We start from the raw sequence: 56,576 nt of genomic DNA on the forward strand, positions 1-56,576 counted from the left end.
AGCGATTGCTTGAGCGGATTCTGCTAATTGATTAATAGGCTTAATAATTTTAAATTTCACATAGAAAATACAAGATAATGTCATAGTAATCCCAATTACCGTTAATAAAGTGGATAGCCATTTTAATGAAGTTAAATTTGCTAGGTCTATAATTAAAATGATACCCATGAGAACATTTAAAGTAGAAAAGCAAATTATACTTTTTTTACGTAAACTCATACTAAATTCCCCCAACTATTATATTATTCCAATGTAGTCATTATAGTTTAATTCTCCTGAAATTCATAGAAAAAAGACCAACTTTTGTAAGGAAAATGATTTACAAATGAGAAAGTACTTTCGTAATATCAAAAACCATTGTTTCAATGAAGATGTGATATAAAAGTATGACTCCTAAAATTTATTGACATAATAGTTTTTAAAAACAAAAAAGCACTTTGCCTTAGACAAAGTGCTTTCATAATAAATTATTTTAATTTCATAATACTTGATCCGGCAATACCAGGATGTGTCATCTCATATGGATCTAGAATTAAATCTAATTGCTCTTTCGTTAGTACACCTTCTTCAATGCAAAGCTCACGAATTGAACGACCAGATAAAATTGCTTCACGCGCAATTCGTGCAGCTACCTCATAGCCAATATGTGGGTTCACTGCTGTTAACACACCAACGCTTTTTTCCACATATTCTTTCATGCGGTCTTCGTTTGCTTCAATATCCTTCAAGCAATTTTGTGTAAATGCTCGGAACACGTTATTCATAATGCTAATAGATTGAATTAAGTTAAAGACAAGAACAGGCTCCATAACGTTTAATTCTAATTGTCCTGCTTCAGAAGCTAAAGAAATCGTATGGTCATTACCAATTACTTGGAATGCCACTTGGTTAAGAACCTCTGGCATAACAGGATTTACTTTCCCTGGCATAATAGAAGATCCAGGTTGACGAGCTGGTAAAACGATTTCCCCTAATCCAGCACGTGGACCAGATGCCATTAAACGAAGGTCATTAGCAATTTTCGATATATTAATCATACAAATTTTTAATGCGCCTGATACTTCTGTATAAGCATCAGTATTTTGTGTTGCATCCACCAGGTGTGTAGCGCCTTTAAGTGGCAATCCTGAAATTTCAGCAAGATGAACATCAACTGATTGAATATAGTCAGGAAATGCATTTAAACCTGTACCAACAGCTGTTGCTCCCATATTTACATCATATAAATTTGGGCGAGATTGGCGAATACGCGCAATATCACGTGTGATTACACGGCAATATGCTTCAAATTCTTGCCCTAATCGAATCGGTACAGCGTCTTGTAAATGTGTACGACCCATTTTAATAACATGCGCGAATTGCTCCGCTTTTTGGTGGAACACCGCTTGCATGTTTTCCATTGTAAGAAGTAGTTCATCTATCAAATTTAACACAGCAATATGAATTGCTGTTGGGAAAGCATCGTTTGTTGATTGTGACATATTAACATGGCTGTTTGGGCTAATTGTTTTGTAGTCGCCTTTTTCTTTGCCTAAAATCTCTAAGGCACGGTTAGCAATAACCTCGTTGGCATTCATATTAATAGATGTGCCAGCTCCACCTTGGATTGGGTCAACGATAAATTCAGCATCCCACTCGCCGTCAATAACTTCTTGTGCAGCCTCGACAATTGCATCTCCGATATCTGTTGAAAGTAGGTGTACCTCCATATTACTTAAAGCAGCTGCTTTTTTTACAATACCCATTGCTTTAATAAGAGCAGGGTGAATTGTATATCCTGTAATCGGGAAATTTTCAGTTGCACGAAGCGTCTGAATTCCGTAATAAGCATTGCTTGGTAAGGCACGTTCACCTAAAAAGTCTTTTTCTATTCGTTGTGTGGACATAATTGTCGTCTCCTTTTATGTAATCCTCACACTTGATAGTAGCTAATTAATGCCGTATTGTAAACAGTCATTTGTCTGTAAAATGAAAATTTCCTTGAAAAGATATTGTTATTCTCTAAAAACCGAGCACTACGCTGAAACCATTAAGATATAAGGTCACCACTTTTTTACTTTGGTTAGTCATTTTACTCGTTATTATTAAAGGGTTAGAAGCAAGAATACCCTTAGATCAACAGGAAATTAATTCAAGCTGATTATAAAAACATAAAGTGAAACTTTAAGCTGTGGGTTCATCCTTCACTGATTATTAATCTTCACCAATCGAACTATTACAATGCGAGATAAATTTTCCCAATCGTTCAGTAATCACAATATAAAAAAAGCTGAACTAATTGTTTGTATTAGTTCAGCTAATGTACACCATATTCCAAGAACACTTTGACTTATAAATATATTTTATATGTTCCGTTCTAAATCAATATTTATTAGAAGAAACTGTAAAACGGCTGTTAACATGCTTTGGATTTTCAATTTCATCTAACACTGCAACGGCATAATCTGCATAGCTCACATAACTTTCTCCAGCAGCATTTACTAATAAATGATCTTCTCCAGTAGTATAATTAGCTGTACGTGAACCTTCTGGATCAAAGAAAGCAGATGGGCTTAAGAATGTCCAAGTAATAGTTGATTGTTGTAAGTCACGTAAATTCTCACCTTGGTTTTTAGCTGTCGCGTAAAACATTTCTGGAAAATCCGGTGTATCCATTACGCGTACAGTTTTTTCTGGGTCTACAAACAGACTACCTGCACCACCGACAACAAATAATTTTGTATGAATACCAGTGAAAATTTCAATTAAATGACGGCCAGCTTTCACATGTAATTCCTCCTGACCAAAAGGAGCACCAAATGCATTTACGACTACGTCAAAACCTTTCACATCTTCTTGAGATAATTCATAGACATCCTTTTCAATTACTTGAATATTTGACGTTACTTTTGAAGATGAACGTACAATCGCAGTTACATCATAACCACGTTGCAGTGCCTCCCCTACAATTTTTTGTCCTGCTTTCCCTGTTGCACCAATTACCGCTATTTTCATATTAATAATTCCTCCTATTCTCATGTGTAACCATTCTAGTTACAGGTTGGATACAAAAGACCGACTTCGTTGATGTTAACGAAGTTGATCTAGCACATCCTGTAAAGTTTGTGCTTGTAGTTGTTCTTCCATTGCATGCCAGACAGATGTATAAACACCTTCCAATGTCCGTTGGATTTCTCGACCAACCGTACATGCTGGATTTGGCTCATCATGAATCGCAAATAGCTGCTCTGGCCCATCAATCGCATGGTAAATAGCTAATAGCGTTAAATCTTTCGGCTCCACTAATAAGTCATAGCCTGCAATACCTGATTGCGATGTTAGTAAGCCCGCTTTTTTTAACACACCGATCATTCGTCGCACGACAACTGGATTTGTATTCACACTTCCTGCGATATACTCAGACGTCAGCTGGCTTTTATCAGATGTTGTTGCAATGAGAGAAAGTATATGGATCGCTACCGAAAATCGACTGTTCACCATATGTATCACCACCTGTTGTAACTATTATAGTTACAGGTTTAAATAAAAGCAATTAAATTGCTCTACTTGCACCTGTATTTATTTTTTCTTTTTTACGGAGTATTATACGATGGTTATATTTTCTTTACGTAAATGACTAATTCTTGTCGTATTTCTCCATCTTGCTCATAAAAGTCTAAGTTATGAAATTCATACTTAAAATGGCCAACTGGAAACGTCACACTTTCGCCCTGCACCGCTGCTAATATGCCTGCTACATCATGTGACACCATTTGTAAAAGCTCTGTACCTGAAATCGCTTCTATAAAAATCACGTTCATTAAAAACACCTCCTCAGCTATTATAGCTTAGAAGGCGCTTACATTTATAGTCTTTCTTTATAACGTTTCAGGCGAATTTCCTCAATGACTTGCATCATATTATGTATTTGCTCCTGTGTTAGTTTTGTAGAGATGTGTGGTAGCTCAGATCCCTCTTTTGGTTGAGGAGTATTCATAAGCAATTTCGTCCTTAAACGTTGCTCACGTTCTCTTCCGTCTATTTGAAAAATCAATGATCTCCTCACATCATTCACCTCTAAATTTTTTATAGGACTTCCAGATTAAAACTTATATCGGAAAAATTTCATAAATTTAAACATCCTTCATATGATTGCTAGAGAAATTCGGCTATAAATTAGCCAATATGGCTCTTCCTGTTGCTTTGGCGGTTCTATTCGTCGCTTTGACTCTTCTTTCAGTCGCTTCGGCATTTCTATCCGTCCCTCTGCTGGTTCTTTCCGTCGCTTCGGCTTAACTATCCGACCCTCTGTCTTCTTTACATTATTTTGCCGGTTCTATCCATCCCTTTGCCTCTTCTATCCTTCGCTCTAACAAACCTATCCGCCACGTCAGCCATTCTACCCGACGATTCGCAAATAGTTCGCTAAAAAAAACAGCAGCCAAGACGGCTGCTGTTTCTGTTTAAACGGCAATTGGTGCTTTAATTGTTGGGTGTGGATCATAGCCATCAATAGAGAGATCTTCGAGCTCTATGTCGAAAATCGACGTTTTATTTGGATTAATTTTCAAGGTTGGCAGGTCCTTAGGCTCACGTGAAAGCTGTTCTTTTACTTGGTCCACGTGATTTACATATATATGAGCATCCCCAATGCTATGAATAAATTCGCCAACTTCTAAACCACATTCATGTGCAATTAAATGTGTCAGTAATGCATATGAGGCAATATTAAATGGACAGCCTAGTAATGTATCAAGGCTTCTTTGCATTAGCTGACAGCTCAATTTACCATTTGCGACATAAAATTGGAACATCACGTGACATGGAGGTAATGCAGCTTTACTGCCCTTTGCTCCAGCATTGATAACATCTTCTGGATTCCACGCATTGACAATAATGCGTCGTGAATCTGGATTGTGTTTGATTTGATCGATTACATCTTGCAATTGATCGATACTTTCCCCTGTTGATGTTGTCCAATTACGCCACTGCTTGCCGTAAACATTTCCAAGCTCGCCGTATTGACGTGCAAATTCATCATCTGTTAAAACACGCTCACAAAATGATGCTAACTCTTTTTTATAGTCAGCATTGAAAGACTCGTCCACTAAGCAACGACGACCAAAGTCAGTCATATCAGGACCTGAATATTCATCAGACTCAACCCATTTTTTAAAAGCCCATTCATCCCAAATATGATTGTTGTTTTGTAGTAGATAACGAATATTTGTATCCCCTTTGATAAACCAAAGTAACTCGCTTGCTACAAGCTTGAATGGTACACGTTTAGTCGTTAAAAGAGGAAAACCTTTGCTTAAATCAAATCGCATTTGATAGCCAAATACACTATATGTACCTGTTCCTGTACGATCTTCCTTTTTAACGCCATTATCTAATATATGTTGTAGTAAATTTAAGTACGCGATTTCTGGATGCGCCATGTTAATAAACAGCTCCTTCAAGTATGCTGTTGACCATTATAACATCTAATAACTACATTTGGACGCCCAAAAATAAAAACAATATTTACATGTCAGAGCCAAAGGAATTGCTTTCCAGCTCTTTTGAGATTTCACTCTCAATCGAGACAAAAAACATTGGTAACAAAATAATATTAAATAAAATAGGACCAATAATAAGTATTAGATCCATCCCTGGGGAAAAATAGAGACCAAACGCAGTCAGTAAGCCCGACATGACTAGAAAAACAATTTGCACGACGATAATCATTAACGGAATGATTTGGTACATATAGTGAAGCTTTCGGAACTGATGCATGTTTTCTGGATTTTCAATAATTCTCTTTTTTAAGCGCCTTGATAAAATTAGACAGGCAATAAACTGTGCAATAATAAAACTAAAATAAATAACACTTTGTAGTACCATTTGCCCTTTCATAACCGTGCCATTAAAATGTCCTACCCTCTTCTGTAGTAGCTCGTTGACCGCTCCTTCATAAACATATTCCTGTTCACTAAAATAAGTGGGCGGTTCCACAAAGCCAAGAGTTGCCCAATTCTTTGAGTTGGCTTCCCAGTCGATTAATTTGCTAGCCAAAATGCGTAATTGAATGGCTTCATTTTCACCAAACATGCCTACTAAAAAAGTATAAGGTATCGCTACCTTCATTTGGCCATCTTGTTTTTCATTAATTAAATCTTTAATGGCAAAAGTATACGCAACATCTGTCTGGTGGGCTTCATAACGAGCATCCCCTATCTTCCAATGACTTGCTAAGGAAGATTCAATATTATTCATCATTTCAACATACGGCGTATCATTATGTAAATGCTTAGGAATCTTATAGACAAAACGATTGTCACCCCCAATAATGCAAATATCTACTTTCACCGCATCATTCTCAAAGTTCTTAGCGATTATTGTCTTCGGGTACGACATTATGACGACTAGAAAAAAAAGGATTACTGGCAACCCTTTCTTTGTCATGCAAGGCTCCCCCTTTTCGTCACATATGCTAGATTTACATTATCATAGGCTACACCGAAAAAACTACTTCGTTATTCCGAAAAACCGATAGTGGTTTTCCGAAACACCTTATTTCGGTATTCCAAAATTACCAAAAATTATGGATAATATATAGGTACTTAAGATTGAAATGGGGCAATATTATCATGCAAATAATTGTGAGAAAACTATGAGTAAATGGACATATAGTATTTTCATAACCTACCTACTCCTCGGTATTTATGTGCTTGTAGTGGCAATGCGAATACCTTACATTTGTATTTTTGTGGACACAACTAACGGACAACCTATCGTAGAAGAATTCTATTATCCCGATTGGGCACAGCAAAATAACATTGAAAAAGGTGATCTATTACTGACAATCGATGGCAAACCTGCAGAAGATGTTCGTTCTATCCAACTAGATTCTGTCGTTAGAAGTGCTAAGGAACTAACATTTATGAAGCCTGATAGTCATGTTCATTATGTTACAGTTAAGCATAAAGATATTCCGGAAGAATTATATTTGCAAATAATTTTTCCACTGTTTTATTTTGTCTTATCTTTTGGCGTTGCTATCTATTTATGGCGAAGAAATAAAGATAATCTGCTAACTAGTCTACTAACATTATTTTTATTAACTTGTTCATTGGCTTATATAAGTACAGGAGCCTCAGTTAGAGGAAATCTAATTGGATCATCAGTAATAACTATTGGTATCGTTTTATGCATAGTGCTTTTTATTCACTTTTTACAATTTTATTTCCGCTATCTACGTATAGAATGGCGCTACATCAATACTAAGTGGCTTTATTTACTATTACTATTGATACCTTGCTGTGATTTCATTGAAATAGTTAATTCTGACTTCAGGACGATAACATCATTAATTAACTTAGGAATGTTTGCTGTTCTAGTTCTCTATGCCATCTATATTTTACTAACGAGTTATTTACGAACTAAACTGGCAAAAATCCGTCTGATCACTATTGCGTTTATTACGCCTTTTCTGCCGTTTTTACTATTTTTCGTATTACCTGAAATATTATGTCAGAACCCTTTTTTACATGCTGAGGTAGCTGCATTATTTTTATTGTTTATTCCTTTTTCTTTTATCTTCATTCAAGTGAATGAACGATTATTCGATATTGAATATCAATTATCTCGTTTGCGCTATTATTCAACACTTGCTTTTTTTAGTGCACTAATATTAACTACGGGCGTTACCATATTGTTTATAGACAAATTATCGATTATTAAAATTACGAGCGCCTATATACTTGTATTCTTCGTCATCATTGCTAGCTTCTATATAAAAGAGCAGCTAGATTTTAAGTATCGAAAGATTATTTTTTCATCTACTGGCAATTATGTACATAATTTATATGCTGCTGTTAATCGTATGGGTAAAGCTAAAAATCAGCAAGAATTATTAGATCAATTCAAGTATGAAATAACCGAAAAGCTTGGTACTACAGCTTTTACGATTACAACAATAACGGAAGATGTGCCATTCACTCGTAGTGAAGTCAACATAGGGAATGAAATGACTCACCTGCTATTACATGATACAGGTGAAGAAAAAATGATGTTAAAAATTAGACATGTATTACAAAAAGAAGAGCTTCTTTGGTTAGAGTTGCTTGCCCTCTATGTTTCAATGTTTATTGATAATTTAAAGCTCATTGAAGATTTAGTATGTGAAATAAGGCTGATGAAGGATAACAATGATACACAGCTTCCTTGGCTCGATAAATTATTATGGAATATGATTGAAAAGGAAAAAAGTATTTTAGCACAAGAATTACATGACACTATTTTGCAGGAGCAACTTCATTTAGCGAGAGAGCTAGATGTCATTGCTAGCTCGCCGATAATAAAAAAAGAAAAGGTATTAGATATTCGAGAGAAATTACTGAATGCATCGCAGGATTTACGGGAGTATTGTGAGAATCTAAGCCCTCCATTGCTAGACACATTCGGGCTACAAATCGCCTTAAAAAAACTGATTCAAAAAGTGAAAATACGGGCCGACTTTTTATTAAAAGCCCAAATAGAGCGTGTCCAATTTCAGGATGTAACCTTACATTTAGTCGTCTATCGCCTTGTGCAGGAGCTTTTGAATAATGCAATTAAGCATGCTGAGGCAACTGAAGTTTCACTCAAACTGCAAGCGATAAATCGTGGTTTCATCCTTCAATACGATGATAATGGTATTGGCTGTGATATTGAAGATTTAATGCAATCTTCCGCTTCTATGGGCATTAACGGTATTCGACAACGTGTCCGTGCATTTAATGGAGACATCACAATAACCTCCAGTCATAATGAAGGAATGCATATATTTATTCAAATACAAGAGGACGTGGAATCATATGATTGATATTCTTATTGTAGATGACCATCCTGTCGTTTTAGATGGTACAAAAACTTTATTACAGGATTTAACAAATGTTCGTATAGACACAGAGCAGGATAGTGCAGCTGTTCTGTCGAGAATGGATGCTCAAGCTTTTCAATTGTTTTTGATCGATATTAATATGAAACCAATCAACGGCATCCAACTTTCAGAAATGATTAAGAAAAAGCAACCAGAAGTACTTATACTACTCTATACTGGCTATGAGCTTTCCGATTATTACGAACTACTGATTGAGAAAAAGGTCGATGGACTGTTATCAAAGCTTGCCACGAAAGAGCAAGTGATTCAAACCATTCAAGCTGCGCTAAGAGGCGAGATCCTATTAGCAGCTGATTTTTTAGATTTTGTACATCAGCGGACCAATCTATCAAATGTGCAACAAGATGTTTTACTAAGCGACAAGGAACAAGAGATTTTACAGCTTGTCGCGCAAGGCTGTACAAATAAAGCAATTGCTTCAGCTATTGGGGTCACACAGCGGACCGTTGAAAACTATTTATCCAAACTTTTTGTCAAACTAAACGTAGAATCACGTGCAGAGGCAGTAATTGTCGCTAAAGAGAAAGCTTGGATCAACTAAATATATTTAAAATATGTAAATTTTTTCTTACTAAAATCGGAATATACTGGATAAATGTATGAAACTGTTATATAATTAAAACAATAATTACATTACTTCATCTTAACCGTTAAAATCACGTATTCAAAAGTAATACGAGCTTTTGAATATGTGATTTTTTTGCAAGCGATCGAAGCAATATGATTGTTTAATTTTTTTGGGAGGTTGTTCACATGACACAAGGTACAGTAAAATGGTTTAACGCAGAAAAAGGTTTTGGTTTTATCGCAGTAGAAGGTGGAAATGATGTATTTGTACATTTCTCTGCTATTCAAACGGATGGCTTTAAAACTTTAGATGAAGGCCAAAAAGTGGAGTTCGGCGTAGAAGAAGGTAACCGCGGACCACAAGCAACTAATGTTGTAAAGATTTAATTTTAGCTTTAGAATAAACAGTGCAAAATTCAAGAGACATCCAAATTGCGGATGTCTCTTTTTTATGGTTATTTGATTTGCACGTCATCAGATTTTGAATGATAGCAAATCATATTCAATGTTCCAATATAAAATGGATAAAATAAGAACAGTGCAAAAAGAATTAACCCTTGTACAGGCGCTGGCATATCTCCCTGATAAGTGATTGGATACACACTAGCAAATATAAAAATGAATAACGCTGTATAGGGCAGCCAAAAAATTGTTGTCCAATAGACGAATCGACGATGTGCTATCCATTTAAATGTTAGTTTATATAGCGCAATAGTTGCTACAACAAAACCAACTCCATGAACAAGTAATGATAGGATATCGAAATATTGTCCTTCCCACTCCGTGAGTCTCACGATGCGATAATAATTTACTTGCATTTCTAGTGAAATAAAGAACATTAACCCATATAGCATACTCACTACATTCAGTTTAAGAAAATATTTCATTCACAGCACCCTTACGCGTAAGAATGTAAACCTGCAATGACAAGATTCACAAATACCTGGTTAAACACGATAATTCCAAAGCCAATAATCGCTAACCAAGCTGTCTTTTCCCCTTCCCAACCTTTAGAAAGTCGGAAATGAAGGAAAGCGGCATAAAATAAAAATGTTATAAGTGCCCACACTTCCTTAGGATCCCAGCCCCAATATCTACTCCAAGCAATCTGTGCCCAAATCATGGCAAACAACAGACCTCCCAAAGCGAACAACGGGAAACCTATAACAACAGCTCGATATGAAATTTCATCCATTAATGCTGGCTGTACGCGGTTCGTTAATGGCTTTAATAAAACAAGTAATCTTTTTCTCGTAATGAGCAAAATCAACGCATATAAAATTGTTCCAGCGATAAATGACCATACTATAGAATTCAATTTCTTCGCATCTATCTTGTTGGTAATCTGTAAAACGCCAACCTGATCCCCACTAGATGTTACTGCATCTTTATTGACAATTAGCGGCTTCATCGTATAAACGGCTGTTTCTTCCTTGCCTAGCTTATTTTCAAATTGAATCTCGATTTTATCTCCGGCTAAGTTAAAATAAGTGGCCACACCGATAAAACCAATTACGACAATTAAACAATACATAACAAATTCCAAGGCAAAAGTACTAATGGAAAATTTAGAAACATCTAATGTTCTTAATAAATAAATAATACCTGTTGCGAACGAAATCGATAAAATAGCACTTGAAAATGCAACTGTCATTACATGAATCGTTAACCAATTGCTTTGCAGTGATGGAACAAGTGGTGAAACCGCTTTTGTAAAAACGCTTCCATAACCGAGAATAATTAATGATACAGGGATGGTAAACAAACCTACCACAATTTGCTTATATAAAAAATGAATGATTAAATAGCTACCAGTAAGCATGATGCCAAAGAACGTCATAAACTCATACATATTACTTACAGGTGCATGATCAACAGCAATCCACCTTAATATGAAATACACTAGCTGTAAAGCAAAAGCCATATATGTAAATAGAAGCCCGACTTTTCCAAACATCTTTCCTTTTGATTTCACGGCAAGTCCAATCGGTATAATAGCGATCAGTAGTAAAATAAATGCCACGAACAATGAATTACTACTTAAACTTAATAATGTTTCTTTACTCAATGTAACATCCTCCAATGTATTTTTTTAGGAAACTGCATAATTACTCCCAATAAAAATAACGTCATTCATTAAAATAAGTGCCATCATTTCCCACTAAATAATATTATTTTTCGGAATTGTTACAATTTTATGGCATAAAAAACGTACAGTAAAGAAGAAAACTCTAAAAGACGTCCTCATGTCAAAAAACCATCTATACAATTAAATAGATGGTGAATTACAAAAGTTGGCATGACTCTACCTACATCTTACTAAAAATTGAAATAAAAGTATATTTCTTTCGAGTTGGCTATGTGACAATAAGTATGCGCAAATGTTACATAACGTTATGTTAGACAAGTGGAGGTTTACTATGAAACAAAATATTTATGACCATCTGGAATTTTTCCGTCAATATCAAAAGTTACGTCAAGGACCAAACAACTTCAATAATTTACTTGAACAGCCAGCGTTAAAATCCTTACTTCCTAATTTATCTAATTTACAAATGCTTGATATCGGCTGTGGAATGGGAGAATTTGCGTACTATTGTATAGAAAATAACGCACAGCATGTAACTGCTATTGATGTTTCAGAAAATATGCTGGCCATTGCTCAACATGAACATGCTCATCCACAAATAGACTACTATTTGCAAGCAATAGAGGATTATCATGCAGCTCCTAATAGCTTTGACTGTATAACAAGCTCGCTTTCCTTGCATTATATAAAGGATTTTAGTGCAGTGATTGGTAAAATTGCAAAAATGCTTCGTCCAGGTAGTATTTTGGTTTTTTCTGTAGAGCATCCGATTGTTACAGCTCGTAAAACAATGGAGGATAATTGGCTTTATGATGGCAGCGGCAATAGGAGCCATTTCGCGATTGACGATTACCAAGATGAGGGATTACGTGAGCGAACTTGGTTTGTGGATGGTGTTGTTAAATATCATCGTAGCATTTCTACAATCATCAATACATTAATCGCACATGGCTTAACGATTGAAAAAGTGCTAGAGCCGCTTCCTGATTCAGAAGCCATACAAAAACTGCCTTCCTTAGAAAAAGAGCATCGTCGCCCTTCTTTTTTATTAATACGAGCAAGAAAGTAATCTATCATAGTTGCAAGACTCGCAGCAGTACTTCTCTGCGAGTCTTGTCTTGCCACTTCTTTAATTTCACATAAATAATTCGGGATCACCATCGTTTTCAATTTGCCCATTTGTAATAAATCCCGCCGTTTTTCTGCAAAATTAAATAGCTACCCTCAGCAATAGTACAAGTACATCATTCCGAATTAAGTTTTTGTCTATCAATTTTTCTTATAATATAACGCATCACTTTAATCTCAGCCCTGAACCCTGTTGCCAGCCTTCCTTCATCAACAAATCCACATTTTTTATAAAGTGATTGTGCAGCAGTATTCGGTGGATTAACCCCTAGCACAAGCTCATTGATATTTGGGAAATGCTCCAAAACAAAGTCCGGCAAAAGTTGTAATGCTGCTTTCGCATAGCCTTTACCTTGTTCATAAAAGTCTGTCGAAAAGGCACGGATTAAAATTGCGTGGTCATTTGAGGAATATGGCTTAACACCCTCTTTTTCATGTAACACAAAGAAGGTCACGAGCTTGTCTTCAGCTAATACAAGAATAGCATGACGATTCGTATCCTTTTTTACTAGCTCAATACTAGCTTTCGGAGACATCGTATAGCGAAGCTGTTCCTCTGTGATCGTGTATCGTTCAATTAAGTAATCATCTTTTTCTTCATAAAATTTTAATTTCATCGAAGCTCTCCCTTTCATCTTTAGGCGCCGTAATCTTCTTCAAATCTATAAACTGCTTAAGATATGTTTCACAGGACTGTGCAATCACTTTATAGCTATCTGTGTCATGAACATCCGAATCATTTGTCCTACTCGTCCACCTTATTTAAATTATCCTCCGCTACAATTAGCTAAAAAAGGCTTACATTCAAAATATTAAAAAACGTCTATCAGTCAATAATAACCCAACATTTCCCTATTTGACATGCCTATTAAAATTATTTATTTCTACTAATTACCAAATATGCTACTATAATAATATCTAAACTAAAGGAGTTGTGCATATGAGTGCGGAAATTGCAGTAGATGTTTTGTTAATACAACAAATAATCCAAGGGGTGTAGACTCTAACTGCAGCCCTTGAACAAGGGAGAAAAAAATGGAAAATTATTTTAAAGAATTTCTAACAGGTCAAGCTATTACTTTACAACAAATGTCTTCCTCCGACTTAGAAGCATTTGTAAAAATCGAAAGTGAAAAGAAGACGTTGCTCCTTGCCAACGACGAGATTCCCTTTCCAAATACCTTCGAAGATCATTCTTCATTCTTTCAAAGTATTAGTGGAAAAAAAGAGGAGTTTATCTTCGGTATATTCGAAAAGTCGTCAAATGAGCTTATCGGCTCCTGCGGTGTCTATGGAATCAACTGGCAAAATAGTACTTGCTTTGTAGGCATATCGATTGGTGAACAATGGCATGGTAAAGGATTGGGATCGGATGCAATGAAAACTCTTATTCACTTTATTTTTAATTATATTTCCATTAATAAAATTAAGCTTCAGGTTTTCAGCTTTAATAAAGCAGCTATTCGTTCCTATGAAAAGTGTGGCTTTACAAAAGAAGGTATTCTTCGAAATGAGATTTTTCGCTTCGGCCAATTTCATGATGTAGTTTTATTTGGTCTATTACGCGAAGATTGGACTCAAATAGGATAAGCAATTTTCCACAGGTGGTGGAAATACTTCGGCTTTCTCGATAAATTCATGTTCTTTCTCGATAAAATGACCCAAGGGGCTGCCAGTAGACAGCCCCTTCTTCTATTCATCCCAAATTCTTTGAACATCACTTAACACGAAATGCTGAAATGTTAATTGATACACATCAGGCATTGAGAGTTTTTTCCAAAACGTGTATTCATATTGTGCATCAAAGTATTGCATCATTAAGACCATTATATTGCCGTGTGTACCAATCACTATATTGTCATTTGGATGTCCAATTATTAATTTTTGCAAGGATGTAATAGCCCGCTCTTTTGCGGTTTCATTTGATTCTCCACCATCTGAATGGCTCTTTTATATGGACTAGAATATATGGTATGGATATTTTTATTTTCAAATAATCTAGTAACACGATCCCTATCCTCAAAACCTCCAGAAAGCGAACGATTGTACTCATCTGCTGTATAGTGAGAATGAGCGTGTCTTACAAAATATATTACAGTCATTATTATTCCCTCTATTTTTCTTCAGATTTAGCTTTCTTTTCTTTCATATAATTGTATAAATCAACCTTCCACATACCATCCTCTTTTAGTAAAGCAAATATCTTACGATAGTGAGAGCTGCCGAAAATTATATCCAATTGAACAATTGCTATATTTTCTGTACTAGTCTCTTTATCCAATGAAATATTATTGTAATATCGGTACATTAAATAATCCTGTATTTGTTCATCTAATAAATAATTTATATACTCTGCTATAAAGGTTTCTTTATCTGGAAGCTCATAGTTATTGTAGGTAATTGCATAGAGTTTATCGAAATTATGCTCAAATACTAAATTCATCATAATTAACACCATTTCCTCTGGTGTAAAAGTCTTTAAACTATTAATATTCCCATTGCCTAAGAATTCTTCATATAAATCTCTTTTTTCTTTTGTAAATTCCTCTAAATATGTAAAATCATAATCCCTATCACTGACTGGAGGAGTCGATTTAGAATCTTCCACATGTTGAACGGTATCGTTAGTATCCGCTGTGGGTCCTGGAGATTCTCCTGATTTTGTTTTCACTTCTGAACATGCTATTAACATTATACTAGAAACGACAATTACGCTTAATATTAGCAACCTTAACTTCAACACTGTATACCTCCCCCTATCATTTAATAGATTCATAAACTAATTTACCCACCATTCTGTATATTTCGAAAATTCTCAACATTTTCAACCAGATAGAAATCTTCTCAATAACAAACAACAAAGAAGTTTATTTGATAAATTGTGACAAGATACGAATTTCATTAAAATTTCCGTCAATACCTACATAAAATTTTATAGTAAAAAAGATGCTAATCTATTAAATATCGCTCTTAACATTTTCTAAAATCTAGCCAAAAAAAAACCCTAATATTCTTCTATTTAGGGTAATAAAACATGCAAATACTACAATAAAAGGTATTTTAAACAGGTCAAATTATTCAATGTTACTATTTTTTATTTTTACCACCATATAAGTATTAATATATTTTCCTATGACTAAATTACGAATTTCTAAACCTATACACAATGTGACATATTTTTCATTTTAGGTGAGATACAATGAAAAAGTTGAATCGAGGTCAATGTATTTCAAGAATATGAAGAAAAAATTTTAGGGGGAAAAGATTTTGGTTAATATATCGTTTAAACAATTCTTGAAGATGGAGATTGAAAACAAAAGGAAAGATATGTATAAAAAGGCTATGGATTTAGGTTTCACCCATCCTAGCGTGGTAGATTGTAGTCAAGAATTAGATGACCTACTAAATAAATATTCAAAAGCGATCAATAAAGCCAGCTGAAACGATTTCCGATGATTCGTCAAGTTTTATCCTGTATTAGGTTCCGGTAATAAAATAGACAGCAAATTCCTATTGCTGTTGTAAAGATGCGTATAAATAACATAAAAATGGGATATCTTCTTTATGACAGGAAAAAGGAGGCCTAAAAATGCAGGTATTTTTTTTATCATTGGTCGTTTCAAGCTTTTTACTACAGCAGCCTCAAGATTCAGTAGAAAATATAGCACCGATTCTTTGCATACCTTCTGGAACTACATCTTATAAATATCCTAATAATCAATATCAGACATTTCGTACTGAGAATGATTTTTATCATCAATTAGACAAGACAATCTATGAGGAATATAACGATGCTACTTTAGACATTCGTCAAAAAATAGCCTTTAAGGACGTACCGAAGGCTGAGGAAACATTTCATCTAAAAACTAATTTTATACGTGAAAAAATAGACCTCTCTCAACATACTTTTATTCATCCCAATCGACAAGTATATTTTTTAGCATCCTTTAAGCAAAATAATCAGGAGACTTATTATAAATACCTGGTCATTGACGCTGAGACCCAAACTATCCTGTTAGGAAATAGTAATTATCAAAGTAATTCCATCAATTAAATTTATTTTGTTTGTTGTTTAGTTTATTGTATGCTTGAAAACTTGATAATAGTAGCAAAATTGATGAAAAAATCAACATTTTTCAGTAAATTTAGAAAAACATATATTACAACATACATTTCATGGCTGTTTATAGCTCGACTCGAGGGAGCAGTGACTTACCCCTTGAGTCGAGCTATATTGTTATAGAGGAATCGTTTATTTCCGTTTAGAAGATAAAGCTTTTTGCCGTACTTCTTGCTTTATCTCCTCTATAAACTGTTGCAATGGTTTTTCAATTAATGCTTGCTGACCATATTTACGAACAGTGACATGTTGATGATTCATTTCTTTATCACCAAGCACTAAAATATAAGGTATTTTTTTCATTTGAGCTTCACGAATTTTTTTACCGAGCTTTTCTTGTCGATCGTCAATACTTACACGGATTTGTTCCTTTTGTAAAGCATCAACTACTTGCTGTACATATTCTTGATGTGTTTCTGCAACCCCAATTACTTTTACTTGCTGAGGTGCAAGCCACGTTGGGAACGCCCCTCCAAAATGCTCAATTAATATGCCTAAAAAGCGATCAATAGAACCGAATACCGCTCGATGTATAACGACAGGTCTTACTTTTTCATTCTGTTCATTGACATACGTTAAATCGAATTTCTCAGGTAGTTGGAAATCGAGCTGTACCGTTGCGCATTGATGACTGCGATGTATGGCATCTTTAATATGAATATCAATTTTTGGTCCATAAAACGCTCCGTCACCTTCATTAATTGTATAGGGAAAGCCTAGATTCGTTAGTACATTTTCTAACGCCGCTTCGGCTTGATTCCAAAGTTCAAGTTCACCCATATAATCCGCTGGACGTGTTGATAATTCTATATCATATTGGAAGCCAAAAACCCGGTATACCTTATCAATAATTTTCAGTGCAAGTGCAATTTCATCTTCAATTTGCTGTGGCGTAACAAAAATATGTGCATCATCCTGACAAAAAGTACGAACTCGTAAAAGGCCATTTAATGCGCCGCTAAATTCATGTCGATGAACTTGGCCAAATTCAGCCATACGAATCGGTAAATCTCTATACGAATGGTAATCATTTTTAAAAATTAGCATATGTCCAGGGCAATTCATAGGCTTTAATGCGAAGCTTTGGTCGTCTACTTGTGTAAAGTACATATTGTCTTTATAGTGATGCCAATGTCCTGACTGCTCCCATAGACGCTGATTCATCATCAATGGTGTCCGTACTTCTTGATAATCAAATTTTGTTTGTAAATGACGTAAATAAGACTCCAATTCGTTGCGAATTATTTGACCATTTGCTAAATAAAATGGCATCCCTGGTGCTTCTTCTGAAAACATAAATAACGCTAGTTCTTTTCCTAACTTCCGGTGATTCCGCTTCTCCGCTTCTTCTAGGAAAACAAAATATTCCTCAAGCTCTTTTTTTGAGGCAAATGCTACACCGTAAATACGCTGAAGCATTTGATTATTGCTATCTCCACGCCAGTAAGCTCCTGATACATTCATTAATGTAAAGTGTTGTAATTTACCTGTAGAAGGTACATGAGGTCCACGACATAGATCATAAAAATCTCCTTGTTCATAAACCGTCACAACTTCATGTTCTGGAATATCTTCTAATAACTCTAACTTTAGCGCATCATGAGCAAATAGCTGTTGTGCCTCAGCTCTTGTTACTTCTTTACGCTGTATTTGTATATTCTCTTGAACAATTTGCTTCATCATTTTTTCAATTTGCTGCAAATCACTTGGCGCAAAGGAATGCTCGATGTCGATATCATAATAAAACCCATTTTCTATAACTGGGCCAATCCCAAATTGAGCATCAGGGTATAAACGCTTAATTGCCTGGGCTAACAAATGGGCTGTTGAATGACGTATCACCTGAATCCCTTCTTTTGAGCTAGCATCATACAGGGATATTTGTGTATCTTCCAAAATCGGGCACGTCAAATCAATGATGGTTCCGTTCACACTCCCTACGATTGCTTTTTTACGTAAAGTGGGACTAATCGCTTGTGCAATGTCGGTTAGTGTAACACCTTTTGAAAATACTTGTTGTTTACCATCTGGAAATTGAATGTTAATAACTTGATTTGACATGTTCTCTACTCCTTTATTTTAAAAATAAAAAAAACACATATTCGCCCCATAAAGGGACGAGCATGTGTTGATTACCCGTGGTTCCACCCAAATTTCCACTAGATGCACTAGTGGCTCATTGAAATGCAGTAACGTTGCATTAACGGTGCAAGTTTCCAAGCACTGCTCAAAGGTAGTAAGTTTTAATAGCTGCATTAGGAAGCTTTCAGCCATGGCCGCCCTCTCTGTGAATCGTTTATCAAAACTCGTGTCCTTCTCATCGCCAATTTCATTGCTTTGTGAAATTGTTATTTACTATAACGAATACTCCAATACTTGTCAATATCAGAATTTTTTTTATAAAATGATTTCAACTCTTTGCGCAATTATGTACTTGACTGCACATTCCACTTTTAGCAGGAAAGTTGCGATATAAAATCGCGTTCCCTATGCTCAATTTTCATCCACTTCGCACTTCTAAAGTCTCATTATGTGACTGCCACTTAACGTGAATGGTTGGTGCAGCATCCTTTTTAAATATTTTTGCACTTTCTTTTTTCTTTAAGATAAATTGCTTATCCGTATTCACTCGGACGTCACTGAAAGATTGTGATTCTTTAGCCCCTTTTATCGTTACTTGTAAATCACCTAAGTCTTTCTCTTCTCCAAGATAGAAAATTCGTAAACCATCCTCTGTATTACTATGATATACGGCCTTCCAGTGCTCACTTTTCGCTATGTAATGGATCTCCTCTTGTTGATTCGTACTACAAGCAACTAACACAAACATCATTAAAATTAGGAAGCATAATTTTTTCATTAGATATCGATTTTCCTTTCTTTGAAAGTTATCATATTAATATCAACTTCGATCTATCCTTCTTAATTCCTTGAGAAAGCTATTATTCGGCTAGAATAGTTATTATCAATGTATATCCCCCTTACATGAATTGTGTAAACCAAGCTATATATTTTGCTCCAGGTATAAATAATAGCTGTGCCAAAAATGTGCCTAGCAGCCTTGATCCCATCATCATCACAGAAGCTCGTTTAAGACTTAAGTAGCTGCCTCTTTGATTGATAACATCATCTGCTAGAATGGAAATTTTCGGGTCAATAAATATGATTAGTAACATCGTCGCTACACCGTTAATAAGTCCTGATGACATGACAGCAGTATTCGATCTTTCAGGAACTAATAAAGCGGCGTAAAGTGCAGATAGAACACCAATTGTATAGATGGCCGTAATAACGACATTAATAATAAATAATTTAAGGGGAATATCACGCCAACTAATACCTTTTAAGTATGAAAAGCTTGGCATATGAATATGTTTTATTGCCCGTTTGACATAGTCGATACTAAAGCTTTTTTTGAATAATGCTGGAATGGAGCCTCTTTCCTCAGACAGATGAATAATAGCCCTTGAAAATATTGCTACAAATGTCGGCAATAGTAGAATGCCTACCAATGTACCTACTGAAGCGGCACCAATAAGTATGCGGAACTGCTGCTCCACAAATGCTAATGTGTTTTCCTTTGGTGCTGTGTCAGTCAGACTTCCGGTAAAAGGCTGCTGCATCATGTTTGCCAGCCTTGAAAACATGACCATCACATTAAATAAGGATAGTGCAGAAGCTAATAATTTTACACGCGCACCCGATAATCGAACTGCATACGCAAGTGTCTCGATCGAATGAATGATAAGAATAAATAAAGCAATCATGATCAATTTATCTGTTAAAATATCCAAAGTCTTTTCCCTACTTTTCATTTGTTGATTCGTAATCGTTTGATCCTAGCTTGTACATATACTGTCCATTCTTCGTGAGGAATTGTCACCATCTTGGTAGCCAATGCCATGAGGATATTCCTCATATGAATTATATTTTATTTAGGTCGTAATAAATTTGATGTACTTTTGACCTTCTGGGCATCTTGACAGGATTCCCATTCACATTCCATTTTCCAAGATTGTCCCTTTCTAATAAGGAATACAGCCGAGACACTCCCTCCTTTTAATATTTACGAAATTCACTTTAATAAGTTCCGTTATTTTCCTACCAATTAGAAAAGCTATTCATTAGGTTTTTCCTCCTAATGAATAGCTTTTCTCAGTATTTAATGATTCACTGCAAAGTCATTATTCCAGCTAGTTGAATCAGATAGCTGATAGGTCACCATATTGGCGGTTACCGCAAGAATCACACCCGCACTGGATTGAACTGTAGAAATAGGGTCCTCTAACACTAATACAACATACCCCTCACCCCGTCCCAGATGATCTATTGCATTTGTAGTGTTTATTTCGAAGGTTGTATACGTTTTCTCATTTGTAGCAGGCAGTAATCGATCCTCTTGATAGGCTCCGTTTTCCTTTAAATTATAGCAAACAGGCATCCATCCTTTTGACCAATCAATACTGCCTATTATATCTTTTTTACGATGCGCCAGTTTGCCAATTGAAAACGTAAAATATATCTTCATAATAGCTTGATCTAATTCATTTTTCCCTTCACATACAGCTGTTACTTCCAGCTTAATATCCCCGTTCGAATGCTTCCTAATAACCACTAAAGTCACAGTGAAAATACAGATAACAAGTACTATTCCGATGACGACAAACCCCATTTAGTCCCTCCTAACATTGCAATGACTGTTACTATTAGATTACCATGTTTTAGGAGAAATAGTATTTTTTCATCAAACAATCTTATGAAATGACACGGGCATAAATGATAAGACATAAAACGAGTATGTTGCGTATTAACGAGCAATAATTTATCTGAACCGAAAGTGAAACGTCAAGTACAAGGCTCTTAACTCAAAATTTTATGAATGCAATGAAGTTAGGTGGGAGGTTAACTGACCGAAAAGCACGAGCATTTTTTGCATTTTTCACCAAAATCACCAGCTGTTTAACACTAATATTTACCACTTACTTTAGAAGTAATTCTCAACTATACTAAAGTGAATTTATTTTTAAGGAGATTTATTATGAGAACGTTTGTACCTTGCCCAAATTGTCAAGAAGCAATAACACTTGATGACTTTGAGGATTTTTCATCACCATTTACTATGAAATGTCCATACTGCGACGCCAAATTAAAAGAAACAAAAGTAACCCCATTACTTTTAATTGGTTTGATTGCTATACTTCCTTTATTAATTTTCATAACAAAAACATTAGTACCTATACTAACCGACACAATCCCTGTTATTGAAAAAATAGCTCCCCCTATCGTATATACGGCAGTACTATATCCGTTTTATGCTCTTTATGAGCGATTCAATGGACTTATTATGTTTAATAAAGGCAATATACAATTGAAAAAACGACAGTGATAAGCGTGATATTCTCACGCTTTTTTGTTTTTAGTAGCTTTCAAACCTATCTAAACTTATGTATCTATTCCAGCTTAATAAAAATGGTTTAAAACAGCAAATCAGTGGGGAAAGAAACCTCCACTGATTAACTTTATTTAGTAGTCTGTAGCTCAGCTGTTAAAGTAAATGGCATTTTTAAATAATCGTACTTAATCGTTATTGTTTTAATATTAGGTGCTTCAACCTTTACTGCATAATGCTGAGGTTGCTTTCCAATGGCCTTGCGATCTATGTATTGACTAGGAAAAATGTTTACTTGCCTTAACTTATGATACGTAATATTCGGATTGCCTACCAGCTTCGTTTCTGCTTCAAATGGTTCAGACTTACTCACGACAAGCTCGATATTTTCAGGCACTTTATCATTGACAAGTATTTGCTGAAGCTTTATATCACGTAGTCCTTTATTCTCTATTTCTACGATTCTTATAGTTGAATCACCTGTAGAATTCGTATAGCTGTTCATGACAAGTGGTGGGTTGCTTTTTAAATATATGATGAATGCTCCTCCCACCACTAGAACACTAAATAATAAAACAAATAGTAATTTTTTCATTTCATTCCTCACTTTCTTGCACCCTACCAAGTATAGCGAGAAATCGTAGGTGATGAAACCTTGAAAATATACTGTGAGGATTTTTCTTCACCAAGCAGTTAATCAACCATCTAACAAGTGGGAATTTTACACCTAATTAAAAACAACCTGACTCATTATAAGCCAGATTGCTTTACTAACCGTATTTCATCACGTATTGGAATCCCATCATAACCGATTAAAGGAATTTCAGGTTTATACGCTCTTGCTTGTTCGACCGCATTTTGTATGATTTCGACTAAGTAATAGCCTCGCTTTTGATAAAATTTTAATGCATGTAAATTATCATTTGTCGTAATGAGGGAAATCATTGTACAGCCTTGTTCAAACGCATTTTGCTCAACTGCTTGTACAAGCAATGAACCAATCCCCTTTCCTTCTACAATACTATCAAGGGAAATAATTTCACATTCTTCAGCACGAATGATATACGTCACGAGACCTAATATCATGTTTTGTCCATCGACATAAGCGAAGCCATCTAATTTACTACAGTCATAAATCCCACTGGAAATGACCATTTCTGTACTTCCCCAATGCTCCGTAAAAAACGGCAACACATCATTTTGGGGTAATTGTTGAATAGGAATTACTGTCATCTATTATTCTCCTAAATTGAAATATTAAACACACTTGCAATTGCTTTTTGAACACCTAGAAATATTGCCCACGAAACGACACCTAGTCCAATGGCTAAAACAATATGGATTGATGATTTCATCGCCATATAAATAACAAACAGCATAAACATTGTGGCTGGTAACCCAACAATTACACCAACTGTAAATCGTTGAATATGCTCACTCGACTCACTTTGCACAGTAAGCCAAATGATACTTAAAATACTGACAAGTGGTAGTGCTGCAATAATGCCTCCATATGAAGGAAATCTTCTAGCAACCTCAGTAACAATACCAATAACGGCTGCCGAACAAAGAATTTTTACTAATGTGTACATTTTTTAGACACCTCACTTAATAAACGAAATGCCTGTAAAATTGTTTGTTGCTCTTCGTTTGATAGCCGGTTTAGTGCATGTTGTAGTTTCTCATCATCTAATTCTGAGTTTTTCTTTAAGATGTGAAACCCTTCTGCAGTTAAATGAAGATTTACCTTTCGTTGATCATCAATGGCCCGCTCCTTTTTCACCCAGCCATTACGCTCCAGCTTTTTTATATGCTCAGACGCTGTATTTTGAGAAATATTCAGTAACTCTGCAATATTACGGACTGTTACTTCATCTTCCTTTTGAATCATCTGTAAAATACGCACGCTTTGATGCGAAATTGACTCTTCATGCGTTGTATGTAGATGGTAGAAAATCGATGTAAAATAGTTATTTAAATCTTTAATCATTGAATTAACTCCTTTAATATATCGTTCGAAACGATTATATCGCAATGCACGATATAATAAAAGATAATTCTTTTCATTTACTTTAAAGTTTATATATTCAGATAGTTCGTTAGAAAGCAGAAGGGGCCGACAGTAGTCAGCCCCTTCACCCTTTTTATCTAAAAGAATCTCAATTTTCGACGAATATTGTGAATTTATCAAGATTTTTATATGATTTACCGAAACTTTTTAGCAAAAACGAGACATTCAAAGTATTTTCACAAACACACCCTGCTGAAACTTTTCCTTAGCAGCTACATTCATTTCTCTAACATCTTCAGATAATTCGCTTGCCCTTATTAATTGATTCTCAAAGTACAGCAAAGGATCGATAAGTCGAGTTTTTTTCTTTTGATGAATATCAAATTCTGACTGACTTACCCTCACTTTTACGTAAGGATGAAGCTGTTTTAAAAGGCTCTGCACTTGCCTATCATTTGAAGAGTTCATCAGTTCAATTAGTTCATGATCTTCCTTAAGAAAATCAGTGAGCGCAATAATCTTTTTATCTAATGCTAACTTTAACGTTTGTGAAAGTTTATCATAGGCATAAATGTTTAACGGATCCAAAAAGAAATCAAGCACTTCTTGATAATATGTTTTCACAAACCATTCTGCACGTTCAAGACTTTGAAGACACATCTTCCCTTGATGAACAATAATATCATTTATAAATTTTTGTATTTCTTCTAGTGAGGCTTGCCCATACACATACATATCCCTTAAAGTATAATCTATTCGATCTGCACATAAATCAGGAGCAGGTTGTTCGAGTAATTTCCATGTCGTAGTATTAAAAAGTAGATGTTCATAATCAAAGTTATACTTTTTAAGAATAATAGGAATTTCTGATTTATTAATAACATCTATAAATATTTCTTCATGATAATCTTCAGCTTTATTCTCAAGGACGAAATCAATGACATGCGAAAATGCTGTATGCGAAACATCGTGCAATAATCCTGCAATCTGCTCCTCTAAAGAACCACCGAGCTGTTTAATCAACAGCATGACACCTACCGAATGCTCATAACGTGTTACATTCCATCGGCTATTTACAAGATAACTTGCCCCACCTTGATGAATACCCTTTAACCTTTGCACCGGTTTACTCGAAATAAGTTCCGCTAACACATCATCTATCTCGAATTCACCATATAGATAATCAGAAATAATCATGTAAGCATCTTCCTATGAAATATTCGAAAGTACAAAAACCCCACCACAATGCGAGATTGGGTAAAATTCTAATTGGCATACTCCTTTTAATACGGAGCTAATTTCCTCATGGACAAAGTAAAATTCATCATCATCCCAATAATCAATGCTTTCTTGACGACATGCTTCAAGCTGCGCTCTTGATTCAAACGCGATATCACCGATTAAAATTTTGCCTGCAGGTGTTAGTTGCTGCAATAATGCTGTAATGTATTGCACTTTCATTTCATCGGTAAAATGATGCAGCGCATAGGTGCTAATAATGGCGTCATATTTTTGATGAAGGAGCGCTGCTGGCAGCCCTTTAGACAAATCCCACTCCAATAAGTTTGCTTCAGGCATTTTTTCTTTGGCGATTTCCATCATTTTCGAGGAGAAATCGAATCCATTGATCATATGGCCATTGTCATAAAGCTTTGCCGTTAACACCCCTGTGCCAAATCCAATGTCTAAAACAGTTGATTTTGGAATGGACATGACCTCGTTAAAAATCGTATTTAATACTTCTTTATATCCTGCAAATGGATATTGATTGCTTTCTTCACTTAGCTGAACCGTTTTATCATAACCATCAGCCCATAAATTAAATCCTTGTTGATTTAGCAAAATAGTTCCTCCTATGTTTTCAATCGAGTATGAGTTTGGAAGGTCTATTAGTACTAAAAAATCCCTTGTTAGTTACTAACAATCCCTCTCCAAACATATAAATTTCCATGACCGATAACCTGTTTCATAAAAATTCCCCCTTTCAAAAATTCAAGTTCATCATCAACCTATGCATATGACATACGTTTCGCGATGAACAAATATTAAACTATTATACCAAATATTACATATGGTAGTGAGTGAATTTTCAAACTTTATTTATTTCCTAAAAAATGCTATGATAAGAATAGTTTTCTTTTCAAGGAGGAATCGAAATGGACGCATTCTTTTGTAATGCTTGCTCTAGACCAAACACATTACAGGTCAAAGAGGTCTAGAAAAGTTAACGCAAATAACATAATTGAATGATCTCTTTAGGCCATAAACCTTTATTAAAAGCCTACAATACAGGAGTGAATTCAAATGGAAAAACCAACAATTCAGCCGTTTTTAACGGTCGCAAACTATCATTTACTTGAGCAGCAAATGAATAAAATCATACAAACACTTGCAACAACGAAGGATAAAAACATTATCCTAGCCATACACGGTATCGTTGAAAGCGAGATTACAGCAAAATTAGCGCTGTCCAAAGAGGAAGCTGAGCTAATTGAGCAACTTTTTGAAGTGACAAATCGTGCACAGGGTGATGCGTATTTAGAGCAATTAAAACCATACGTCATCCCATTCAAAGTAGTCACTGCAAGCACACTGAAGAGCCTATTTAAAAAGGAAAAAAAGCTAAAACTACCGAAACTTGAAGAAATGGATTTTCAGGAGATTTGTTATTTAGCTTGGGATGATCCTGGTACACATCGAAAATATGTCGTGATAGAACAAGCTGAACAGCTAAAAGCAATTAAAGGGACATTCTCTAACAATACAGTTCGCGGAATATGTGCACTATGTAACCGCCATTCAGATGTTGGCCTATATACTACGTCTATAAAAGGGCAAGTCGTTGGAACGTTCACAAGTTATAGTAACTACATTTGCGCTGATAGCCAAACATGCAATCAACATGTAACGGATATAGAAAAAACACAAGCGTTTTTCGAGCGCATCACTCAATAAAGTGAAGCAAATCAGTGGGTTATTCTCATCCCACTGATTTTTTTATTTTCACCAACGTGCTTAATGCACAGTTATTGAGGGATAAAAATAAGCCTTCTCCATTACGGGGAAGGCTTTTTATCATTTTTTTATTTCATTTACAATTTCCTTCAAAATTTCATTTCGCTCTCGTTGTAGCTTCACCATTGATATCGTAAACCAAATGACAAAGGCTATTGGCAAAACGTAAAAAAGTAATATTGGTAAACTAGCAATACCAAACATAACTGAATCCTCTTTTCATTAAACTGAAGGTTGTCCTTGATCCACTTTCATAATCGACGATGCAATGATGACAAAGCCGAGCATTAAAACAAAGATTAAATCGAGTAAACCTGTATGCATCGACACCGTAAATACCGTAATAGTAAATGCATAGGCGACAGAATGGAAACTACGAATGCCCTCCTGCTTCACTTTATTATAAAGAAGCGAAATTAAAGCACCGTATAAAAAGAAGCCAATTGCTACTAATAAATAGCCTCCATCTAAAAATAATTGACCGATAAAAGTCGGTGTAGTTGTACGATTCCCACGTGTAATAACCTTACCCTTCTCCACACTCACGGAATTGACAACCTCCGTTACTACCATACGAGGTGAAATTTGCTTACCAGGTAATACCGTACTAAAGATCCCTTTATGGACTTCACCGTTTAAATAACCGTTCTCCTGCGTATACTCAATAATTGTACTTAATACAATATGCCCTGTTACACTTTCTTCATTTAATGCACGTACCCATAACGGCGTTTGGTTAACCTTTTGTTCAGCCGTTAACAGCTGCTCTCTTGCCTCTTCCGTTAGCTCCACATCAGGCTGGTCTCGGTTATTAAATTCTAATGACCGATCCTCCGTTAACACACGAATAAAACTAAACATCGAGAAAGCTACACCAATAACTAACAGCGTTGTTAAAAACCACGTTAATTTCACTCGTTTTACTACGTAGTGGATAATGATGATCCCTGTAAATAGGATAATAATTAATGGTGTTCGATAGGCAACTAACACAAATAAAAATATGATAAATGCATAGATAGAACCATAGATAAACGCTTTCTTCCATGTCATACGCTTTTCCAAAATCATTTTATAGGATAGCAGCAATAAAACTCCAAACCATAGTAATTGACTAAAGAAGTTCAGCTTTGGATTTAGATTTCGGCGATTTGACTCATCCGAAATACCAAGGCCGCTTCCAAAAACCATCAATATGTACGAACATAAACCAAGTAACGTAAGAAACACGATAAAATGAATCACATATTTTCCTAAAAACGACAGACCAAATGAAGGGATTGTCCATTTCATCTTGTCTATTACGTACACACCTATGTAATAACAAATAACTGCTAAAATGACTGCCGGCCAAATGGAAACATGTATATTGAACATTTCAAACCTATGCCAATCAAACATGCTCGTAAAGAAATATAGCAGTAAAATAAATGGTAAAAAGAAATACGGCGAAAACGTATCGATTTTGTTTAATTTTCTTAAAAATAGTTTCATATCCTTTCACATCCCAAGATGCTTTCTCCTCCAAACTTTAAATTAATTTCCAATTATGTAAAACAAAAATAGCATATCATATTAATAGATTATTTTAAATACACACTTACTATTTTTGTTAGTTATTTGAAATAAATTGAAGATAATTAAGAAACTTGTCGAAGTATTTAAAGCTCAGTAAGCATTTTTGAGTACATCTAAAAAAGTTGTGTAGCATCAGTAAATCCGTTTTTATTTTATTTCTTCTGATGGGAGGATTATTTCATTTTATAGAACTTCAACAGCTACAATATGAACGTATTGTTATGAATAATAAGTAAAGTAGCCATCTCCCATAAGAATAGATGGCTACTTTATTCACTTTAATTTCACGCTGCTGTTAGTACGAAATCAATATTTATCTTAATGTTTAAAATCCACTTTTGTTTCTGCATAGTTTGAATGAAAAATTACTCCTTCACCCTCAACCCATTCGGCATTATTTACTCCTAATACTTCTAAGTCGTCAGGTACCTTTCCATTTTCATGAGTTATAATCCTCACCAAATCATCGTTTAACTTTTTTATAACCCCTGGAAAAGCAGTGTTGCGATAAAAGTTATACAGGTGCGTAGTTTCGCCTAATGTACTTTTCTATGTTCAATTAGCAACTTTTCTTTTCCTGTCGGTGATTCAACAGTGTCTTGCAACTTGTACTCGTTTTAAGGTTTTATCATTTAATCTAACTTCCAAAAAGTGTAACCTTCATATCACCATAATGGAATACCATGGAGGGATCTGCAACTGAAAGGCCAGGATTTATGGGATGGGAAAGGCCAGCTCCCCCAACCACTTCGATTTCAAGTTTTCCACGTAATGGGCGTTCCCCTACTAAATAGTCGCCTGTAGATTTAACATGAAGGATTCCATTTACAAGAGAACTTATATCAAATTCCAATCGAGTACAACTCCTTGGAGGTATAACAGTTGACGGTAGACCTTCAAGAAAAGGTTTTTCATTCTCATTCGTTATAAACGGAAGTGAAATTCCATCAATTGAAAGCTGTAAAGAAGGGCAATATTCAATCACAACATCAGCCTCTAGTGGTTTGCTTGTAGGATTTTTAATTAGAATCACAAGTCTATTATTAGGCTGTCCAACTGCAGCATCCAATGGAACAAGAAATGGTCCTGTAGTAATCGTATACTTTCTATTTTGACATGTTGATGTTTGGTTTGACATAGAATCACCTCCTAATAAAAAGATATTACTTTCTGTATATCTTATTAAAATAAAAAAACAATTGTATAGACGGTTGTAGAAAGAATTCCACTTTATTTTTGATTGTAAATGTAGTGGCTGGAGATAACTTCTTAAATTTATTACTATTGAAAACAATACAAATCATAGAAATAAAACTATTGAAAAACCTGAAGTACAAGCATCTTATTTATTGGACGAAATCGAAAAATGATGAATTTGGGGTACATTTTGGGGTACATGTTTTTTCTGCCCTCTCCCATTAAAATAGTATTCAAATACAACATCTTAGCAATCTGCTTCAAACGTTGATTTATCAATGTTTCCCAACAAAAAACACCCGTATTTTAAACGAGTGCTTCGTGAATTTTAGGATAACCATTTTTGTGGTGTATTTGTCTCCCAAATAAATTTGGTGTGATGGATACTCTATCTAATTATGCCTATAAACATTGATATATCAATGCACAAATGTAACTGTCATAATTTTTAACTATGCATAGCAAAGCATAAAACAACTTTAACTTGGGGCTAACTGGTGCTGAAAAATGTATATGTTTTGATTAATTTCATCTGTATTAGTTAGTTAAAAATCATCAAACTTTTTCCTTACTTTCTTACGAAACTTAAAGCCAATTCGATTAGTAAATACCTCATTCCTGGCAAGAAGTTTATATGCATCTAGGATATTGGACATATGAGTAAAAATATAGATACCAACTGCAATCAGCCCAATACAAATTGGATAATAAGGTGTTAAAAAACCCGCAGAAATTATATTTTTCCTTTCTAATCCAATTGGTAAGAACCCCACAGCAAATAATCCGAATCCTGCAATCATAAAAATTGCGTATTTTTTCTTCATACGTTCATATCTAATGTTAAGCTCTTGGAGATATTTTTCATCAAACAATAAAGGTTCTTGTTTAAGCACTTTATATTTATCTTCTTCAAAAAAAGATGTTGACGCAAGTAAGCCTATTCCTATGGTCGTAAAAATAATCGTTGGTACTAAATAAGTTGATGGGTCTTGTTTAAAAATAAAATAAGGGATAAAGGCTAAAGCAACAAAAAATAAACCCATTGAGAAATATTTAGCAGATTTACGAACAGAGAGTAAAAAACCTTCTGCCATTTCTTTGCTAACATAATATCCTGACTCTTTATCATTGCTAGGTTCGACAGAGTCCTTTAACAGATAATCCATCGAAACACCAAAAATATTTCCAATCATAAGAAGCCTTTCAGTTTCAGGATACCCTTGACCATTTTCCCACTTGCTAACGGCTTGTCTCGTCGTGTTTAATTTTTCGGCTAAAGCTTCTTGAGAAAGCCCATTTTCCTTTCTCAATTTAAAAAGTTTTTCACCAAATGTCACTTGCTTTGAACTCCTTCCATTTGTTATTACTATAAAAATTCTAATTTTAATAGTTAATACTTATAAGTAAAAAGTGATAAAAATACCGCTACCTTCATGCAGCTAAATGTTTAGTTAGAAGTAGTAAAAATATTTCAACGAATGTTACAAAGGGACTTATATATCACATCTAGCGGGTTACCTTTTAAAAAGCAATGGATAATGAATATTTATCCAATTTACGCCTTTTCAGCATTCCATTTTATTCCTATATATCACGATAACATGGGTATCTATTTGTTTCAATTCATTCGATAAGAGTTGAAAAAAAGATATCATTTACTAGATATAACTTTAGATATATCATATAGAGCGGTAATTATTATTTGGAGCGCAGCGAAGATTGCAACTATATTGAAAAAGGGATTTTCATAAAAACTTAACCACTCGGTAAAAAGTTTTGTCTGTAATATCCTATTTCCAAAATCACCAAAATTAAAATTAGTAACTACAAATGTACCATCCAAAATTGAAAAGATGAGATTAAGAATTAAGAATCCACCAAGATTAATTATCCATTTTTTTAATAATCTCATCTTGTTATCATCCTCTCTTAATAATCTTGATTTATTTCAAAAATAAAAACAAAGGTAGTAAACACACTCAAAATATTATTGCATTAAATCATAGTTTAAATAGCCTCCTAATACGCCACCAAGGATTCCCCAAAAACCTATACTAACGGAATGCCAGAAGATAACTCTTCTTTTATTTGCGCCTGCAGCTAATGAGGTGAAGGCAGCAATATGGGCGGAAGCGAATAATGGAGCAATATGGGCAAGTCCTGGAACTCCATATTTATCGTACCTTTCTCTCGCTTTAGTTGCGCGATTATGAATAAATCCTTCTTTTGTTGAATTACGATCACGAATTTTTGTAAACAAAGCATTAAAAGGTAAAATAACGAACATGATTGAAATCCAGTTTCCTATCATACTAATAATTACTGCTAAAATAATCGGGATCCCGATGAGAGAACCGACTACAGCCCCACCAGGAGATTCTACAAACGGAACGAAAGATATAACGAAAACACCCATATACTGTAAAAATAAATCTAATTCAGATAATTGACCGACAAACTCTTGTACCATTTGACGAAACATGTAGTAACTCTCCTTTTTTAAAAAACATTCCTTTTACTTTTCCAAGGTGTGTTCACTATTTTTTTCTATTTCGAGACATGCCATATATAATAGCAACAAAGACGAAGCCTACAAATACGAATATATTTGTTATTGGCTCATTAATTCTTTGGATTGAGTCCTGAAAAATCTTTAAACAAATTAATACACCGATGGTAAAAATAATCCCGATAATAGATACTTGTTTCATTGTTTCTCCTCTCTAATTATTTTCTGATTAATAATGCACTTTTTAAAATTTATGAATCTCCTTTCTTAATTACTATCTAAATCTTAGAAAAACATTACTCTTACTTCTACAATGTTGCAGTTGCACTTTGTCAACTTACGGTTGCAATCATGTTAAACAGTGTGTTTTGTATAGAAATTCCTCACCAACCCTGAATTTATAAAAACCATAACTCAACAAGAAATTAATATCCGTTTAACCGTTATTAGGTTTTTACAAACTTCAAGAATTGGATAAATCTAATTAACAACGTGAATTTAATTAACATAACAAGCACATGCTATTTCTTCAATCGCCATTAATCCAGCTATTGAAGAAGAAATAGTTCATCGGAATAAATTTAGAGGTGTAAGCTTGCCTTCTGCTTGGAACAAAAAAGCTGAGTTATCAGTATCACATCAGCCAACAAAGCAAAATTTTACATTACGCGAAAGAATTTGAGGATGAAACGTACTATTACATTTTACTTTTGCTTTCTTATACTGGAATGGGAAATGTGAAGAGTTATGCCTTCAATGGGGAGATAATGACATTGAAGAAAAGTTGCTAGCATTCGGTGGGAAATTAGAAGTTGCGGATTAAGTTTTTATCTCGTTGGCAAGTAAGACCTATGACGTTTACAACATTACACAAAGGTTTTAAAAGGAGAGTTCAACGTGCCATCCTCAAAGAGTGTACCATCCATTCTATTAGGCACTCACATGCAACTATATTAATGAATTGACGGTGTATCAGTAAAAACAATTGCTGAACGATTAGGCAACATCGGAAATGATTAACAGAAAAAGCAGAGTTATTAGATGTCGATAAGGAATTGGTAGACACTCATGAAAAGTTAATTGATATGCTAAATAAACAAAACTCTGCACTCAGCGAAATCGCATCTGCGATAGACACAAATGATTTTTCAAAAATAACTGCAGCTAACGAATACCTTAGTGAAGTTCGAAAAATTGAACGTGAATATGTAAGAGAATTAGAAAAACATGTCGAACAATAATTATAAAAAAGTCACTCATTATTTTTTAATGAGTGACTTTTGTTTATTATCTTCTACGTATTTCATCGCACAAGCCAAGAACGCGCCATATGAGTGCGAGTTATTTCTGTGTCGTACTGTTTTTTTGAATCGTTCTTGAAATATAGCTAGTTCAATGTGATTGCAAATTCCGAGTTCGGCGCGCCAGCAAATACAACCGTTCCGTCCTTCGGCAGTTTTACTTTGTTATTGCCGCTCACAACAGTAAAATTGACGCATAATCCCTCCTCATCATACACCGCAAACATACTCTTCGCTGACAACGCCACGGTCATCGTTTTCCCTGCTGCCGCTTGAGGGATCGTAAACCATTTCGCATGCCCATTTGCTTGCAGCGTAACTTTGGATTGGCCTGCATCAAGCGATTTTACGTTGGATCCATTTACGTATAACAATCCGGCCATCTCCATATATTCATTACCGCCCTCTGTATAGAAACGAGCTTTCGTCGTATCACGGCTTGCCACCACGGGGATCTGAAGCTGATGCTCCGCCGTATTCGGGCCTGTAATTTTTCTGCCTTCCCAATAGCCCGCCAGGCCTTCCGTGCGAGTAATTTGTTTGGTAAGCATCTCTTGCGCAAGATATAGAATAGAACTAAATTTCTCGTTCACGAGATAGAACTTGACGCCTTCCCGCTTTGCCCATGTGGCAGCGCTTTCCTTCGATAACACGTTGTCTTCTAGCTTCTCAGCTAAATATTGATTTATCGCATCTTGCCCCAAATCTGGCGTCGATTTATATGAGCTCTCCCTTAAATAAGTTCGTCCATTCTTCTCGGTGACGAAGTTGAGCTTGGAGGTACCATCTTCATTAACAAAGCTTCCATCCGCAGTATATACATATTTTTCTTCTGGATTAGATGGTAAGAACAGTTCTCCAGTCTTCGTAATTTCTATTTTGAAATGATTGACACTATCGCCGTAAAAACCCGCTTTCTTCGCTACGTCTTGAGGCATCTTGGCCTTGACCGGCTTGCCAAAGGATTTGTTCGGTTTGATGTCCTTAATTGTGCCCTTCTCTTTGAGCGAGGCAAGTAGCAATTCAGTTGCTAGCAGTTGATTTGTAGAGCTGCTACCGCCAGATGACAACACAGCCGCTGCCATCTTCTGTTCTGGAAGCACGACCAGTGTAGCATGTTGCAGTGGCGTGTCGCCGCCTTTAGCCAAGCCCTTTATCCCATATTCACTGAATGGATATAGTTTCACACTATCCCAACCAAGACCATAGTTGATAATGTTATCTTCATCCCCTGGCCACATTCCTTTTTTATATTCCTCTTGCTCCATCGCCTTGACTGCCTTATCAGAGAGGATCCCTTTTCCCTGTCCTATAAATAATTGTGAGAATCGCACCATATCTTCTGCCGTGGAAGAGATCCCTCCCGAGCCAATCGCATTCACCAATTCAGTAGGAAGCTGCCGTTGGAACGTTGGAAAATAAAGTCCAGCTCGCTTATCGTTTTCCCATTTGTCCTGAGGCGTTTTCGTATGATTTAGCTTTAAGGGTTCTGTAAACCGTTGATGTAGAAATTCGGTAAAGCTCATACCACTTACTTTTTCCACCATAATCTCAGCCAGCGTAAAGCCGTCGTTGCAGTATACTGAGAACGCGCCAGGGTCCGCCTTCAAGCTCTGGCTGGACAATTGCCGCAACAAGGTATCATGGGAATAGGTATCATTATCTTTAAATAAAAATGTATTACCTAACGTGGAACCTTGCAAGCCGGAGGAGTGGTTCAACAGCATACGCGGCGTAATGCGTTTGTAACGCTCGTCTTTCATCTTGAAATCAGGAATATAGTGGACGACAGGAGCATCCAAATCGACTTTTCCTTCGTCGACCAATTTCATCACAGCCGCCGTTGCATACATTTTACTGACTGAACCAATCCCGTATAGGGTATCTTTGGTCAGTGGCTGTTTCCCTTTCATATCATTCTTGCCTGTCTGACCCGACAAAATAAGTTTGCCATTATCAATTAGCGCATACTGCACGCTCGTCGTGTCATAGGACTTCGTGAGTAGCTCAGCCTTCTCTGCCGCAATCTTTTTCAGTGCTTGGCTAGCAACTTCTTGGCTAACTACAACCGTAGTCTGACTGCTAGAATACGCCATCGCCCCTGTTGGTAGGCTCATCGTTAACGCTAATGTAGCCGCTAACACTCCAGATAGTTTATTTTTCATAAAAAAATTGCCTCCTTAGATAAGTAATCGATTTCAAGATATACACTTCCTAAAACAATAATCAATGCTCCCACAAATAAAATTTTTTTGTTCACTTTAACACCTTGATTACTCCCTCCAACAAGAAATATTTTCTATAAATAGAATATCAAAGTTTTATTTTGCTCGTAAATACAGTGATAGACTGATATCCTGTTGGGCTTAAGACTTATGTTTGATTTTGACTAAGTAAATTAAAAAAGACCAGCTCGGCTATATGAACTGCACCCCGTCAAGTAGACAGTGGAAATAATAAAAAATGTATTAAGCGACTTGAGTCCTGAATTCTAACGGGCTCAAGCCGTTTAATCGTTTCTGATAACGATAGTAATTATAAAAATGAATATAATCATCAATCGCTAGTTTTAACTTTTCATATGAATCGTACTTATGTAAATAATACTTCTCACACTTCAATGTGCCCCAAAATGATTCAATTGGTCCGTTATCAATACATCGACCAACACGGGACATACTTTGTGTCATTTTGGCTGTTTCCACAATTCGCTTAAATTCCTTCGATGTATATTGAAAACCTCGATCACTATGTATTAATGGCTGCTCGCCTGATTGTAATGATTGAATAGCTGATTTTATTGTTTTGAAAACAAGGGAATTATTATTCGAATGACCTAACACATAACTCACAATTGAACCATCATATAAATCGATAATTGCACTTAAATAAGCTTTTTTCCCGTTTCCATACTTAAACTCTGTGACATCTGTACACCATTTTTCATTTGGCTTTTTCGATGTAAATGCTCGATTTAATACGTTCTCCGCCACATGATGTGCTGGGGATTTACGATAAGGCTTGCGCTTTCTTGCGTTCAATCTCAGCTTTTATGCCATCATTCGCCATCAGCCGGTGCGCATTCGCATGAGCGGTTCGATAATCGCACTCGTAGGCTTTCTGATAGGCTTTGGTAGCATTCCAACATCGCACATAATGCATGCAAAAAAGCAACTGTCTATCATTCAGACCGTTGCTTGGTATTAATTCATATTCTACTGTTTTTTGTGACCGCTTTTTGGGGCTGCCACGAGTAGATTTTTTCTTTTTAGGTATATCATCGTTCCAGCAATCTTCTTTACGCCAACGTCTCAGTGTGCTTTCACTAACACCGAATTTGGCAGCAATTGCTTTGAACGTGACTTTACCTTTATGCTTACGATAATAGTCATAAGCTTTTCACGATTGGTTGTAGCCATCCTTCATTAACACCACCTCCACATTTGTACTGTTATCAGCTAAATGAAAAAATTAAAACTTTTTATAAATAAGAATTTCCCCGCTTATTCCATAGAGTTAACAATTTTAACTACACCATCCATAGTAATTTTTTTACTGCTCTCTTTATCAATCATAAAAGTGTATCCAAGTTCTTTCTTTTCAACTACGAACACATCAAAATCACTGTGATTATAATAAAGTAATTCATTGCCATCCTCTAAACGTATTTTTTTAGAAATATTTGAAGAAGGTGGTGTTTTGGAAACCAATATTTTAAAACGGGTACGTGGTGAATTTTCATCTAAATAAGAAATTTCTAAATTGGGTACTCCTGATTTACTGCTAAAACTTCCCACAATATGTGTAAAAGTAATTGATGGAACACGAGTTGGAAGCTCTAAATTTTTTTTAAATAAATCTTCGGTTTTTTTTATTGCTTCATTAACCTCAGTAAAACCGTTGTCTAAATAAAGTTTCTTAACATCATACGAACTTTCTGGTTTAGTTGCTTTATCCTCTGCATGAACAAGGTTACTGTTCCCAATAAACAAAAAAACAAAAAGTAATACATATATTTTTCTCAATTCAAATTTCCTCCTATTTTAATTTATTAATTATTTTGCCCCCCAAAAAAAGGATTTATATATTTCATATCTTTTAAAACAAGCAGATGCCTACAGTATTTGTAGTGCATCAGAAACCAGATGTGCCCATACATTTTTGTTTTATAACAAAGACAAAAGTTCATCTACCAATACTGTTTATTTCAGCAAAGGGGAAACAATTTGGTATTCTTGGTCAAATGAATCTCCTGGTATTTTTCACACTAATGTAGCTGTTTATAAAGACACTAAACAAATTACGACTGGTTACAAGTCAATCCCAAGTTTAGGACTAGATGGTGGTAATGTGTCAGCTCCTGAATCTGGTTATTATCATCTTGTCGCTCTTTGTAGTGCTGGAGATCAAAACAGGTGTGAAGGTGGAGGAAAAAATTGTGCAGTAGTATTGAGTCCCAGTTGCTATAAGAATTATGATTAATAATAATAAGTAAAGTAAGTTGTTAAAACTCCTTTTTGGGGCGAGTAAACAATGTAGACTTTAATGCTACTAATGCTCTTAAACGTACTGAACGAATTTTCATAATAAAACCTCCATTTATTAACTTTAAAGGTTATAATAAAGTGTAACAAAATACTAATTTCTAAGGAGAATTATGAATGAAAATTCAAACCAGTAATACATTAAATTATTTGAAAACAGAGGTAAATAAAAATATAAAAAATGAAAGTCTCTTAGATTTATTTGGAATTGAAAATATACATAAAGACAAAGACGAAGACGAAAACGAGAAAAATATCAAACCTAAATTCGAAACTAGATATGAAGATGGTTATATACGTACATATCTTGTGAAATCGAATGGACAAAAATTAGTTAGATTACTTGTTAGGGAGGTTAAACAAACCCAAGAAAACATGAAAGAGTCCATAGATTTAGAGGATATGTTGATACAAGAGCTTGAAAAGTTATCTAATCCCAAAAAATATGAACAGAATACTTCTATTTTTGAAAAAGAAAAGAATATTTCTAAATATAAAACAGGTATTTGAGGAAGATCAATATAAACAATAATTAGAAAATTATTAATTTACATGAAGGTTTAACATCTCTTAAAGAGCTGTAGCGTCTGCAAACGCTGCTGCTTTTTCTATTGAATCTTTAAAAATTCTGCATCCCCTGCCTCCGTTTATATCAAGGGAAGCTGAGTTTTAAAAGTATTTATCGTTGGATTTACGATGGTTTATTAGAAGTGCCCATTGCAGTGCTTCGCCAAAAAGAAAAACGTCAGAAACCACGAGAAACAAGAGGACGCTTCAATATTGGTACACCTATTTCTAAGCGTCCAAAAGAAGTTCGTAAACGAGAAACATTCGGGCATTGGGACGTAATCCAAACGGCCATGTATTTATTACTTTCGCTGGTGAACCAATTGGTGAACGTTATTTGAAACGGATTATTGACTTAATATGCGAGCGAGAAAAAATTACTCACTTTACACCTCACTACTTACGACACACATTTGTTACGATACAATTATCGAATAATATTCCTATTTCTACGGTTGCAGCATTGGTTGGTGATACCCCTGAGACAATTTATAAAGTGTATGCTCATTCATTTGCAAAGGATGAAGTACATGCGTCTAATCTTATGGATGAAATTATCAATTTGAGTTCATTTGAAGAATCTAAGGAAATCAAAAAACGATGAATTTGGGGCACTTTTTGGGGCACTCGTCATTCTTCTCCATCCCCTACTCAGATAACGTGTAAATAGAATAATTCAGCAAATCAGTATAAACGTTGATATATCAATGTTTTCAAACAAAAAAACACTCGCATTTTAAACGAGTGTTTCATGAATATTAGGATAACCATTTCGGAGGTGTATTTTTCTCCCAATAAATATCCCCTAAATTGTTATGTGCCATAAAGTCGTCCTCGGCACTGTGGTAGTGGAAGTTGTAATAAAAGCCTTCCTGTGGTCTTTTTTCTGTGCGGACATGGAAGCGAATTAAATCCATGCCGGATTCATTGTTACTAATATTGAAAATTTTTTCGCCATAGTTGCCACTTGGCTTTTCAGAAATTGTTAACGATGCTAATGATGTATCGTCTAAGCTTGCTACTGTCATCGCAATGGCTTCCTCCATTTTCGGGAAGATAATGGAGTCAAATTCATTGCTAATTTTTGGGCCGATTTTTGTGCCGAATTTTATATAGGATTGCTCTTTCGCAGCGTCAACGAGCAATGCACTATAGTCGACCGGGTCTTCTTGTATTTCTGTCTCTATCGGAAGAGCAGCCGCTTCTGCAGTGCTTGTCCCAGGCGATGTTCCGATAGAAGCACGATTTGATGGATTTTGATCAAATGCTTCCCATATCTCATGTGTTGGCGTAATTAATCCAAAAGTTAAAAACGCAACCATAATGACGATACTTTTTTGAACCCATTTCTTCATTAATTAACACCTTCTCTTTATGTACAAATTGGTAATTCTATTACTTATATATACGCATAAGCCTATAAAAGGTTTCATATTTCTATAATTCATTGTACAATATTTATGTATAAAGTAAAAACTTCACATCTTGTGAAAACGTTTGTATGACCATCATCCTGTTGCCCCAAACTAATCGGGCATTTACTGACAGTATGCTGGTTAAATGTGTCGTTTTTTTAAAAGGAGGTACAAAACATGGAAATCGCAATGAGTATTGGACTTTTATTAATGTTAGGTTACTTATCATCTTTATGCTTCACGGACTAATACAATTCCTTTTTACGAAGAAAGTCCGCAAGCTTGCGGACTTTTCTACTTTTTTGTAGCCAATCTTGGCGCTCATAATTCCTATCTTTATTACAAATGGAATAGGAAAAAGCGGATGATTTCCACAAACCTAAAAAAGACTGTAGACTAAATTTCTACAGTCTGGAACGCTTCTATTATATCTTGATTTATAAGTATTCATGTACAATCCTTGCTACTAAAGTACGCGGATAAATTGTTAAAATACCACTCTCATTTCGAACCAGCTGCCTATGTTCTTCATCGTATCCCATACAATCCAAAATAATTATATCCACTCGGTAATCTTTAAGATAACGAGCTGCTTCTTCAAAGTTGCCATAATCATATGGTGAGGCAACAGCAACTGTAATGTCATTCGAAACACTTTTCCACTTTTTTATCATGCTTCTCCTTTGTTCTTCTAGCGGAATAATTAAACCTATCTTCGGTTGCTCGGCCATTGCACTAACAGCTTGTGTTACGATTCGATTTGGATAAAAAATCGGTTTTCCACATGTTAAAGTTGGCAAATCATCTGTGCATAATACGACAACCATATCAACCTCTTGTTCTAACTTTGATAATTCATCTTGTAATAATGGTAGTAGTTTTCTTCTGTCCATTATGATCGATCTGCCATCACGTAATCGTGAAATACATGTGTACTTTTCTTTTCTCGCTATAACTGTTAGTAATTGCGCTTCATTTAAGGAGTCCAATGCTCCTCTTTCCACAATTTCAATATCTTCATTAAATATTTCTTTAAATGTTGGTGTAATGTCTGAACGAGGCGATTGTCCATTAGTCAAAAAACCGACTTTATTCATTCGTAGTCACCCCTAAAGTTTGAAGGTGTGTCATTGAACCGTATAATTTATTCAAAAGCATAAATTCATCTTCATCATAAAACTTAGCAGTGCCTCTTCCGAATTTCTTCGCTACTTCAACACTTGAACCCGGAATGATAATTTTCACAAAGTTTGTTGTACCCCACTCACCTTGTACAGTTTGATAGGAGGCTTCTACACGTTCATATTCCTTTCGAGTGTTCTTTCCGTCGTTTCAGCATTCCTATCCGTCGCTGACTTTTCTATCCGTCATTTCAAGGGTTCTTTCCGTCGCTCCAGCTTTCCCATCCGTCACTTCGAGGGTTCTTTCCGTCGCTTCTGAAACATTCCATCTTCATTTCCCAGTAAATTGGACAAGGGGCAGCCTCGCTTTTGCGAAGCCACCCCTTTAGTATTTAATAGGTAACATTTCTCGTAAATTGTAAAGTCTCAACCCAATCATCTGGGGAATATTATATTGAAACGTATATGTTTCATCACCGCGGTAAAATTCCACTGTGAGCTTTCTAACTTAAGCAACGCAAACCCAACCTTCTTTTGCGTCCTTGCAGCCCCAAAGCATGCGCCAGTGTGAATAAGTATCTACAAAAACAAAAGCAGAATTCCAGATTACGTAAATATGCCACCTAAAATAGCACGATTTATATTATACTACAGAGTTTTTAAAAAGTAAACATTTCATTTTATGTTACCCTGGTGTTCCATATTAACATATTTAGAATTCTAGATAAAAAATAGAGGCCAGTTCAAAATGAACGAGCCTCTTGAAAACACTCAATATTTATTTCAGTCAACATTCAGAACACCATAATGAAACTTCGCAGTTGTTCTTTCTAATTGTTGAAAATGATATTTGGCAAACCATTCTGAGCGAAAATGAGCCTTTAACACTACCCGTTTTCTCGCCACTCGCTTCGCCTCACTGACCCATTCATTCGTTAATGTCACATGTTCCCCAGCTAAGCGTAATGCTTCAAAATTATTGGCCTCTTCAATTATCTCTTCAAACATCGGATCCATATAGACGACATCAAAAGTGTTATCTGGCAAAGTTTTCAAATAGCTAATTGCTTCAGCCTGCACCACTTCAATTTGGCGCATACATGCAGTTAACGGCAGCTCAGTAGTATCGTAGGATTGCATCCCCTGCTCAACAATAAATGCCACATTAGGATTCGCTTCTAGCCCAACGACACGGCCCGCTTCACTAACTGTAAATGCCGCCAGCATAGCATCCGCTGCAAGTCCCAATGTACAATCAAGCACCGAATCTCCTTTTTCAAGCTGTGCCGCTTCTAAAAACGGCTCCGCTTCGCCACGAGCTACACGCTTTAAGCGAAACGCGGCTGAATTCGGATGAAAGAAAAACGGCTCATTTGCACCAAAAGCATAGTATTCAAAACGATTTTTCCCAGCAACGATCACATGCGCATACAATGCCTGAGAGATCTTCCGAACAGAACGCTTTTTTCTTGGTTCAAACGAAGCATCTAATTGTTCACACGCAAAAGCAGCGAGCGCCAACGATAAATCGTCTGGTCTGCCCGCTGTCGTAACAATAGTTTTTACTTCTCGCATATTTGCTCTAAAACACCTGTTAAATGTGTAACGATTTGCTCCACGGGGAATCCTTCAATTTGTTCACGTGGAATAAAGTATGCCAATTCTCCATCCTTTAAAATCGCCATCGATGGTGAACTTGGTGGCACATCCTCAAAAAAGCTACGCATCGCAGCAGTCGCTTCAGGATCCTGACCCGCAAAAACCGTCACAAGATGATCAGGCTTAACCGCCTCCACTGCCTCACGAGCAGCCGGACGCGCCAACCCAGCCGCACAACCACAAACCGAGTTAATCACAACCAACGAAGTCCCTTTCGTCTCCGCCATAAACTCCTTCACCGCATCAGCCGTCGTAAGCTCCGTAAATCCAGCCTCCACTAACTCCTCACGCATTGGCTTCACTACCTGCTTCATATATTCATCGTAAGCGTTCATGCTTTTACCCTCTTTCATATGTATTCGCAAAGGTTATTATAGCAAGGTTTTTCACGAATGTACAAAGACTTGCCTTTTGCCCGATTTCATGCGCTTTCGGGGGAAATGTGACTTTTTTGTGATTTTGGTGACTTTTTTGTGTAACGGAGGTTCGTTTAATTGATGCTCGTTACACACCCCAAAAATGGATTTTTATCCGTACTAACAATTTAGCAGTTAATAATTTATTAGGTATTAATTACAGTTTTCTGTTTTTAAGGTCAAGTCACAAAAAACTCACTTACTTTATCCCACAGGTTGTAATAGTCGTTATGTATAACTTTATAGATTTTTTAGCGACGTTTATATTTCGGCATGTATTAAATTCATTTTGTACTCAACAAAAAATTCTATTAAAATGTAATTTGTACATAAATTCACAATAAGGAGTTAAGTAACATGGAAGCACTAATTAGGAATAAGAAATCTTATAAAATTAAGTTTGTTCCATTTGAAGACAAATGCGGGCTAAATGAAGACGGAACCTATGATAATATTTACAGAGGTCACATTATTGAAATTCATTTCAATGAAGAAATATTTTATGGAAGAATATATGTAGAATCACAAGATGAAATATCTTTTCATTCTAACCCTTACCCTGTTTTTGGAGAAGATTTAGAAACGGTAAAGAAATATTTTAGAGAAAAACACGGGATAAGAGAATTCCGATATTTTGACCCAGACAGAGATGAAGATTGTTATGTGAAATTTTAATCATTAATTAGAAAATGACCAAGACAGCGGCTGTACTAAACCGCAAAGTAGAGAATCATCTTCTTTTTCTTGAGGAACTTCATGAACAATTGTTTCCCAACTTGCAATGCGTTGCCCTTCGCGTACAGGTTGACGTGTAATGTATCCATGCTCTTGCAGTTCCTTAAATACAGACCTAAAAGCTCGCTCGCCATCTGTTGAGTGTGTCACTAACTCCTTCATGTGGAATACCCAATCATCTGGCATTGAAAGCATGTATGCCATTATGCCTTTAGCTTTCCAAGATAGCCGATTGTCGTTCAATGCCGTTCGATTCATCACTATATAGTTGCTGTTCTTATCCACTCGGATGATGCCCATTTGCCCTCGCCTCTCCTTATGTCTCAATATTCAAATTCTTAACCACAGACTTATTCATAAATCCACATTGTGAAGCATCAACGCCGCAATATTTTTCATCTGCATTACCAAAAGCTATTTGGAAAAGTGGTTACTCAGGTTAGGAAATAAGAAATAATTTCCCGGGTAAGCGCAAGAAATGACAAGTTTAGTCTTACATTCCAGCACTAAGCGACTAATTTCATCGTTATCCTTCACCTATTGGAATATCCATGCAGGTAGAAGGACTATATTTGGAATGTTATTCATCTATACAACCTGTGGTTGCATCTTTTGTTGTGCTTGCTGTTGAGCTGTCGCAACCTGCATCATGCCGATACCTTCTCGAATAGCAGCATCTGTTTTTTCGCTATTTGCTAGCCACTGAATATAAGACATATCTTCACGCCATATTTGCCCCAGTGTTTACCCTGATGCTTTCCAAACGATAAGGTAATAGCCCCTGCCTCTTGTGCATTTGTTGGCATCGGAATGTTATTGCGGTTTGATTGTTGAGAAGAACTACCTTGTTGGCGATTAGAATAATCGTATGTGTTACCACTTGCATCGTCATCCTTCTCTGTTGCAATCCCTAACATCGCTGATAGACTGTTAGACTGTAACGCTTCATGTAAGTGATTTGCCCTCCGAAATCTTGCATCCCTGTAGCTGCTGGGAATTTTAGAGGTAATGACTTAACCCATTCACCTGAACTATGCAAAAACATAGTCTTAACACATGCTAATGGTCCACGTTCTGTTGATTCTGTATAACTGTTTTGTATAATAGAGATTTCATTTTCCATAAAAACCTTACGAGCAGCTTCGAAAATTCCGTTCAAATCTGTGTAGTCAAATGAATAACTACCACCTGATTTCAAAGAAACTTTTACTGTAGCGTTATGTTTAGGTGTCTCTAATTCCCCCAAGACTTTGCTAAAGCAGTAGCTATATTTGTGTTTTTTTGAGAAAAGATCATTATTCGTCCACCTCAACTTTGAATGTTGTAGTTCGAGGTTTTACTATTACCCCTGGCACAGCTTGTCCGTTTTCATCTATCACAATTTGTCCATCACCTTGTTGAACTACTTTTAATGTTTTTTTGAGTCCGCCCCATTGCAATTTTCGAGAAATATTTACTTCTACATAAGGTAATTGGTTAGCGACTAAATGCCCCGATTGTTTAGCTGTGTTTGATCCAGATCAATTGAAAGAAAAAATTGAAATATATTTTTCTTTCAATTGACTTTTTCGCGATTTTGGTGATTTTTTTGTGTAACGAAGGTTCGTTTGGTTGATGCTCGTTACACACCTAAAAAATGGATTTTAATCCGTACTAACAATTTAGCAGATACTAATTACAGTTAACTGTTTTTCACATGTACTTTCCCCTCCAAATTTCCTATAATGGAAATATAAAGGGAGGATTTTCTAAATGAAGAAAAAATTATTTTTTAGTGCAGCATTGGTTTTAAGTTTAGGATTGGCTGGGTGTGAAACAGATTCATCAAAGGAAGATAAACCAAAAGAGAATGGTGCTAAAAATGAAGAACATCAAAAAGTTCTAGCTAAAACAATTGATGATGTAATTAAATATTTTAAAGATGATGGTCTAGAACTAGGAGAAGATTCAGACTTACCAAATGATGAATTTGGAAATATCCGAAAAGAAGGTAAAAGAATTTTAATCCCTTCTCTTGGTGATGATTCAGGTGGTCGAATATTTTTATTCGATAATGAAGAAAATCTAAAAAAAGCAAAGAGTTATTATGATGAATTAGGAAATTCAAGTCCTATGTTTTATTCTCACACTCATCAAAGTGGAAAGTTTTTATTACAAATGAATGGTGATATGGAAGATAATGAATTTGCTAAGTATGCGGCATCACTAGAAAAAGCTGTAACAGGTTCTACTGACATTAAAATAAAAGAAGAAAGTAAAGCCAATAAAGCAGATAATTTAACAGAAGCGAATGTTGGTGATGTAGTGAAAAATGATTTTGCAGGTACATATACAATCTCTGATTTATATGATGCACCAACTGAAAAGTATAAAAGTGCTGATGTTGAATTTTCAATTGATGGAATGAAAACAGCTAAACTGGTTGCGCGTGATCCAAAAATGATTGAAACAGATGCCGAAACAAATGTTCTTATTTTGTCGATGACAGGAGAAAATTTATCTGACGATACTTTAAGTTTCCATCCAAATACAGCTAAAATGACTACTGATACAAAACGTCAAATCAATTCTATTGTTGAAATTTCTCATTTTGAGTCCGAATTTATTGGCAAAGTAATACAAAAAGGTGAAGTTATTTTTGATTTAGGAAAAGAAGGTTTAGAAGGTGTCAAAGAATTAAAATTTGTTTTTGATAGTGCTTCAAAAGATAACAGATTTATTGGCGAAAAAGTAACAGTAGTTGTACCAGTAAATAAAAAATAGTCACTCAAATTGTACTGCACCCCAAAAGTTAGACCAAAAATCTAACTTTTGGGGTGTATTTATTTTGCCAATAAAAAAAACAGGCTCAAAATCAATTTAATTCATGGGATTTAATTTTGTTGATCTAAAAGTAATACCTCTACTTATGTTTTCATTGCTTGATTGTCTCTATTTTAGGAAATGGTAAATAAACTTTAAATCTTTCTCTCAATGGCTATTTCGATACTATTATTTATTATCTCGTAAATACAAAACTACAAATCCTAATCCTAAAACAAACATAATAATAGAAATAGTAATTGGTATTTTTCCTATTTCGAGTAAATTATCACTAAATAATCTAGGAAATGCGATTGTATATAAACCTGTTGCAATTAATGTAGCAGAATATACTATAGTCGCGATTATAAAAAATGTTAAAGCGATAATTATTTTATTCATATACTTTCACCTTCTAAATTATATAGATATTTTTAAATCACTAAAATTATCCATTATCCATTGATATCAAGGAAGAATTTTATTTAATCTTTATTAGTCAAACTATACTGCATCTTGATCCGGTACTGTCCATGACTGCACTGTATTATTTTCACTCCATGTTGCTGAAATAGAAAATGGATAATTACTTTATTATTTCTTCTCCTGTTAAAATTTTATATAGAGTTGCTGAATCTTGCTTTGTTAATTTCACATATCTATCGCTATCCGTAACAATTTCTAAATTTTCACCATTTGGGCTAACCCAAAGTAAATAAGAGGCTATTTTGTTTTCGCTACTGTTCTTAAATGGAAATTGAAGTTGGTAATCAGCATAGCGTGCCATTTCTACTTTTTCATTTTCCCAATTAGCATTTTTGACTATATCTATCGCTTTTTCCACCTGTTTTTTTTGATCGACTTCTCTGAATTCTTCAAAAATATTTTCTTCGCCAGTTCGTTTCTGCACAATTATTTTTTGCCCAACCATTTCATTCAAACAACCCGAAGTAACTAACAAGATAGCTAATAGAGAAAAAAATAGTATTATTTTTTTCACCCTGTTTCCCCCTCGTATTATTACTTTCTTCTAACACTAAACTGCTCAGTCAGCATAAAAGGAAAAGTATTATTGTTGTTCAGTAAAGTCACCCGTTACTTGAATAGCGAAATATCACTTCACTTTCACTTTTTTACGAAATTTAAAATCCACCTTATAATTCCAATCACTAGAATGAGAACCCCATTAGCTAATGTTATAAGTCCTAAAAATGCTCCACCATAGCCTGCACCTTCTCCTGTTCCTCCAGAACCCCAATCATAAAAATGAAGAAATAAAACACCACTTGAAAAGCCGATCACTGGAGCAAGTACCATCATAATGATGCCTGATACCATAAGATTTAATTTACCTTTTCTAAACAATGTAAAGAAAACAACATTAAGTGATATTAAGAATAAGACATATAGTGTCAAAATTAAATTTTCCATAATATCCACCCCTATTTCATTTTACCATCAATGACCATAATCCTGGTTGAACTATTCTGATTCGTTTGTTGAATAACAACAATTTTTTGGAAAACACCCTTAATGATAAAGGCGAAAAGTAATATATGCTGTAATGTAATAAAAGAGCCACACTACCTCCGTTGTACAATACAAATCACAAACTTTTATTCTGATACATTTGTTCCTTAAAAATTGCTTTTAAAAGGAACATTATTCCTTCATGCAACCATCATTGTAAATATAAAACAATAATGGATATTGTTTTATTACAAACATAATAGTAATATTTACTCAAGGTCATTAAACCTATTGTTTTACATCAATTAACAATAATAAAGAAAAATCCACTTAAATTACTATTGTTAGATAAAACAATAAAAACAATTCTAGGAGGAACATTTATGAAAAAATTAGCTACTTCAATTATCGCAGGTGCATTATTATTCGGTGGAACAATGAGCATCCCGACACCAATAGAGGCAGCAGCGAAAACATACAAAAATTGCGCAGAGTTAAATAAGGACTACAAAGGTGGCGTTGCTAAGGATGCCAATGTGAAAAATAAAGGTGGAAAAACAAAATACAAACCTTTTGTATCCGCTGAACTATATAAAGCAAATGCTTCGAAAGATCGTGACAAAGATGGTATTGCTTGCGAGAGATAAAGTTTGTAATACCGTTAAGGTGAATAATATGACTATATTTAAGTTCACGATTAACTTACCTTGGCTGAAGCTGAGGTGGACCTTAATTATATTGATACACGCTAAATTCACTGCCCTACTCGATGATTAATCCTCAAAACGTTAATAGGTTTGTTGATATACCAACGGGGGATAAGGGGATTCAATTTGGAAGAACTTCCATATGTAATAATAATTTCGATTGTATTGATTGGTAGTTGGATTGATTACAGAAAGAAGATTAAGAAGGCTGAAAACTCAGAAGAGATAAGAAAGGCATTTGTTCCCTTTCTTTTAATAGTGTTTCTATTTCTTGTTAAATATTCGATTTACGAAATAGCAAACATAAAAACAGAGTTGATTCTACACATTTTGTAGATTAACTCTATTTTTACGTTTTAACAGCAACAATCTTTTAGAAAACAGCCAAAACAAAAAAGATATTATGAAGAAGTTAAAGATGACTCAACCGACACATTAAAAATAAAGTTATCCATCATTCAACAAGAAATCAGTAATAGAGAAGCGTTTGAAAAAATGATTGAGGAATATGATGAAGTTGCTGGAAGTCGTTCTCCAGTAGGTCTTCATTATTATGAGATTGAAGGCTAAAAACACAGAGAGTTCTGTGCTTTTAATGTTAAAAGCTGTTTTCTTTATTCCGCAATCTGGTCGTTAGCTGAATAAATTGGTTATATAATTTTCGTTGAAAAATAAGATTAAGTCTCCCATTGCCCCAATACAAAAAAATATAAAATAATAACTTGCAATTGTCACCTTTTTGTTAAATAGTTCCTTGAGGGTTTGAATAAACAACTCGTCAAACTTAAACCAACTTAATATCCAACCAGTTAAAAGAAAACTTATAATCATCATTTCCTTTTTCTGCCCCCTGTTATATGAACCTTTTAGTAAATACATCTTTTCTGTTTATTGATTTCTTAAGTCTTTTGCACAACAACAGCTTTTGAAAACGGAAATGTATAATAAAATTGCTTTATTTCAACGCGATTGGAAACTGAATTCAATATTTGAATGTATTCAGCAGTTTTACTGAAATCAGAAATGACTAATCGACCATTTGGGCTTAAAACACGCCACATTTCAAGAATCGCCTTCCTTCTTCCTTCTACACTTTTAATGTTATGGACTACGAAGTTTGAGACAACAACATCGAAACTTCCGTCCGAAAATGGAAGTTCCCGAGCGTCAGCATCCACGATGTCGATTTCTACCACACTTTCAGCAACCATATTAGCTTGTAGTTTAGCTTTTCCATTCCCTCCCAAATCCCATTTTGACCAAATATCAGTGGCTGTCACCTTACAACCCCTTTGAGATGCGGAAATAGCTAAAAGTCCACGACCTGTTCCCACATCAAGAAGTTCATCACCTGATTTAGCTTGTGCAAGGCTCAAAATCACCTCTCTGTGTGCGATTTTGATTGTTGTTGAATATGTAAACATCCATAGGCCCGTCACAAGACAAATCAAACCATAGCCCAATACAAACCCATTGACTGAACCAAACACACCCAAAAACGTAAATACCAGCCCGATAATAATTAAAAAGGCAACCCAAAATGGAGCGTCAACCCCATATCGCATGGTAATTTTCATTTATCTTGACCTCCTTTCCTACCCTGCATACGAAAAGCACTACATAGCTGCGGCTTTTTTTGTGCTAAAAATATAATTTTGTTATAATAATTTCATAAAAAAGGAATGATACTATGAATCAATTAATCCAGTATATCAGCCACATGCCAAGCTTGTAGGGAGTGCCGTACTATCCCTTGACCTCTCTGCAAGCTTGGGTTTCTCAAGGGAGCTGATATTTATGAAAAATCGTTCAAAAGCCTATATTCGCCATCAGAGAGAGCGAATTATTCGAAAGAAATGGACTATTTTAAAAGATGTTTGGTTAGAAAAAAGTGAATACATGCCTGTACGCGGCAGATTGAGCAAAGGAAAAATTCATTGCTCTTGTAGAATGTGTCGATACGAGCAGTATCACTCGATTCCAAAAGCTAAACATAAAGCAAAATTAAAAGCGATGAAACAGGAAATAGACGATTATGTCTATTTCCTGTTTTCTATGTCGCATATTCTTACAAACTTCAACGATATGAAAAATATGCCATTAAATACTTTGTTATTTCTATATTTCTCGCATTGATCCTAATACGATGTTATATCCTTCTGGATCTTCTATACAGGTATTTTTAAACACTCCCAGTTACCATGTGTACCTGTAAAAGGCTTCACCTCAATTTCCCCACCATTTTCACGGACTTCTTCAACTAAAGTGTCCAAATCATCCCAGCTAACGTGAATAAATGTGTCCCATCCGAATTCAGGACCCTCCCAATCGGTAGGATAATCTGAACGCTTTTTTGATGTTGCATTTGGTCGCACATCCTCGGGAGAGTTCGACTGTTGGAGAATAAAAGTCATCTCATCTCGCTCTGCGTGTCCCCAGCCATCAATTTTACATCCAAGAACATCGCGATAGTATTCCTGTGATTTTTTTAAATCTGAAACTAAACGCACTTGAATCGTTTTACCTAATTTCCCCTTCTTTTGTTGTTTTACTTCCAACTTTACTCACCCCTATTAAAGAAATTATAATTGTTGGAACAATCCCCCTGCTGATTTGTTATTTGTATGGTTACATACACTAACTGGCTTAGTTGCATGTCCATCGTCATCTGTACACCAAGACTGCGATTGGAATGCAAGGAATATACCAACCCATCTATTCTCTTCCTCAAAATGAATGAGTACACCACCATCTTGCCATATCCCGTCGTCTGTTCTAAAATCCCTACTATTTCCTTGATTCATATGAATATCATGAATGCCTCTGCCTGGAGAAAACCCGAAATATTTATCTCTTTCATTTTCAGTTTTAAATTTTTCTCCGTAAGCATAAACTGTAGCTTTTTTTGTCCTAGCCTCTTGCATATATTTATTAACTTTTTCATTCAAGTCATTGTCTGGTCCATTTTTTGTTGCAGGGAGAGGAATCATTTTTGAGGGATCAAATAAGCCGCCACGAATATAATCTAATGCAATTTCGCGATTTTCATTAGTAACTTCTGTAAATCCTTCTTCGTAATTTGGAATAATTGTTATTTGATTCGAGTAAAAATCTTCACTAACAAAATATAGGACTTCTGAAGGCTTCACCTTAGAGGCAACATTAATTGCAATCCTATAATTCTCCTCACTTTTATCCTTCTTTGTTGCTCGAATATGCACTTCGTAATGAGGCGTCTTGTCATATGAATCCACAGGTCTCACGTCAACAACTTTACCTTTTAGCACTCCGTATTTGAATAAGGGCATGAACTATTACCTCCAATTAAGTTATGATAATAAAACTTTATACAAAGATTAAATACACATAAGAGGTCGTTATAAATGCTTGACTCTTGGAAGCATCATTAGTTAAACACAAGCTCAAACTTTCTATTCGTATAATCAATCACCAAACGCCCATCCTTAGCAATATCACTACCAAAAACACCATCTAACTTAAAAAAAGTAGCAAGATCTGTCAACATCTCTCTCACGTTGTGTAAGATGATCGATTGATTCTCATTTAGATAAATAAATAAACTTTCTATGCTGTCTAATTCTCTTTCTTTTACATCACCGATGCCTCCAGAAAGTATCATTCTTTTCGCTATTTTAAGATCATCGATTTTCGATAGAAGAGGTTGTCCAAAATGGGTCTTATTTGCACCTGTGTCTAAACCGAAATACAAGGGAACTTGATTCTGACCTTTTACTTTCAAAATCGGATACCCACAGAAGAAAAGATTGTTCTCTATACCATCTTTTCGTTGCGGTTTCTGAATTATGACCTGTTTTCGTCCATAGTCGATTTCCAAAAAAATATGTTGTATGATATCCCATCCAATGATACCGTCTACCTGCATTATTTCTTCCGTTTTAGGATTTTGAATCATTAATAAATCATTCGCTAACACCAATGTGGGCTGATTAAGAATCGTCAGACTCTGTATGACAATTGAATCGATGATGGCCAAATTGGTACTGAAATTTTGGTTTGTTGAATTTCCAACCTCAAATTTTTCATCTTTCACAATGTTAATATTACAGTCACTTACTAATGCATTTGAGATGACCGTCATCCCTGCTCCAGTATCTAACCAAAAGCTTTTCTTATTTCCATTAATCATTACATCAATCGTTGGAGAGCCAGAGATGCTTAGTTTCATTGGAATACATATTTGATCATTTAAGAAGGAGAATGTTGTTTGTTCAGACTTGCTACAAGCTCTCGCAATTAAACGATTGCTTCGATCAATGTTTTGATCATCAAGAAGGCCGAGCATCTCTAATTGTTTCCATTCGGATTTAGTAAAATAAAGCTCAAATAAAACCTTGGCACAGCCACTTCGCAATGAAAGATCATGAGAATCACAATACAGATCCTTTAAAATTTCTGCAGCCAAACATTCTTTTCCTTCTGTAATTAACTTTAAAGCAGAGACAAACTCTTTTTGTTCATCATTCATTTCCAATGTTGCAAAATCAAACTTCTCCATTTTGTCTATAACATTCAATTTATCCCCTCCTACAAATAATTTACTTTTCTTTATTACTTCTTTGTACTTCCAACAAATTCCTTCTACTTCAACAAAACTTCATCGTTAGTTGAATTATCAAATCTTTTTGAAAAACAAAAAAAGCAGCCTTTCGACTACTTCCCCATCTAATTCAAAATTTTGTTTCTAACTCTAAATATCGTTGTACTGGAAAACTTCATAGCTTACCAATTACTAGTATGCTATTCCTATTAAATAGCCTGTGAAGCACCTCAATAAATAGAGGATTACTTGTAAACCACTCGTCTTGGAAGTTTTGCTTCATAGCCGTTTTAGCCTCAATGTAGCTGTTATCATCCACTTTCACTTTCTGCTGCCTTGCTTCCTCAATAGACTCAATCATCCTATTATGCTTATACAAACAAACTTTATAAGTAGGTCTTAAACCATTTCTGAGCTGTAGTGTGTGACGACGCTACAGCATTTTATTTTTATATCTATTTCTCAGGCTATGAACTATACAAACAAAGCTATCACGACATATTAATAGTAATGTAAAGCTAATTTAGCCTTACACCTCCGAATTTTGTTACTAAGGGTCACTCCTATCCCAAGTGACCCTTTTTATAGTTTTTTTACCTAAAAGTCCACAGCATAGTTGCCTATAAGTCTTGTATCTTTTTATAGATAAATTATAGTTTTAATTAGAAGTGCAAAAGCTCAAGATTGTCATCTATTAAGCAATTTAGCCTATAAGTCAAAAGCTAAAAGCCACTTCATAGTGGTTTTTTATTTGAAATACACTAGTTGACCTGTCATATACTCACCTCGTTACATTTTTTACTGCACAAAATCTTCAAGTTTTCTTTTCGCTCACCTACACAATTACTAATTCAAGCTCTTTTCCAATACAGCATAGTTGCCCATAAATCAATCTTGCATCTTCTCTTTTGTAGATTAAAATAGCATCTGCTTTACTTTCAATATTTCTAACTTAACATTTTGATAATAAATGAGTAAAATAGGATTTAAGTTCATGTTTTCATAAAAAATGATTTATCGGAAGGATTATAGTGTTAATTAGAAGTCCAAAAGTTCAAGATTGTCATCTATTGAGCAATTTAGCCTATAAGTCAAAAGCCTACTGGGGATATTCGGAAGATTTTCTACAACAATGTAAAGATGATCTAACTGTAACAAAAGAGTACATAGAAGAAAATCCAGTTTACGTAATGGAGAGTGACAACAAGATAGTAGCATTTTATAGCTTTACTATTAATGAACGGAAATTAGATGCCTTATTCATAGACCCTGATTATATCGGTAAAGGATTTGGGAGAATGATATGGGACCATTTATTAAATAAAGCAAAGGAGTTAGGAATAAGCGAATTTACTCTTGATAGTGAACCTAACGCAGAAGGCTTTTATTTAAAAATGGGAGCAAAGACCATTGGCTCTACTCCATCTACTGTGTTTCCTGACCGTCATCTTCCACTAATGAAAGTTAAAGTGTTGTAAAGACCCAGACAGCACTTGTTCTAGTCGATATAATATATATTGTGCAGTAGCATGTCCAAGATAAACAGAGACTAACTCAACTAATTTATCGAGCGTCAGGGTCCTTGGATAATAAGATAACTAATCAAAGGTATCTATTTTTTGCTTGTACTTCTATCTTTTATTTCCCTTTTTTGATTGCTTTGTTTCATCCAAAGATCCTAAAGAAGAAGATCACTCACCTTTATTTTTCAACTGAGTGTTTTTCTTTAACATTAGAATAATCTCCTCTATCACTATCTCTGGCTCATCATGATGTATATAATGTCCACTACGACTAGCAATCCGAAACTTGCTTAACGTTGATAGTTTTTTGAAATCCTCTTGGAGATTTTGTTCAATTTCCAGTATCTTTTGCGACGGCCATCCCTCTTCTCCACTATCAGGTAAACCTCTTGTAATAATTGTGAGAGGGAGGTCAGTTTGTCTTGAATTATCAACAATCTGCTTATAGCTCTGCATTTTATCAATATTTTCACTATTCAACGAAGGGTTTTCTAAATATTCTCTATTTCCTGCAACCAGATTTTCCGGTAAAACCTGTTTATAAGCAAGTTCTTTATATTCCGGTGCGGCGTCAACCAAAATCATACCGCAGATGTCGAGTGGATGGAGACTGGCATACAATCTTGCAATTAAACCACCAAAAGAATGCCCTACTAGTATATATGGCTTCTTTACGTCAAGTTCTTGTAACAAGTCAGAGAGCTCCTCGACCAAATCATGACAAGTCTGCGGGACAGCTGCGACTGAACTCCTACCAATACCCACCCTCGTGTAGGACAAGGTTGACGTTACATCCGATATTCGGTCTTGGACTTTTTTCCACGTCTCAAAGTTATCGCCTAATCCAGCTATAAAGATGACACTCGGAGCACTGTCACGTTGATATTTCGTATACAGACCGCGATTATCACCGATATTGATTATCTTTTTATTTTGTTTATTCACTTTTAATCACCTATTCAAATTATAAGTTTTATATTACTTATATTACCATAATTATACCCCATTACCAAATTACTCATATAACCCCTACTAAAGTACTTAGAAGACTTCCTTGTCACGTATGCAAAATAATCAAACTCCCATTTGCATCTAGAAAATCATACTCGATCTTTGTTAACTAAAAAAATTTAGAAGCGTATTCGAATCTCCCGAATACGCTTCTATTTTCTAAAGGCGAATAAATGAAAATCGTCCCATTTTTTAATTAACCTTCGCCAATCCTAACT

At 35.2% G+C, this 56,576-nt stretch carries 69 protein-coding genes and 4 pseudogenes (2 of these 73 cut by a window edge); 19 read left to right on the forward strand and 54 right to left on the reverse strand.

Going from position 1 to position 56,576, the window contains the following annotated elements; genetic code table 11:
* The 8 genes from ACIQLB_RS16755 to ACIQLB_RS16790 form a co-directional block, all read right to left on the reverse strand.
* Positions 1–219: the beginning of a methyl-accepting chemotaxis protein gene (locus tag ACIQLB_RS16755; protein WP_400728086.1), read on the reverse strand. It extends 1,032 nt beyond the left edge of the window; only the first 219 of its 1,251 coding nucleotides appear in the window; its start codon is at positions 217–219; its stop codon lies beyond the left edge, outside the window.
* Positions 220–467: 248 nt separating this feature from the next.
* Positions 468–1,886: an aspartate ammonia-lyase gene (gene aspA, locus ACIQLB_RS16760; protein ID WP_400728089.1), complete on the reverse strand. Its 1,419-nt coding sequence runs from the start codon at positions 1,884–1,886 to the stop codon at positions 468–470.
* 475 nt (positions 1,887–2,361) lie between these two features.
* Positions 2,362–2,994, reverse strand: a complete 633-nt coding sequence (locus ACIQLB_RS16765) for an NAD(P)-dependent oxidoreductase (RefSeq protein WP_400728092.1) — start codon at positions 2,992–2,994, stop codon at positions 2,362–2,364.
* Positions 2,995–3,069: 75 nt separating this feature from the next.
* A complete protein-coding gene (locus tag ACIQLB_RS16770; RefSeq protein WP_400728095.1) occupies positions 3,070–3,480 on the reverse strand; it encodes an Rrf2 family transcriptional regulator in 411 nt (136 codons plus the stop codon).
* A gap of 113 nt (positions 3,481–3,593) precedes the next feature.
* Positions 3,594–3,800 (reverse strand): thymidylate synthase, encoded by a 207-nt coding sequence (locus ACIQLB_RS16775; RefSeq protein ID WP_400728098.1) that lies wholly within the window; start codon positions 3,798–3,800, stop codon positions 3,594–3,596.
* Between the two features lie 44 nt (positions 3,801–3,844).
* A complete protein-coding gene (locus ACIQLB_RS16780) occupies positions 3,845–4,033 on the reverse strand; it encodes a hypothetical protein (protein ID WP_370043214.1) in 189 nt (62 codons plus the stop codon).
* Between the two features lie 409 nt (positions 4,034–4,442).
* Positions 4,443–5,420, reverse strand: coding sequence for a thymidylate synthase (locus tag ACIQLB_RS16785; protein ID WP_400728101.1), 978 nt, complete (start codon positions 5,418–5,420; stop codon positions 4,443–4,445).
* A gap of 85 nt (positions 5,421–5,505) precedes the next feature.
* On the reverse strand, positions 5,506–6,426 hold the full coding sequence (locus ACIQLB_RS16790; protein ID WP_400728104.1) for a hypothetical protein: 921 nt from the start codon (positions 6,424–6,426) through the stop codon (positions 5,506–5,508).
* 208 nt (positions 6,427–6,634) lie between these two features.
* Between ACIQLB_RS16790 and ACIQLB_RS16795 the strand changes: the two genes are divergently transcribed.
* The 3 genes from ACIQLB_RS16795 (at position 6,635) to ACIQLB_RS16805 (ending at position 9,859) form a co-directional block, all read left to right on the forward strand.
* The gene (locus ACIQLB_RS16795) at positions 6,635–8,827 is read left to right on the forward strand and encodes a sensor histidine kinase (RefSeq protein WP_400728107.1); all 2,193 of its coding nucleotides are present in this window, start codon (positions 6,635–6,637) and stop codon (positions 8,825–8,827) included.
* On the forward strand, positions 8,820–9,446 hold the full coding sequence (locus tag ACIQLB_RS16800; RefSeq protein ID WP_400728110.1) for a response regulator: 627 nt from the start codon (positions 8,820–8,822) through the stop codon (positions 9,444–9,446). Before ACIQLB_RS16795 ends, ACIQLB_RS16800 begins: the two co-directional genes overlap by 8 nt.
* A gap of 212 nt (positions 9,447–9,658) precedes the next feature.
* Complete coding sequence (locus ACIQLB_RS16805; RefSeq protein ID WP_053485982.1) at positions 9,659–9,859, forward strand: cold-shock protein; 201 nt, start codon at positions 9,659–9,661, stop codon at positions 9,857–9,859.
* Between the two features lie 68 nt (positions 9,860–9,927).
* On the opposite strand, the gene ACIQLB_RS16810 is transcribed toward ACIQLB_RS16805, so the two are convergent.
* Both ACIQLB_RS16810 and ccsB read right to left on the reverse strand, forming a co-directional pair.
* Positions 9,928–10,359: a hypothetical protein gene (locus ACIQLB_RS16810; protein WP_400728114.1), complete on the reverse strand. Its 432-nt coding sequence runs from the start codon at positions 10,357–10,359 to the stop codon at positions 9,928–9,930.
* Positions 10,360–10,370: 11 nt separating this feature from the next.
* Positions 10,371–11,540 (reverse strand): c-type cytochrome biogenesis protein CcsB, encoded by a 1,170-nt coding sequence (gene ccsB, locus ACIQLB_RS16815; RefSeq protein WP_400728117.1) that lies wholly within the window; start codon positions 11,538–11,540, stop codon positions 10,371–10,373.
* Between the two features lie 352 nt (positions 11,541–11,892).
* On the opposite strand from ccsB, the gene ACIQLB_RS16820 reads away from it, so the two are divergent.
* A complete protein-coding gene (locus ACIQLB_RS16820) occupies positions 11,893–12,630 on the forward strand; it encodes a class I SAM-dependent methyltransferase (RefSeq protein WP_400728120.1) in 738 nt (245 codons plus the stop codon).
* 175 nt (positions 12,631–12,805) lie between these two features.
* Here the strand turns inward: ACIQLB_RS16820 and ACIQLB_RS16825 are convergent, their stop codons facing one another.
* Entirely contained in the window at positions 12,806–13,306 is a 501-nt protein-coding gene (locus tag ACIQLB_RS16825; protein ID WP_400728122.1) for a GNAT family N-acetyltransferase, read from the reverse strand.
* Positions 13,307–13,724: 418 nt separating this feature from the next.
* Between ACIQLB_RS16825 and ACIQLB_RS16830 the strand changes: the two genes are divergently transcribed.
* The gene (locus ACIQLB_RS16830) at positions 13,725–14,279 is read left to right on the forward strand and encodes a GNAT family N-acetyltransferase (protein ID WP_400728125.1); all 555 of its coding nucleotides are present in this window, start codon (positions 13,725–13,727) and stop codon (positions 14,277–14,279) included.
* Positions 14,280–14,381: 102 nt separating this feature from the next.
* Here ACIQLB_RS16830 and ACIQLB_RS16835 read toward each other — a convergent pair.
* A pseudogene (locus ACIQLB_RS16835) lies at positions 14,382–14,791 on the reverse strand (histidine phosphatase family protein).
* 11 nt (positions 14,792–14,802) lie between these two features.
* A complete protein-coding gene (locus ACIQLB_RS16840; RefSeq protein ID WP_400728128.1) occupies positions 14,803–15,432 on the reverse strand; it encodes a hypothetical protein in 630 nt (209 codons plus the stop codon).
* 557 nt (positions 15,433–15,989) lie between these two features.
* On the opposite strand from ACIQLB_RS16840, the gene ACIQLB_RS16845 reads away from it, so the two are divergent.
* On the forward strand, positions 15,990–16,130 hold the full coding sequence (locus tag ACIQLB_RS16845; protein WP_199777829.1) for an aspartyl-phosphate phosphatase Spo0E family protein: 141 nt from the start codon (positions 15,990–15,992) through the stop codon (positions 16,128–16,130).
* Between the two features lie 148 nt (positions 16,131–16,278).
* Entirely contained in the window at positions 16,279–16,743 is a 465-nt protein-coding gene (locus tag ACIQLB_RS16850; RefSeq protein ID WP_400728131.1) for a hypothetical protein, read from the forward strand.
* 198 nt (positions 16,744–16,941) lie between these two features.
* On the opposite strand, the gene thrS is transcribed toward ACIQLB_RS16850, so the two are convergent.
* The 4 genes from thrS to ACIQLB_RS16870 all read right to left on the reverse strand — a co-directional run bounded on the left by thrS (position 16,942) and on the right by ACIQLB_RS16870 (position 21,481).
* A complete protein-coding gene (gene thrS / locus ACIQLB_RS16855; RefSeq protein ID WP_400728134.1) occupies positions 16,942–18,870 on the reverse strand; it encodes a threonine--tRNA ligase in 1,929 nt (642 codons plus the stop codon).
* A gap of 439 nt (positions 18,871–19,309) precedes the next feature.
* A complete protein-coding gene (locus ACIQLB_RS16860) occupies positions 19,310–19,669 on the reverse strand; it encodes a hypothetical protein (RefSeq protein ID WP_400728137.1) in 360 nt (119 codons plus the stop codon).
* Between the two features lie 121 nt (positions 19,670–19,790).
* On the reverse strand, positions 19,791–20,576 hold the full coding sequence (locus ACIQLB_RS16865) for a lipid II flippase Amj family protein (protein ID WP_400728330.1): 786 nt from the start codon (positions 20,574–20,576) through the stop codon (positions 19,791–19,793).
* Between the two features lie 395 nt (positions 20,577–20,971).
* Entirely contained in the window at positions 20,972–21,481 is a 510-nt protein-coding gene (locus ACIQLB_RS16870; protein WP_400728140.1) for a hypothetical protein, read from the reverse strand.
* Positions 21,482–21,847: 366 nt separating this feature from the next.
* Between ACIQLB_RS16870 and ACIQLB_RS16875 the strand changes: the two genes are divergently transcribed.
* The gene (locus ACIQLB_RS16875; protein ID WP_400728143.1) at positions 21,848–22,195 is read left to right on the forward strand and encodes a hypothetical protein; all 348 of its coding nucleotides are present in this window, start codon (positions 21,848–21,850) and stop codon (positions 22,193–22,195) included.
* Between the two features lie 133 nt (positions 22,196–22,328).
* Here the strand turns inward: ACIQLB_RS16875 and ACIQLB_RS16880 are convergent, their stop codons facing one another.
* From ACIQLB_RS16880 to ACIQLB_RS16905, 6 genes are all read right to left on the reverse strand, one after another.
* Entirely contained in the window at positions 22,329–22,793 is a 465-nt protein-coding gene (locus ACIQLB_RS16880) for a hypothetical protein (RefSeq protein WP_400728146.1), read from the reverse strand.
* A gap of 155 nt (positions 22,794–22,948) precedes the next feature.
* On the reverse strand, positions 22,949–23,431 hold the full coding sequence (locus ACIQLB_RS16885; protein WP_400728149.1) for a GNAT family N-acetyltransferase: 483 nt from the start codon (positions 23,429–23,431) through the stop codon (positions 22,949–22,951).
* Between the two features lie 11 nt (positions 23,432–23,442).
* Positions 23,443–23,790 carry a DUF3147 family protein gene (locus ACIQLB_RS16890; protein ID WP_400728151.1) on the reverse strand — a complete coding sequence of 116 codons (348 nt, stop codon included), beginning with the start codon at positions 23,788–23,790 and terminating at the stop codon, positions 23,443–23,445.
* Positions 23,778–24,188 (reverse strand): MarR family winged helix-turn-helix transcriptional regulator, encoded by a 411-nt coding sequence (locus tag ACIQLB_RS16895; RefSeq protein WP_400728154.1) that lies wholly within the window; start codon positions 24,186–24,188, stop codon positions 23,778–23,780. The genes ACIQLB_RS16890 and ACIQLB_RS16895 overlap by 13 nt, the downstream gene beginning before the upstream one ends.
* Before the next feature lie 246 nt (positions 24,189–24,434).
* A complete protein-coding gene (locus ACIQLB_RS16900; protein WP_400728157.1) occupies positions 24,435–25,406 on the reverse strand; it encodes an HD domain-containing protein in 972 nt (323 codons plus the stop codon).
* Positions 25,407–25,418: 12 nt separating this feature from the next.
* Entirely contained in the window at positions 25,419–26,051 is a 633-nt protein-coding gene (locus ACIQLB_RS16905) for a class I SAM-dependent methyltransferase (protein WP_400728160.1), read from the reverse strand.
* Between the two features lie 462 nt (positions 26,052–26,513).
* Between ACIQLB_RS16905 and ACIQLB_RS16910 the strand changes: the two genes are divergently transcribed.
* On the forward strand, positions 26,514–27,164 hold the full coding sequence (locus tag ACIQLB_RS16910; RefSeq protein WP_400728163.1) for a FusB/FusC family EF-G-binding protein: 651 nt from the start codon (positions 26,514–26,516) through the stop codon (positions 27,162–27,164).
* A gap of 120 nt (positions 27,165–27,284) precedes the next feature.
* Here the strand turns inward: ACIQLB_RS16910 and ACIQLB_RS16915 are convergent, their stop codons facing one another.
* The 7 genes from ACIQLB_RS16915 to ACIQLB_RS16945 form a co-directional block, all read right to left on the reverse strand.
* Entirely contained in the window at positions 27,285–27,428 is a 144-nt protein-coding gene (locus ACIQLB_RS16915; protein WP_400728166.1) for a hypothetical protein, read from the reverse strand.
* A gap of 18 nt (positions 27,429–27,446) precedes the next feature.
* Positions 27,447–28,718 carry an oligosaccharide repeat unit polymerase gene (locus ACIQLB_RS16920; protein WP_400728169.1) on the reverse strand — a complete coding sequence of 424 codons (1,272 nt, stop codon included), beginning with the start codon at positions 28,716–28,718 and terminating at the stop codon, positions 27,447–27,449.
* Positions 28,719–29,439: 721 nt separating this feature from the next.
* Entirely contained in the window at positions 29,440–29,940 is a 501-nt protein-coding gene (locus tag ACIQLB_RS16925; RefSeq protein WP_400728172.1) for a hypothetical protein, read from the reverse strand.
* 604 nt (positions 29,941–30,544) lie between these two features.
* Entirely contained in the window at positions 30,545–31,336 is a 792-nt protein-coding gene (locus tag ACIQLB_RS16930; protein WP_400728175.1) for a helix-turn-helix domain-containing protein, read from the reverse strand.
* Positions 31,337–31,650: 314 nt separating this feature from the next.
* Positions 31,651–31,911, reverse strand: a complete 261-nt coding sequence (locus ACIQLB_RS16935; RefSeq protein WP_400728178.1) for a YfzA family protein — start codon at positions 31,909–31,911, stop codon at positions 31,651–31,653.
* Positions 31,912–31,986: 75 nt separating this feature from the next.
* Positions 31,987–32,481: a small multi-drug export protein gene (locus ACIQLB_RS16940; protein WP_400728181.1), complete on the reverse strand. Its 495-nt coding sequence runs from the start codon at positions 32,479–32,481 to the stop codon at positions 31,987–31,989.
* Between the two features lie 55 nt (positions 32,482–32,536).
* Complete coding sequence (locus tag ACIQLB_RS16945; protein WP_400728184.1) at positions 32,537–32,710, reverse strand: hypothetical protein; 174 nt, start codon at positions 32,708–32,710, stop codon at positions 32,537–32,539.
* Between the two features lie 883 nt (positions 32,711–33,593).
* Between ACIQLB_RS16945 and ACIQLB_RS16950 the strand changes: the two genes are divergently transcribed.
* Positions 33,594–33,749 carry a hypothetical protein gene (locus ACIQLB_RS16950; RefSeq protein WP_400728187.1) on the forward strand — a complete coding sequence of 52 codons (156 nt, stop codon included), beginning with the start codon at positions 33,594–33,596 and terminating at the stop codon, positions 33,747–33,749.
* Positions 33,750–33,895: 146 nt separating this feature from the next.
* On the opposite strand, the gene ACIQLB_RS16955 is transcribed toward ACIQLB_RS16950, so the two are convergent.
* The 5 genes and pseudogenes from ACIQLB_RS16955 to ACIQLB_RS16975 all read right to left on the reverse strand — a co-directional run bounded on the left by ACIQLB_RS16955 (position 33,896) and on the right by ACIQLB_RS16975 (position 37,834).
* Positions 33,896–35,974, reverse strand: coding sequence for a serine hydrolase domain-containing protein (locus ACIQLB_RS16955; protein ID WP_400728191.1), 2,079 nt, complete (start codon positions 35,972–35,974; stop codon positions 33,896–33,898).
* A 303-nt stretch (positions 35,975–36,277) separates the two neighbouring features.
* Positions 36,278–36,841, reverse strand: a pseudogene (locus ACIQLB_RS16960) (IS3 family transposase); the annotation flags it as partial.
* A complete protein-coding gene (locus ACIQLB_RS16965) occupies positions 36,819–36,971 on the reverse strand; it encodes a terminase small subunit (RefSeq protein ID WP_400728194.1) in 153 nt (50 codons plus the stop codon). The pseudogene ACIQLB_RS16960 and the gene ACIQLB_RS16965, both read right to left, overlap by 23 nt.
* Before the next feature lie 87 nt (positions 36,972–37,058).
* A pseudogene (locus ACIQLB_RS16970) lies at positions 37,059–37,196 on the reverse strand (phage terminase small subunit-related protein); the annotation flags it as partial.
* Between the two features lie 116 nt (positions 37,197–37,312).
* Positions 37,313–37,834 (reverse strand): hypothetical protein, encoded by a 522-nt coding sequence (locus ACIQLB_RS16975; protein WP_400728197.1) that lies wholly within the window; start codon positions 37,832–37,834, stop codon positions 37,313–37,315.
* A 136-nt stretch (positions 37,835–37,970) separates the two neighbouring features.
* On the opposite strand from ACIQLB_RS16975, the gene ACIQLB_RS16980 reads away from it, so the two are divergent.
* From ACIQLB_RS16980 to ACIQLB_RS16995, 4 genes and pseudogenes are all read left to right on the forward strand, one after another.
* On the forward strand, positions 37,971–38,291 hold the full coding sequence (locus tag ACIQLB_RS16980; protein ID WP_400728200.1) for a hypothetical protein: 321 nt from the start codon (positions 37,971–37,973) through the stop codon (positions 38,289–38,291).
* Positions 38,292–38,470: 179 nt separating this feature from the next.
* Complete coding sequence (locus tag ACIQLB_RS16985; protein ID WP_400728203.1) at positions 38,471–38,863, forward strand: hypothetical protein; 393 nt, start codon at positions 38,471–38,473, stop codon at positions 38,861–38,863.
* A gap of 134 nt (positions 38,864–38,997) precedes the next feature.
* Positions 38,998–39,198 (forward strand): annotated as a pseudogene (locus ACIQLB_RS16990) (IS30 family transposase); the annotation flags it as partial.
* Positions 39,199–39,257: 59 nt separating this feature from the next.
* Positions 39,258–39,524 (forward strand): tyrosine-type recombinase/integrase, encoded by a 267-nt coding sequence (locus ACIQLB_RS16995; protein WP_400728205.1) that lies wholly within the window; start codon positions 39,258–39,260, stop codon positions 39,522–39,524.
* 154 nt (positions 39,525–39,678) lie between these two features.
* On the opposite strand, the gene ACIQLB_RS17000 is transcribed toward ACIQLB_RS16995, so the two are convergent.
* The 5 genes from ACIQLB_RS17000 to ACIQLB_RS17020 form a co-directional block, all read right to left on the reverse strand.
* The gene (locus ACIQLB_RS17000) at positions 39,679–40,275 is read right to left on the reverse strand and encodes a YpjP family protein (RefSeq protein WP_400728208.1); all 597 of its coding nucleotides are present in this window, start codon (positions 40,273–40,275) and stop codon (positions 39,679–39,681) included.
* Between the two features lie 497 nt (positions 40,276–40,772).
* Complete coding sequence (locus ACIQLB_RS17005; RefSeq protein WP_400728211.1) at positions 40,773–41,432, reverse strand: AroM family protein; 660 nt, start codon at positions 41,430–41,432, stop codon at positions 40,773–40,775.
* Complete coding sequence (locus ACIQLB_RS17010) at positions 41,425–41,580, reverse strand: DUF1177 family protein (RefSeq protein ID WP_400728214.1); 156 nt, start codon at positions 41,578–41,580, stop codon at positions 41,425–41,427. The genes ACIQLB_RS17005 and ACIQLB_RS17010 overlap by 8 nt, the downstream gene beginning before the upstream one ends.
* A gap of 659 nt (positions 41,581–42,239) precedes the next feature.
* Positions 42,240–43,031, reverse strand: coding sequence for a class I SAM-dependent methyltransferase (locus ACIQLB_RS17015; RefSeq protein WP_400728216.1), 792 nt, complete (start codon positions 43,029–43,031; stop codon positions 42,240–42,242).
* Positions 43,019–43,450, reverse strand: a complete 432-nt coding sequence (locus tag ACIQLB_RS17020) for a BrxA/BrxB family bacilliredoxin (protein WP_400728218.1) — start codon at positions 43,448–43,450, stop codon at positions 43,019–43,021. Before ACIQLB_RS17020 ends, ACIQLB_RS17015 begins: the two co-directional genes overlap by 13 nt.
* 438 nt (positions 43,451–43,888) lie before the next feature.
* On the opposite strand from ACIQLB_RS17020, the gene ACIQLB_RS17025 reads away from it, so the two are divergent.
* Entirely contained in the window at positions 43,889–44,206 is a 318-nt protein-coding gene (locus tag ACIQLB_RS17025) for a hypothetical protein (RefSeq protein ID WP_400728220.1), read from the forward strand.
* A gap of 3 nt (positions 44,207–44,209) precedes the next feature.
* Here ACIQLB_RS17025 and ACIQLB_RS17030 read toward each other — a convergent pair whose 3' ends face one another.
* From ACIQLB_RS17030 to ACIQLB_RS17045, 4 genes are all read right to left on the reverse strand, one after another.
* Positions 44,210–44,566: a hypothetical protein gene (locus tag ACIQLB_RS17030; RefSeq protein WP_400728223.1), complete on the reverse strand. Its 357-nt coding sequence runs from the start codon at positions 44,564–44,566 to the stop codon at positions 44,210–44,212.
* Positions 44,567–44,854: 288 nt separating this feature from the next.
* The gene (locus ACIQLB_RS17035; RefSeq protein WP_400728225.1) at positions 44,855–44,983 is read right to left on the reverse strand and encodes a hypothetical protein; all 129 of its coding nucleotides are present in this window, start codon (positions 44,981–44,983) and stop codon (positions 44,855–44,857) included.
* A complete protein-coding gene (locus tag ACIQLB_RS17040) occupies positions 44,962–45,183 on the reverse strand; it encodes a hypothetical protein (protein ID WP_400728228.1) in 222 nt (73 codons plus the stop codon). The genes ACIQLB_RS17035 and ACIQLB_RS17040 overlap by 22 nt, the downstream gene beginning before the upstream one ends.
* Positions 45,177–45,512, reverse strand: coding sequence for an ERF family protein (locus ACIQLB_RS17045; RefSeq protein ID WP_400728231.1), 336 nt, complete (start codon positions 45,510–45,512; stop codon positions 45,177–45,179). The genes ACIQLB_RS17040 and ACIQLB_RS17045 overlap by 7 nt, the downstream gene beginning before the upstream one ends.
* A 506-nt stretch (positions 45,513–46,018) precedes the next feature.
* Between ACIQLB_RS17045 and ACIQLB_RS17050 the strand changes: the two genes are divergently transcribed.
* A complete protein-coding gene (locus ACIQLB_RS17050) occupies positions 46,019–47,029 on the forward strand; it encodes a hypothetical protein (RefSeq protein WP_400728234.1) in 1,011 nt (336 codons plus the stop codon).
* A 228-nt stretch (positions 47,030–47,257) separates the two neighbouring features.
* Here the strand turns inward: ACIQLB_RS17050 and ACIQLB_RS17055 are convergent, their stop codons facing one another.
* The 3 genes from ACIQLB_RS17055 to ACIQLB_RS17065 form a co-directional block, all read right to left on the reverse strand.
* Complete coding sequence (locus ACIQLB_RS17055; RefSeq protein WP_400728236.1) at positions 47,258–47,470, reverse strand: hypothetical protein; 213 nt, start codon at positions 47,468–47,470, stop codon at positions 47,258–47,260.
* Positions 47,471–47,654: 184 nt separating this feature from the next.
* Positions 47,655–48,068: a YhfM domain-containing protein gene (locus ACIQLB_RS17060; RefSeq protein ID WP_400728239.1), complete on the reverse strand. Its 414-nt coding sequence runs from the start codon at positions 48,066–48,068 to the stop codon at positions 47,655–47,657.
* A 125-nt stretch (positions 48,069–48,193) separates the two neighbouring features.
* Positions 48,194–48,499 carry an inner-membrane translocator gene (locus ACIQLB_RS17065; protein WP_400728242.1) on the reverse strand — a complete coding sequence of 102 codons (306 nt, stop codon included), beginning with the start codon at positions 48,497–48,499 and terminating at the stop codon, positions 48,194–48,196.
* A 476-nt stretch (positions 48,500–48,975) separates the two neighbouring features.
* On the opposite strand from ACIQLB_RS17065, the gene ACIQLB_RS17070 reads away from it, so the two are divergent.
* The gene (locus tag ACIQLB_RS17070; RefSeq protein WP_370043414.1) at positions 48,976–49,185 is read left to right on the forward strand and encodes an excalibur calcium-binding domain-containing protein; all 210 of its coding nucleotides are present in this window, start codon (positions 48,976–48,978) and stop codon (positions 49,183–49,185) included.
* Positions 49,186–50,144: 959 nt separating this feature from the next.
* Here the strand turns inward: ACIQLB_RS17070 and ACIQLB_RS17075 are convergent.
* Entirely contained in the window at positions 50,145–50,822 is a 678-nt protein-coding gene (locus tag ACIQLB_RS17075; RefSeq protein WP_400728245.1) for a class I SAM-dependent methyltransferase, read from the reverse strand.
* Between the two features lie 220 nt (positions 50,823–51,042).
* Here ACIQLB_RS17075 and ACIQLB_RS17080 point away from each other — a divergent pair, with 220 nt between their 5' ends.
* Positions 51,043–51,381 (forward strand): hypothetical protein, encoded by a 339-nt coding sequence (locus tag ACIQLB_RS17080; protein ID WP_400728248.1) that lies wholly within the window; start codon positions 51,043–51,045, stop codon positions 51,379–51,381.
* A gap of 32 nt (positions 51,382–51,413) precedes the next feature.
* On the opposite strand, the gene ACIQLB_RS17085 is transcribed toward ACIQLB_RS17080, so the two are convergent.
* The 4 genes from ACIQLB_RS17085 to ACIQLB_RS17100 all read right to left on the reverse strand — a co-directional run bounded on the left by ACIQLB_RS17085 (position 51,414) and on the right by ACIQLB_RS17100 (position 54,185).
* Positions 51,414–51,803 carry a VOC family protein gene (locus ACIQLB_RS17085; protein WP_400728251.1) on the reverse strand — a complete coding sequence of 130 codons (390 nt, stop codon included), beginning with the start codon at positions 51,801–51,803 and terminating at the stop codon, positions 51,414–51,416.
* Positions 51,804–51,827: 24 nt separating this feature from the next.
* Complete coding sequence (locus ACIQLB_RS17090; protein ID WP_400728254.1) at positions 51,828–52,553, reverse strand: DUF2278 family protein; 726 nt, start codon at positions 52,551–52,553, stop codon at positions 51,828–51,830.
* A 98-nt stretch (positions 52,554–52,651) separates the two neighbouring features.
* On the reverse strand, positions 52,652–53,800 hold the full coding sequence (locus ACIQLB_RS17095) for a retropepsin-like aspartic protease (protein WP_400728257.1): 1,149 nt from the start codon (positions 53,798–53,800) through the stop codon (positions 52,652–52,654).
* Between the two features lie 199 nt (positions 53,801–53,999).
* Positions 54,000–54,185, reverse strand: a complete 186-nt coding sequence (locus ACIQLB_RS17100; protein WP_400728259.1) for a hypothetical protein — start codon at positions 54,183–54,185, stop codon at positions 54,000–54,002.
* 670 nt (positions 54,186–54,855) lie between these two features.
* Here ACIQLB_RS17100 and ACIQLB_RS17105 point away from each other — a divergent pair.
* Positions 54,856–55,302: a GNAT family N-acetyltransferase gene (locus ACIQLB_RS17105; protein ID WP_400728262.1), complete on the forward strand. Its 447-nt coding sequence runs from the start codon at positions 54,856–54,858 to the stop codon at positions 55,300–55,302.
* Between the two features lie 213 nt (positions 55,303–55,515).
* Here ACIQLB_RS17105 and ACIQLB_RS17110 read toward each other — a convergent pair whose 3' ends face one another.
* Both ACIQLB_RS17110 and ACIQLB_RS17115 read right to left on the reverse strand, forming a co-directional pair.
* Positions 55,516–56,292: an alpha/beta fold hydrolase gene (locus tag ACIQLB_RS17110; protein ID WP_400728265.1), complete on the reverse strand. Its 777-nt coding sequence runs from the start codon at positions 56,290–56,292 to the stop codon at positions 55,516–55,518.
* Positions 56,293–56,550: 258 nt separating this feature from the next.
* Positions 56,551–56,576, reverse strand: partial view of a hypothetical protein gene (locus ACIQLB_RS17115; protein WP_400728268.1) — the 3' portion only. The gene runs 454 nt beyond the window's last position; only the last 26 of its 480 coding nucleotides appear in the window; the start codon falls outside the window, past its right edge — the gene reads right to left on this strand; its stop codon occupies positions 56,551–56,553.

Source organism: Lysinibacillus sp. NPDC092081 (assembly GCF_044755845.1).
Taxonomy (GTDB): domain Bacteria; phylum Bacillota; class Bacilli; order Bacillales_A; family Planococcaceae; genus Lysinibacillus.

Bases quoted from the DNA above. Each gene is read 5' to 3' on its own strand.
- aspA (WP_400728089.1), bottom strand. From the start codon at position 1,886: ATGTCCACACAACGAATAGAAAAAGACTTTTTAGGTGAACGTGCCTTA.
- ACIQLB_RS16765 (WP_400728092.1), bottom strand. From the start codon at position 2,994: ATGAAAATAGCGGTAATTGGTGCAACAGGGAAAGCAGGACAAAAAATT.
- ACIQLB_RS16770 (WP_400728095.1), bottom strand. From the start codon at position 3,480: ATGGTGAACAGTCGATTTTCGGTAGCGATCCATATACTTTCTCTCATT.
- ACIQLB_RS16775 (WP_400728098.1), bottom strand. From the start codon at position 3,800: ATGAACGTGATTTTTATAGAAGCGATTTCAGGTACAGAGCTTTTACAA.
- ACIQLB_RS16785 (WP_400728101.1), bottom strand. From the start codon at position 5,420: ATGGCGCATCCAGAAATCGCGTACTTAAATTTACTACAACATATATTA.
- ACIQLB_RS16790 (WP_400728104.1), bottom strand. From the start codon at position 6,426: ATGACAAAGAAAGGGTTGCCAGTAATCCTTTTTTTTCTAGTCGTCATA.
- ACIQLB_RS16795 (WP_400728107.1), top strand. From the start codon at position 6,635: ATGAGTAAATGGACATATAGTATTTTCATAACCTACCTACTCCTCGGT.
- ACIQLB_RS16800 (WP_400728110.1), top strand. From the start codon at position 8,820: ATGATTGATATTCTTATTGTAGATGACCATCCTGTCGTTTTAGATGGT.
- ACIQLB_RS16805 (WP_053485982.1), top strand. From the start codon at position 9,659: ATGACACAAGGTACAGTAAAATGGTTTAACGCAGAAAAAGGTTTTGGT.
- ACIQLB_RS16810 (WP_400728114.1), bottom strand. From the start codon at position 10,359: ATGAAATATTTTCTTAAACTGAATGTAGTGAGTATGCTATATGGGTTA.
- ACIQLB_RS16820 (WP_400728120.1), top strand. From the start codon at position 11,893: ATGAAACAAAATATTTATGACCATCTGGAATTTTTCCGTCAATATCAA.
- ACIQLB_RS16825 (WP_400728122.1), bottom strand. From the start codon at position 13,306: ATGAAATTAAAATTTTATGAAGAAAAAGATGATTACTTAATTGAACGA.
- ACIQLB_RS16830 (WP_400728125.1), top strand. From the start codon at position 13,725: ATGGAAAATTATTTTAAAGAATTTCTAACAGGTCAAGCTATTACTTTA.
- ACIQLB_RS16845 (WP_199777829.1), top strand. From the start codon at position 15,990: ATGGAGATTGAAAACAAAAGGAAAGATATGTATAAAAAGGCTATGGAT.
- ACIQLB_RS16850 (WP_400728131.1), top strand. From the start codon at position 16,279: ATGCAGGTATTTTTTTTATCATTGGTCGTTTCAAGCTTTTTACTACAG.
- thrS (WP_400728134.1), bottom strand. From the start codon at position 18,870: ATGTCAAATCAAGTTATTAACATTCAATTTCCAGATGGTAAACAACAA.
- ACIQLB_RS16860 (WP_400728137.1), bottom strand. From the start codon at position 19,669: ATGAAAAAATTATGCTTCCTAATTTTAATGATGTTTGTGTTAGTTGCT.
- ACIQLB_RS16865 (WP_400728330.1), bottom strand. From the start codon at position 20,576: ATGATTGCTTTATTTATTCTTATCATTCATTCGATCGAGACACTTGCG.
- ACIQLB_RS16870 (WP_400728140.1), bottom strand. From the start codon at position 21,481: ATGGGGTTTGTCGTCATCGGAATAGTACTTGTTATCTGTATTTTCACT.
- ACIQLB_RS16875 (WP_400728143.1), top strand. From the start codon at position 21,848: ATGAGAACGTTTGTACCTTGCCCAAATTGTCAAGAAGCAATAACACTT.
- ACIQLB_RS16880 (WP_400728146.1), bottom strand. From the start codon at position 22,793: ATGAAAAAATTACTATTTGTTTTATTATTTAGTGTTCTAGTGGTGGGA.
- ACIQLB_RS16885 (WP_400728149.1), bottom strand. From the start codon at position 23,431: ATGACAGTAATTCCTATTCAACAATTACCCCAAAATGATGTGTTGCCG.
- ACIQLB_RS16890 (WP_400728151.1), bottom strand. From the start codon at position 23,790: ATGTACACATTAGTAAAAATTCTTTGTTCGGCAGCCGTTATTGGTATT.
- ACIQLB_RS16895 (WP_400728154.1), bottom strand. From the start codon at position 24,188: ATGATTAAAGATTTAAATAACTATTTTACATCGATTTTCTACCATCTA.
- ACIQLB_RS16900 (WP_400728157.1), bottom strand. From the start codon at position 25,406: ATGATTATTTCTGATTATCTATATGGTGAATTCGAGATAGATGATGTG.
- ACIQLB_RS16910 (WP_400728163.1), top strand. From the start codon at position 26,514: ATGGAAAAACCAACAATTCAGCCGTTTTTAACGGTCGCAAACTATCAT.
- ACIQLB_RS16915 (WP_400728166.1), bottom strand. From the start codon at position 27,428: ATGTTTGGTATTGCTAGTTTACCAATATTACTTTTTTACGTTTTGCCA.
- ACIQLB_RS16920 (WP_400728169.1), bottom strand. From the start codon at position 28,718: ATGAAACTATTTTTAAGAAAATTAAACAAAATCGATACGTTTTCGCCG.
- ACIQLB_RS16925 (WP_400728172.1), bottom strand. From the start codon at position 29,940: ATGTCAAACCAAACATCAACATGTCAAAATAGAAAGTATACGATTACT.
- ACIQLB_RS16935 (WP_400728178.1), bottom strand. From the start codon at position 31,911: ATGAGATTATTAAAAAAATGGATAATTAATCTTGGTGGATTCTTAATT.
- ACIQLB_RS16940 (WP_400728181.1), bottom strand. From the start codon at position 32,481: ATGTTTCGTCAAATGGTACAAGAGTTTGTCGGTCAATTATCTGAATTA.
- ACIQLB_RS16945 (WP_400728184.1), bottom strand. From the start codon at position 32,710: ATGAAACAAGTATCTATTATCGGGATTATTTTTACCATCGGTGTATTA.
- ACIQLB_RS16950 (WP_400728187.1), top strand. From the start codon at position 33,594: ATGCTAAATAAACAAAACTCTGCACTCAGCGAAATCGCATCTGCGATA.
- ACIQLB_RS16955 (WP_400728191.1), bottom strand. From the start codon at position 35,974: ATGAAAAATAAACTATCTGGAGTGTTAGCGGCTACATTAGCGTTAACG.
- ACIQLB_RS16965 (WP_400728194.1), bottom strand. From the start codon at position 36,971: ATGCATTATGTGCGATGTTGGAATGCTACCAAAGCCTATCAGAAAGCC.
- ACIQLB_RS16985 (WP_400728203.1), top strand. From the start codon at position 38,471: ATGAAAATTCAAACCAGTAATACATTAAATTATTTGAAAACAGAGGTA.
- ACIQLB_RS17000 (WP_400728208.1), bottom strand. From the start codon at position 40,275: ATGAAGAAATGGGTTCAAAAAAGTATCGTCATTATGGTTGCGTTTTTA.
- ACIQLB_RS17005 (WP_400728211.1), bottom strand. From the start codon at position 41,432: ATGAATAAAGTCGGTTTTTTGACTAATGGACAATCGCCTCGTTCAGAC.
- ACIQLB_RS17015 (WP_400728216.1), bottom strand. From the start codon at position 43,031: ATGCGAGAAGTAAAAACTATTGTTACGACAGCGGGCAGACCAGACGAT.
- ACIQLB_RS17020 (WP_400728218.1), bottom strand. From the start codon at position 43,450: ATGAACGCTTACGATGAATATATGAAGCAGGTAGTGAAGCCAATGCGT.
- ACIQLB_RS17025 (WP_400728220.1), top strand. From the start codon at position 43,889: ATGGAAGCACTAATTAGGAATAAGAAATCTTATAAAATTAAGTTTGTT.
- ACIQLB_RS17030 (WP_400728223.1), bottom strand. From the start codon at position 44,566: ATGGGCATCATCCGAGTGGATAAGAACAGCAACTATATAGTGATGAAT.
- ACIQLB_RS17035 (WP_400728225.1), bottom strand. From the start codon at position 44,983: ATGTCTTATATTCAGTGGCTAGCAAATAGCGAAAAAACAGATGCTGCT.
- ACIQLB_RS17040 (WP_400728228.1), bottom strand. From the start codon at position 45,183: ATGTTAGGGATTGCAACAGAGAAGGATGACGATGCAAGTGGTAACACA.
- ACIQLB_RS17050 (WP_400728234.1), top strand. From the start codon at position 46,019: ATGAAGAAAAAATTATTTTTTAGTGCAGCATTGGTTTTAAGTTTAGGA.
- ACIQLB_RS17055 (WP_400728236.1), bottom strand. From the start codon at position 47,470: ATGAATAAAATAATTATCGCTTTAACATTTTTTATAATCGCGACTATA.
- ACIQLB_RS17065 (WP_400728242.1), bottom strand. From the start codon at position 48,499: ATGGAAAATTTAATTTTGACACTATATGTCTTATTCTTAATATCACTT.
- ACIQLB_RS17070 (WP_370043414.1), top strand. From the start codon at position 48,976: ATGAGCATCCCGACACCAATAGAGGCAGCAGCGAAAACATACAAAAAT.
- ACIQLB_RS17075 (WP_400728245.1), bottom strand. From the start codon at position 50,822: ATGAAAATTACCATGCGATATGGGGTTGACGCTCCATTTTGGGTTGCC.
- ACIQLB_RS17080 (WP_400728248.1), top strand. From the start codon at position 51,043: ATGAAAAATCGTTCAAAAGCCTATATTCGCCATCAGAGAGAGCGAATT.
- ACIQLB_RS17090 (WP_400728254.1), bottom strand. From the start codon at position 52,553: ATGCCCTTATTCAAATACGGAGTGCTAAAAGGTAAAGTTGTTGACGTG.
- ACIQLB_RS17100 (WP_400728259.1), bottom strand. From the start codon at position 54,185: ATGATTGAGTCTATTGAGGAAGCAAGGCAGCAGAAAGTGAAAGTGGAT.